49 protein-coding genes (1 of these 49 only partly in view) are annotated in these 52,565 nt (G+C 74.4%); 24 read left to right on the forward strand and 25 right to left on the reverse strand.

Annotated features, from left to right (window positions below):
- On the forward strand, positions 1-1,924 hold the 3' portion of the coding sequence (locus tag ABTZ17_RS03025; protein ID WP_352193718.1) for a glycosyltransferase. Its footprint begins 137 nt before the window's first position; only the last 1,924 of its 2,061 coding nucleotides appear in the window; its start codon lies beyond the left edge, outside the window; its stop codon occupies positions 1,922-1,924.
- Between the two features lie 57 nt (positions 1,925-1,981).
- On the opposite strand, the gene ABTZ17_RS03030 is transcribed toward ABTZ17_RS03025, so the two are convergent.
- Complete coding sequence (locus tag ABTZ17_RS03030; protein WP_352193719.1) at positions 1,982-2,440, reverse strand: TIGR03618 family F420-dependent PPOX class oxidoreductase; 459 nt, start codon at positions 2,438-2,440, stop codon at positions 1,982-1,984.
- A 148-nt stretch (positions 2,441-2,588) separates the two neighbouring features.
- Here ABTZ17_RS03030 and ABTZ17_RS03035 point away from each other — a divergent pair, with 148 nt between their 5' ends.
- Positions 2,589-3,002: a hypothetical protein gene (locus tag ABTZ17_RS03035; protein ID WP_352193720.1), complete on the forward strand. Its 414-nt coding sequence runs from the start codon at positions 2,589-2,591 to the stop codon at positions 3,000-3,002.
- Positions 3,003-3,280: 278 nt separating this feature from the next.
- Complete coding sequence (locus ABTZ17_RS03040; protein ID WP_352193770.1) at positions 3,281-3,943, forward strand: alpha/beta fold hydrolase; 663 nt, start codon at positions 3,281-3,283, stop codon at positions 3,941-3,943.
- Positions 3,944-4,044: 101 nt separating this feature from the next.
- On the opposite strand, the gene ABTZ17_RS03045 is transcribed toward ABTZ17_RS03040, so the two are convergent.
- The 3 genes from ABTZ17_RS03045 to ABTZ17_RS03055 all read right to left on the reverse strand — a co-directional run bounded on the left by ABTZ17_RS03045 (position 4,045) and on the right by ABTZ17_RS03055 (position 6,291).
- Entirely contained in the window at positions 4,045-4,476 is a 432-nt protein-coding gene (locus ABTZ17_RS03045; RefSeq protein ID WP_352193721.1) for a hypothetical protein, read from the reverse strand.
- 235 nt (positions 4,477-4,711) lie between these two features.
- On the reverse strand, positions 4,712-5,326 hold the full coding sequence (locus tag ABTZ17_RS03050) for a dihydrofolate reductase family protein (RefSeq protein ID WP_352193722.1): 615 nt from the start codon (positions 5,324-5,326) through the stop codon (positions 4,712-4,714).
- A gap of 251 nt (positions 5,327-5,577) precedes the next feature.
- Entirely contained in the window at positions 5,578-6,291 is a 714-nt protein-coding gene (locus ABTZ17_RS03055) for a DNA alkylation repair protein (RefSeq protein WP_352193723.1), read from the reverse strand.
- Between the two features lie 578 nt (positions 6,292-6,869).
- On the opposite strand from ABTZ17_RS03055, the gene ABTZ17_RS03060 reads away from it, so the two are divergent.
- Both ABTZ17_RS03060 and ABTZ17_RS03065 read left to right on the forward strand, forming a co-directional pair.
- Positions 6,870-8,336: an SH3 domain-containing protein gene (locus tag ABTZ17_RS03060; RefSeq protein WP_352193724.1), complete on the forward strand. Its 1,467-nt coding sequence runs from the start codon at positions 6,870-6,872 to the stop codon at positions 8,334-8,336.
- Positions 8,337-8,555: 219 nt separating this feature from the next.
- Positions 8,556-9,299 carry a 2OG-Fe(II) oxygenase gene (locus ABTZ17_RS03065; protein ID WP_352193725.1) on the forward strand — a complete coding sequence of 248 codons (744 nt, stop codon included), beginning with the start codon at positions 8,556-8,558 and terminating at the stop codon, positions 9,297-9,299.
- Between the two features lie 14 nt (positions 9,300-9,313).
- On the opposite strand, the gene ABTZ17_RS03070 is transcribed toward ABTZ17_RS03065, so the two are convergent.
- The 4 genes from ABTZ17_RS03070 to ABTZ17_RS03085 all read right to left on the reverse strand — a co-directional run bounded on the left by ABTZ17_RS03070 (position 9,314) and on the right by ABTZ17_RS03085 (position 13,425).
- On the reverse strand, positions 9,314-9,670 hold the full coding sequence (locus ABTZ17_RS03070) for an iron chaperone (protein WP_352193726.1): 357 nt from the start codon (positions 9,668-9,670) through the stop codon (positions 9,314-9,316).
- A gap of 4 nt (positions 9,671-9,674) precedes the next feature.
- Positions 9,675-10,418 carry an ABC transporter ATP-binding protein gene (locus tag ABTZ17_RS03075; protein WP_352193727.1) on the reverse strand — a complete coding sequence of 248 codons (744 nt, stop codon included), beginning with the start codon at positions 10,416-10,418 and terminating at the stop codon, positions 9,675-9,677.
- Between the two features lie 6 nt (positions 10,419-10,424).
- Positions 10,425-11,804 (reverse strand): ABC transporter permease, encoded by a 1,380-nt coding sequence (locus ABTZ17_RS03080; RefSeq protein WP_352193728.1) that lies wholly within the window; start codon positions 11,802-11,804, stop codon positions 10,425-10,427.
- Between the two features lie 139 nt (positions 11,805-11,943).
- A complete protein-coding gene (locus tag ABTZ17_RS03085) occupies positions 11,944-13,425 on the reverse strand; it encodes an ABC transporter permease (protein ID WP_352193729.1) in 1,482 nt (493 codons plus the stop codon).
- Positions 13,426-13,598: 173 nt separating this feature from the next.
- On the opposite strand from ABTZ17_RS03085, the gene ABTZ17_RS03090 reads away from it, so the two are divergent.
- On the forward strand, positions 13,599-14,261 hold the full coding sequence (locus tag ABTZ17_RS03090; RefSeq protein WP_352193730.1) for a response regulator transcription factor: 663 nt from the start codon (positions 13,599-13,601) through the stop codon (positions 14,259-14,261).
- On the forward strand, positions 14,252-15,664 hold the full coding sequence (locus ABTZ17_RS03095; RefSeq protein WP_352193731.1) for a sensor histidine kinase: 1,413 nt from the start codon (positions 14,252-14,254) through the stop codon (positions 15,662-15,664). Before ABTZ17_RS03090 ends, ABTZ17_RS03095 begins: the two co-directional genes overlap by 10 nt.
- 109 nt (positions 15,665-15,773) lie before the next feature.
- Here ABTZ17_RS03095 and ABTZ17_RS03100 read toward each other — a convergent pair whose 3' ends face one another.
- A complete protein-coding gene (locus tag ABTZ17_RS03100) occupies positions 15,774-16,721 on the reverse strand; it encodes an NmrA/HSCARG family protein (RefSeq protein ID WP_352193732.1) in 948 nt (315 codons plus the stop codon).
- A gap of 231 nt (positions 16,722-16,952) precedes the next feature.
- Between ABTZ17_RS03100 and ABTZ17_RS03105 the strand changes: the two genes are divergently transcribed.
- Together ABTZ17_RS03105 and ABTZ17_RS03110 are read left to right on the forward strand one after the other, a co-directional pair.
- Positions 16,953-17,591: a hypothetical protein gene (locus ABTZ17_RS03105; protein WP_352193733.1), complete on the forward strand. Its 639-nt coding sequence runs from the start codon at positions 16,953-16,955 to the stop codon at positions 17,589-17,591.
- Positions 17,592-17,746: 155 nt separating this feature from the next.
- Positions 17,747-18,184, forward strand: coding sequence for a hypothetical protein (locus ABTZ17_RS03110; protein ID WP_352193734.1), 438 nt, complete (start codon positions 17,747-17,749; stop codon positions 18,182-18,184).
- 63 nt (positions 18,185-18,247) lie between these two features.
- On the opposite strand, the gene ABTZ17_RS03115 is transcribed toward ABTZ17_RS03110, so the two are convergent.
- The 5 genes from ABTZ17_RS03115 to ABTZ17_RS03135 form a co-directional block, all read right to left on the reverse strand.
- Positions 18,248-18,751, reverse strand: a complete 504-nt coding sequence (locus ABTZ17_RS03115) for a DUF427 domain-containing protein (RefSeq protein WP_352193735.1) — start codon at positions 18,749-18,751, stop codon at positions 18,248-18,250.
- 102 nt (positions 18,752-18,853) lie between these two features.
- Complete coding sequence (locus ABTZ17_RS03120) at positions 18,854-19,180, reverse strand: YkvA family protein (RefSeq protein ID WP_352193736.1); 327 nt, start codon at positions 19,178-19,180, stop codon at positions 18,854-18,856.
- A 92-nt stretch (positions 19,181-19,272) separates the two neighbouring features.
- On the reverse strand, positions 19,273-19,713 hold the full coding sequence (locus tag ABTZ17_RS03125; RefSeq protein ID WP_352193737.1) for a VOC family protein: 441 nt from the start codon (positions 19,711-19,713) through the stop codon (positions 19,273-19,275).
- Between the two features lie 255 nt (positions 19,714-19,968).
- The gene (locus tag ABTZ17_RS03130; RefSeq protein WP_352193738.1) at positions 19,969-21,618 is read right to left on the reverse strand and encodes an AMP-binding protein; all 1,650 of its coding nucleotides are present in this window, start codon (positions 21,616-21,618) and stop codon (positions 19,969-19,971) included.
- A 226-nt stretch (positions 21,619-21,844) separates the two neighbouring features.
- Positions 21,845-22,579, reverse strand: coding sequence for a hypothetical protein (locus ABTZ17_RS03135; RefSeq protein WP_352193739.1), 735 nt, complete (start codon positions 22,577-22,579; stop codon positions 21,845-21,847).
- A gap of 563 nt (positions 22,580-23,142) precedes the next feature.
- On the opposite strand from ABTZ17_RS03135, the gene ABTZ17_RS03140 reads away from it, so the two are divergent.
- Positions 23,143-23,700 (forward strand): CAP domain-containing protein, encoded by a 558-nt coding sequence (locus tag ABTZ17_RS03140; RefSeq protein ID WP_502994581.1) that lies wholly within the window; start codon positions 23,143-23,145, stop codon positions 23,698-23,700.
- A 164-nt stretch (positions 23,701-23,864) separates the two neighbouring features.
- On the opposite strand, the gene ABTZ17_RS03145 is transcribed toward ABTZ17_RS03140, so the two are convergent.
- Entirely contained in the window at positions 23,865-24,536 is a 672-nt protein-coding gene (locus ABTZ17_RS03145; RefSeq protein WP_352193741.1) for a TetR/AcrR family transcriptional regulator, read from the reverse strand.
- Positions 24,537-24,747: 211 nt separating this feature from the next.
- On the opposite strand from ABTZ17_RS03145, the gene ABTZ17_RS03150 reads away from it, so the two are divergent.
- Positions 24,748-26,277 (forward strand): amidase, encoded by a 1,530-nt coding sequence (locus tag ABTZ17_RS03150; protein ID WP_352193742.1) that lies wholly within the window; start codon positions 24,748-24,750, stop codon positions 26,275-26,277.
- Here the strand turns inward: ABTZ17_RS03150 and ABTZ17_RS03155 are convergent.
- The 7 genes from ABTZ17_RS03155 to ABTZ17_RS03185 all read right to left on the reverse strand — a co-directional run bounded on the left by ABTZ17_RS03155 (position 26,210) and on the right by ABTZ17_RS03185 (position 36,162).
- Positions 26,210-27,484 (reverse strand): hypothetical protein, encoded by a 1,275-nt coding sequence (locus ABTZ17_RS03155; RefSeq protein WP_352193743.1) that lies wholly within the window; start codon positions 27,482-27,484, stop codon positions 26,210-26,212. The two genes, ABTZ17_RS03150 and ABTZ17_RS03155, sit on opposite strands and share 68 nt — an antisense overlap.
- A 186-nt stretch (positions 27,485-27,670) precedes the next feature.
- Complete coding sequence (locus tag ABTZ17_RS03160; RefSeq protein ID WP_352193744.1) at positions 27,671-28,654, reverse strand: ABC transporter substrate-binding protein; 984 nt, start codon at positions 28,652-28,654, stop codon at positions 27,671-27,673.
- 1 nt (position 28,655) lies between these two features.
- Positions 28,656-30,746 (reverse strand): ABC transporter permease subunit, encoded by a 2,091-nt coding sequence (locus ABTZ17_RS03165; RefSeq protein WP_352193745.1) that lies wholly within the window; start codon positions 30,744-30,746, stop codon positions 28,656-28,658.
- An 88-nt stretch (positions 30,747-30,834) separates the two neighbouring features.
- Complete coding sequence (locus ABTZ17_RS03170; protein WP_352193746.1) at positions 30,835-32,025, reverse strand: quaternary amine ABC transporter ATP-binding protein; 1,191 nt, start codon at positions 32,023-32,025, stop codon at positions 30,835-30,837.
- A complete protein-coding gene (locus ABTZ17_RS03175; RefSeq protein WP_352193747.1) occupies positions 32,022-33,584 on the reverse strand; it encodes a GMC family oxidoreductase in 1,563 nt (520 codons plus the stop codon). Before ABTZ17_RS03175 ends, ABTZ17_RS03170 begins: the two co-directional genes overlap by 4 nt.
- A complete protein-coding gene (locus ABTZ17_RS03180; RefSeq protein ID WP_352193748.1) occupies positions 33,581-35,113 on the reverse strand; it encodes an aldehyde dehydrogenase family protein in 1,533 nt (510 codons plus the stop codon). The genes ABTZ17_RS03175 and ABTZ17_RS03180 overlap by 4 nt, the downstream gene beginning before the upstream one ends.
- A gap of 470 nt (positions 35,114-35,583) precedes the next feature.
- On the reverse strand, positions 35,584-36,162 hold the full coding sequence (locus ABTZ17_RS03185) for a snapalysin family zinc-dependent metalloprotease (RefSeq protein ID WP_352193749.1): 579 nt from the start codon (positions 36,160-36,162) through the stop codon (positions 35,584-35,586).
- 320 nt (positions 36,163-36,482) lie between these two features.
- Between ABTZ17_RS03185 and ABTZ17_RS03190 the strand changes: the two genes are divergently transcribed.
- Positions 36,483-37,109, forward strand: a complete 627-nt coding sequence (locus ABTZ17_RS03190; protein ID WP_352193750.1) for a hypothetical protein — start codon at positions 36,483-36,485, stop codon at positions 37,107-37,109.
- 246 nt (positions 37,110-37,355) lie between these two features.
- On the opposite strand, the gene ABTZ17_RS03195 is transcribed toward ABTZ17_RS03190, so the two are convergent.
- Entirely contained in the window at positions 37,356-38,156 is an 801-nt protein-coding gene (locus ABTZ17_RS03195; RefSeq protein WP_352193751.1) for a dienelactone hydrolase family protein, read from the reverse strand.
- 316 nt (positions 38,157-38,472) lie between these two features.
- Between ABTZ17_RS03195 and ABTZ17_RS03200 the strand changes: the two genes are divergently transcribed.
- The 7 genes from ABTZ17_RS03200 (at position 38,473) to ABTZ17_RS03230 (ending at position 44,622) form a co-directional block, all read left to right on the forward strand.
- Positions 38,473-39,465 carry a DUF1996 domain-containing protein gene (locus ABTZ17_RS03200; protein WP_352193752.1) on the forward strand — a complete coding sequence of 331 codons (993 nt, stop codon included), beginning with the start codon at positions 38,473-38,475 and terminating at the stop codon, positions 39,463-39,465.
- A gap of 87 nt (positions 39,466-39,552) precedes the next feature.
- Complete coding sequence (locus ABTZ17_RS03205) at positions 39,553-40,176, forward strand: sigma-70 family RNA polymerase sigma factor (protein ID WP_352193753.1); 624 nt, start codon at positions 39,553-39,555, stop codon at positions 40,174-40,176.
- On the forward strand, positions 40,173-40,892 hold the full coding sequence (locus tag ABTZ17_RS03210; protein WP_352193754.1) for a zf-HC2 domain-containing protein: 720 nt from the start codon (positions 40,173-40,175) through the stop codon (positions 40,890-40,892). Before ABTZ17_RS03205 ends, ABTZ17_RS03210 begins: the two co-directional genes overlap by 4 nt.
- Before the next feature lie 399 nt (positions 40,893-41,291).
- Entirely contained in the window at positions 41,292-42,212 is a 921-nt protein-coding gene (locus ABTZ17_RS03215; RefSeq protein ID WP_352193755.1) for an SCO0930 family lipoprotein, read from the forward strand.
- A 188-nt stretch (positions 42,213-42,400) separates the two neighbouring features.
- Positions 42,401-42,928, forward strand: coding sequence for a hypothetical protein (locus tag ABTZ17_RS03220; protein ID WP_352193756.1), 528 nt, complete (start codon positions 42,401-42,403; stop codon positions 42,926-42,928).
- 81 nt (positions 42,929-43,009) lie between these two features.
- Positions 43,010-43,669 carry an MSMEG_1061 family FMN-dependent PPOX-type flavoprotein gene (locus ABTZ17_RS03225; protein ID WP_352193757.1) on the forward strand — a complete coding sequence of 220 codons (660 nt, stop codon included), beginning with the start codon at positions 43,010-43,012 and terminating at the stop codon, positions 43,667-43,669.
- Between the two features lie 140 nt (positions 43,670-43,809).
- Positions 43,810-44,622 carry a DUF8817 family protein gene (locus tag ABTZ17_RS03230; protein ID WP_352193758.1) on the forward strand — a complete coding sequence of 271 codons (813 nt, stop codon included), beginning with the start codon at positions 43,810-43,812 and terminating at the stop codon, positions 44,620-44,622.
- A gap of 10 nt (positions 44,623-44,632) precedes the next feature.
- Here the strand turns inward: ABTZ17_RS03230 and ABTZ17_RS03235 are convergent, their stop codons facing one another.
- The gene (locus ABTZ17_RS03235; protein WP_352193759.1) at positions 44,633-45,724 is read right to left on the reverse strand and encodes a saccharopine dehydrogenase family protein; all 1,092 of its coding nucleotides are present in this window, start codon (positions 45,722-45,724) and stop codon (positions 44,633-44,635) included.
- Positions 45,725-45,853: 129 nt separating this feature from the next.
- On the opposite strand from ABTZ17_RS03235, the gene ABTZ17_RS03240 reads away from it, so the two are divergent.
- The 5 genes from ABTZ17_RS03240 to ABTZ17_RS03260 all read left to right on the forward strand — a co-directional run bounded on the left by ABTZ17_RS03240 (position 45,854) and on the right by ABTZ17_RS03260 (position 51,500).
- Complete coding sequence (locus ABTZ17_RS03240; RefSeq protein ID WP_352193760.1) at positions 45,854-46,789, forward strand: helix-turn-helix domain-containing protein; 936 nt, start codon at positions 45,854-45,856, stop codon at positions 46,787-46,789.
- Between the two features lie 149 nt (positions 46,790-46,938).
- Complete coding sequence (locus ABTZ17_RS03245; protein WP_352193761.1) at positions 46,939-48,327, forward strand: MFS transporter; 1,389 nt, start codon at positions 46,939-46,941, stop codon at positions 48,325-48,327.
- 249 nt (positions 48,328-48,576) lie between these two features.
- Positions 48,577-49,038: a DUF5990 family protein gene (locus ABTZ17_RS03250; protein WP_352193762.1), complete on the forward strand. Its 462-nt coding sequence runs from the start codon at positions 48,577-48,579 to the stop codon at positions 49,036-49,038.
- Positions 49,039-49,178: 140 nt separating this feature from the next.
- Complete coding sequence (locus tag ABTZ17_RS03255; protein WP_352193763.1) at positions 49,179-50,066, forward strand: hypothetical protein; 888 nt, start codon at positions 49,179-49,181, stop codon at positions 50,064-50,066.
- Between the two features lie 528 nt (positions 50,067-50,594).
- Positions 50,595-51,500 (forward strand): ion transporter, encoded by a 906-nt coding sequence (locus tag ABTZ17_RS03260; RefSeq protein WP_352193764.1) that lies wholly within the window; start codon positions 50,595-50,597, stop codon positions 51,498-51,500.
- Positions 51,501-51,587: 87 nt separating this feature from the next.
- On the opposite strand, the gene ABTZ17_RS03265 is transcribed toward ABTZ17_RS03260, so the two are convergent.
- Complete coding sequence (locus tag ABTZ17_RS03265) at positions 51,588-52,226, reverse strand: hypothetical protein (protein WP_352193765.1); 639 nt, start codon at positions 52,224-52,226, stop codon at positions 51,588-51,590.
- Positions 52,227-52,565: the final 339 nt, after the last annotated feature.

The raw sequence follows: 52,565 nt of genomic DNA on the forward strand, positions 1-52,565 counted from the left end.
CCCCGGCGACGACGGCTCGTGGGTGCTCCTGGACGCGGAGTACGGGCCTCGCCCCCTTCGCCTGGCGGCCCACGGTGCGGCGCCCCGCCCGAGCCGGGAGGACGCCGTCGTCGCCTCGCTGCGCCGGGCCTGCCGCCTCGATGTCACCCTCACCCCCGAAGCGCTCCTGGCCCACGCCCACCGTCATCCGATGTTGGCTTCGGTCCTGCGGGAGATGTGGCCCGACACGGTCCGCCGCCACGGGACCGCCGACGCCGAGGAGGTCCTGCGCCACCTGTTGTACGCCGCGCCCGACGCCTCCCGCACCGCGTTCTTGCTGGACTGCGCCGCGTCGACGGGCTTGCGTCCGCTCCCGGCGGCGGAAGCGGCGCGGCGAGTGGCGAGCCCGGACCGGCGAGTGCGTCACGCGGTGTGGCGCTACCTGCACCTCCTGCCCGACGGCGCGTCCCACCTGCCGGCTCCGGACGCCGCCGAGGACCCCTACGAGAGGCTCCTTCTCGCCCCGCCCGTCCCCGATCCGCAGGACGTCCGCGCCGGACCCGGCGTCACCGTCGCGCAGACCATGCTGCAAGGCGACCTCGACACCCCGGGCCAGGGCGCGAGCGGAGGCATGGCCGTCCTGCTCGGTGCCCTCGGGGACGAGCTGGCCGCACGCGACGGCATCGGTCGCGTGCTCACCGTGGTGACCGCCGGCCGCGACTCCCTCGCCCGGGACGCCCGCCTCCTGCGGCGGCGCGGTCCGGGCCACTGGGTGTTGCGACTGCCCCTCGACGCCCCCACGGCTCCCCGCCCGGACGAGTGGCCGGACCACCGGCCCGCACTCGCCTGGTGGGCCGAACGCCTTTTCGCCTCACCGTTCCGGCCGGATATCGTCCACGTGCGGTACGCGGACGACGCCGCCCTGGCCCTCGCCCACGCGGCGAGCCGGGTCCGGGCCCGTCTCCTCTTCACCGCCACCCCCGATCCGCACCGCACCCTCGTCCGCAAGTACGCCGAGGCGGCGGCCGGCGACGCGCACGCGGAGAACGCCCTCCGTGACGACCTCCACCGGGTCTTCTGCGCCGACCGCCTGGTGGCCCGTGCCGACACCGTCGTGGCCATACCGGGACGTACGGGTACCCGCGATCTGCTCCGCTACTTCCCGGTCCTGCGCACCCGGTACGGCGTGGAGGGCCCACCCGCCCCTCCGGAAGGCATCGCCCCCTATGCGCCGGTCCGGCAGGAGGAAGACCTGCGGCGCCGCCTGCTCGGCGGACTCTTCGCGGACGGCAGCCGTGTGGACGCGCTGTGCCCCGAAGACCGTTCCCTTCCCCTGCTCCTGTGCGTGGGCCGGCTGCACCCCGTCAAACAGCAGGACCTCCTGGTGCGCACGTGGCTGACCGCCGAACTGTGGCGCACCACGACCCTCGTCGTGATCGGGGGGACCCCCGGCGACTCCGCGGCTCCCCACGAGCGGCAGATGCGTGCCGCCATCGACCGCGTGCTCCGCGACCGCGACTCCGTCGCGGCACGCCGTCTGGCGCTGGTGCCCGCCATGCCCAACAGCACCGTCCGGCGGCTGGAGCACGCCCTGGCCGATCCGGTGGCGGGCGCACCTGCCTGGTACGTCTGCCCCAGCGCCAAGGAGGAGTTCGGGATCGCCGTCCTGGAGGCGATGGAGGCGGGTCTGCCCGCCGCGGGACCCCGCCGCGGGGGAGTGCCGCACTACCTCCGCGACGGAGTCAACGGGATCCTGCTGGACACCTCCACTGCGGCCGGTCTCGCGGCCGGTCTCCACAGGATCGCCGCCTTCCCAGAGGAGCGACGTCGCTTCCTGGGAACGGCCGCCCGGGAAACGGTGGCGAGCCGCTACGCGATCACGGACATGGCGCGGGCCCTCGCCGACACCTACCTGGCCACCGACCCCTCCCCCGCACGGCAGTGAGACGCCGCGGCGGGCGGTTCGCACCCGTGCCACCCGTCGACGCCGCAGGCGCGGCGCTCAGCCTTCGATGTCGAGCGCCGTTCCGTAGAGGCGGGAGACCTTCAGCCTGATGACCAGCCGGCGTTCGGCCACCTGATCGGCGAGGAAGGCGTCCGTGTCCTCGGGCCGCGCCGCGTCGGGGATCATCGCGAGGAGTTCCCGCCCGGTCGCGTCGCCGGGCTCGGTGCTGACGGCGGAGAGCTCGGCCTCCCCCTCGGCCACGGCGAAGGACCACACGTCACCACCCGGCACATGGACGGCGGCACGCGGATCCCGCCCGAGGTGGCCGACCTTCACCCGGTCGGCGGTGGTGGAGAAGCGGATCACTCGCTCCGCCGGGTCCCAGCTGTAGGCCATGGTGGTCAGGTGCGGATGGCCGCTCCGCTTGTTCGTGGCCAGAGTGCCGAAGCGCTGCGTCTCCAGCAAGGTCGAGAGGGCTTCGTCGGACAGGATGCGCGGTGCGGGACCTTGAGTCATGTCACCCCCAACTCCCGTACGGCGCAGCGCATTCCTGCCGTCGTGGAATCCCGTCCGGGGCCCCGCCGGGGGTTCGGCGTGTGGGCCGGCCGATTCCGGGCACCCGCACGGTATGAGCCATGACAGGACCCAGGACAGGACCCATGCCATGACCCGTGACACGAACCCGGACGGTGGCCGGCTCCGCGACGGCGTGCCGCGGCCCGAATCCGCACCCACCCTCCGGCTGACCCTTCCCGACCTCCTGCCCTTCCCCGCCCCCGCCACCTCCGCGGTCCGCGGGCCGGCCCGGCAGGGCGTCCGGCTCGTCGGCTTCGTCACGGCCGGGCCCGGCGGGGTGATGACCGACGAGGTCGGCGCGATCACCGGTGAACTGGCCCTGGCCACGGAGCGGCTCGGCGACGGCACGGCGGCCGTCTCCGTGCAGTACGCGGGAGCCTGGGAGTGGTACACGCTCACCGGTAGCCCCGTACCGGTCCCCGAGGCGGGTCTGGCCCGGCTGCACGAGGAACTGCTCGACGCCGTCGCCGAAGGTGACGCCACAGTGCCCCTGCGGCACTGACGGCGCCCCCGACCCATCCGGCCCGCTCCCCGCTCCGAACCCGTTGCGTAGGCTGGGAGGGCCGGACGCGCACGGTGCTCCGGCGGCAGGGAGGGCCGGCAGTGGGGCAGGGGCATGGGCAGGGGCACGAGGTGACAGCGGACGCGCGGACGGCTCCGGATCCGGCCAAGGGTACGGGCACGGGCAGTGAAACCGGTATCGATTCCGGCACCGGTACGGGCACCGGTGCCGGGACGCCCGAGGTCGCGGGCACGGGAGCGCCCGCGGGACCGAGTCCCCTGGTGCTCCTCACCGGCCCGCGCGCCCCGCGGACACCGGCCGCGGCGGTCCTGCTGCTCCACGGGGGCCGCGAGCACGGAGTCGAGCCGCCGCCGTCCGTCCTGAACCTCCCCGGCCTGCGCATGCGGCCCTTCGAACGCGCCGTCCGACGGGCCACGGCGGGCCGGGACGTGCTCCTCGCACGGGTCCGCTACCGGCACCGGGGCTGGAACGGCCGTCGGGCGGACGCGGCCGAAGACGCCCTCCGGGCACTGGAGGAACTCCGGGATTCCCTCGGACCGGTGCCCGTGGTCCTGGTCGGGCACTCGATGGGGGGCCGGGCGGCGCTGCGCGCGGCCGGCGCGCCCGGGGTCCGCGGGGTCGTGGCCCTCGCTCCCTGGTGCCCGCCCGAAGAACCCGTCGAGCACCTCCGGGGCCGCCGGATCATCGCCCTCCACGATCCGGTCGACCGGGTCACCCACGCCACGGACACCTGGGCCTTCCTGGACCGGGCCCGTGCCGTCGGCGCCGAGACCACGGCCTTGCGCATGGACCGTGGCGGCCACGCCATGCTCCGGGGCGCCGGCGACTGGCACCGCCTCGCGGCCGGGGCCGTCACCGAGCTGCTGGCCCTCCCCTCACCGGCCGACACGACAGCGGCCCCGGCGCCGGGAGGCCCCTGACCGGACACGGCCCCGGTCCCACCCCGGCGGCGGAGCCGGTCCACGTCGTCACCCCCGTGCCGGCGCCCGTGCCGACGCGCGGCACAGCGTCCGGGACAGGGTCAGTGCACGAAGGTGTAGCTGCGCCACGGGCCCGCGCCCGGCGCGATCTGGTCCTGCAGCGTCGTGGCCAGGTACGTGAAGGGGCCCTTGCACGCCTTGTCCGGGTACAGGCGCATGTCGATCAGCGTCCCGTTCTGCACCACCTTCGCGCCCTCCACGAGCTTGTGACAGCCCTTCACGGAGGGGCTGGTGTCGTCGATGACCAGGTGACCCGCGCCCTCCTCGACCGCGACGGACTGCTCGCCCTCCTCGACGTGCACGTCGGCCGTGGCGTGTTCGGAGGTCTTGGCCGCCGACTCGTACATCACGGGCCCGACCGCCGTCCGGCCCAAGGAGGAGCAGGCCGTCGTGGACAGGGCCAGGGCCAGTACGGCCGCGGCGGCGGCGCTCAGGCGGCGCCGCCGGGCACCGGAACGGGTTGCTGCGGTCATGGTGGTCCTCCGGAAGGGGGGTGAGGTTCAGGCGGACGGGTGGTTTCCCGGGCGCGTCGCGCGCCATCGGGGTGAACTCCCCGGAGCCGGACCGGCGCCTCCCGCGGGGCGCCCGGGCCGTGGCCGCGCGCCGATTCTGGCAGACCGGGCCGGTGATCCTGCGGCAATCCGCCCCGCGCCCCACGTGGCGCGCCGAAAGCCGTCCCCCACCCGCGCCCCCTGCCCCCCGAACGGCCTACCGCCCGTCTGCGGCGCGCACCGCACCCCCTCCCGATGGCCCTTCCCGCTCCTCCTCGCCGGCGGGCACGCGTGGTGCGGGTTCGTACCTCAGCACCACCACGCCCTTGTCCGTGACCGTGGTCCCCGTGTGCCGCAGCCGCTGCCGGAAGCCGTCCGAGCCCAGGGTGCCGCCGCCGGCGAACACGGGGTGCACCCAGAAGTGCAGCTCGTCGAGGAGGCCGTGGTCCAGCAGGGTCTCGCTGACGGGACCGAAGCCGTACTGGAGGAGGTCCCCGCCCGTCCCCTCCTTGAGGCGGGCGAGCTCCCGCACGGCCCGGTCCCGGGGGATGACGGTGGTGTCGCCCCAACCGGTCTCCTCCAGGGTGTCCGAGACCACGTACTTGGGGATCGAGTTCATCCGGTCCGCGAACGCGTCCGCCCCGGCCCGCGCGGACCAGGCCGCCGCGAACGCCACGTACGTCTCACGCCCCATCAGCAACGCGTCCGCTCGGGACGACAACCGCTCCGCGTACTGCTCCGAGTCCTCGCTCCAGTAGTCGAAGGACCACTGGTCGGCCCGCTCGATGTCCCCGTCCAGGGAGAGGTAGGTGGAATTGACGATCCTGCGCATCCGTACGGCTCCTCACCGGCGGGCGCGCGGGCCGGTGGACCGGACCCGGGCCCCGCCACCCGTTGCTGTCTGAGAGACGCTACGTGCCGTCTCGCTACGGCGGCAACGCGTCCGACGCCACGTACGGTCCCCTCCGCAGCTCAGGGCCTTGAGATCGGCGCAATGACCCTGCCCTCGAACGCAATGCCCTCGAACGCGATGCTCGTGAACGCGGTGTTCTCGAACGCAGGGTCCCGGAGCGTGCGGCTGGCCTACCGCTCGCCGTTGTCCATCCGGCGGGTGGCCTCGCGGCGGGTGAGGGGGGCGACGGCGGCGCCGTGGCGGTCCAGCCAGTCCCTGACGAACCGCGGGTCCCGTACGGACAGTTCGCGCAGCACCCATCCGAGCGCCTTGCGCAGGAAGAACTCCCGCTCGCCCACCAGCGCGTCCGCGTACCGGGTGAGCCGCACGGTATCGGGGCGCCCGGCCCGGATCCCGGGCAGCAGGGCCAGCACCGCCGACCGCCGCAGCCAGAAGTCCCCGTCCCCGACCCACCGGTCCAGCACGGTCCCCGCCGCCGGATCCCGCAGCGCGACCGCACCCGCGCAGTGCACCGCGAGGGGGTCCACCAGGGCCCAGGTCCCGCATTCCCGCAGCAACTCCTCCACCTCGGCGAGGTCCCCGGCGTCCAGCGCCTTCGCGTACTGCACCAGCAGTTCCACCGCCGCCCACCGGAACTCGTACACCGGCTCGGAGGCCCCCTCCGGAACGGTCCACAACTCCCGCGCCAGCGCCCGCACCTCCTCGGCGGGCAGCGGCCCGAGTCCCCGCCGGACCTCGACCACGCACCGCCGCATGTCCGGGACCCGTGCGCCCAGGTGTCCGATCCCGCTCTTCAGGTAGGCCCGCTGCTGCTCGGCCCGCTCCGGGTCCCCCAGCCCCCGCAGCGCGTCACGCAGCCCCTCGACCAGTCCACCCGACTCCATCGACCCTCCCGTCCACCCACACCCGCACGCTCCCGGCCCGAGGATGCCAGGAAGCGGCCGCGCGAACCGGTTTCCGGTCGTCCTGCCGGGCGCCGATGCGGGAACGAGGTGGACCCGCGGGGGTCGGGTGCGGTCCCCGGCTCCCCGCCGCTGGTCGGGTCGGTCGGGCGAGGTGGGGGAAGGTGGTGTCCTCGTCCCGCCCCCGACCCACCACCCCCGACGGAATTTCGTCGGGCTGCCGTCTCCGCGAATTCGCTTTCTTTTTCCGGATAGCCGTCTTCGCTTTCTGTTCCATTCGGTGGGGTGGCGCGCTCCGGGCATTCGGAATTCGTCCTGAATTCCGTGGATGCCTTGCCCTGACCGGGAACCGAAGGGGTGCCAGCCGGTTTGGGAGGCTTTTGTCGGAATTCGTGAGCGTGTTGGCGGATGCCCCGCCCGGCTTTCTGTATAGATCTTTCTGGCCTGCTCGACATCGCTTCGGCGAGCAGGTCCGGCAGACGGAAACGGGCGGCGGGCGCCGGCGACGCGCACGACCCCGGGACCGGCCGGACACGGCAGTCCGCACGAGAAGAGGAGCCATGCCCCGAAGGCAGATGTACGCGGTGATGGTGGTCGCGCTCGTCACCGGATCGATGGCCGCCCCGATCGCCCCGGCGTTCGCGGACGCCGCGACCATGCGGTTCGACCAGCCCTACGTTCCGTTGATCCAGCCTGGCCAGTCCGGTCAGACCCTCATCATCGGCACGAACGGCGTCGGCGACGCCCCCGTCTCGGCGTTCCGCGTCACGGCGCCCGATCAGACGACGTTCACCGAGAGCCAGTACTACGTCAACGGGGTGGCCGGCCCGATGCCGTGCGCCCTCTCGAACGCCGATCGGCTGTTGACGTGTACCGCCCCCGTCGGCGCCGAACCGGTCTTCCCGGCGAACACGCGCACCAAGCTCTCGGTGAAGGTGACGGTCGACGCCGCCGCACCGAACGGCGTGACGCTGGAGAACGGCGAATGGGCCATCGACTCCGGCTATCCGGACACCCCCGTGTCCTTCGCCGTGGCGACCCCGGTGCCCGGCCCGCCGGGGCCGGACGGACAGCCGGGCGTCAACGGCTCGGACGGAACGCCCGGCGCGCCCGGTGTGCCCGGTTCGAAGGGTGACGACGGCGTGCCCGGCGAGAAGGGCGACGCCGGCGCACCCGGCCCCGAGGGCCCGCCCGGCACCCCCGGCAAGGACGGCCTGCCCGGCGCGACGGGTCAGCCCGGTCCGCCCGGACCGGTCGGCCCGACGGGGGCCGACGGCCCTCCGGGCCCCACCGGAGTGAAGGGCGACGACGGCGCACCCGGCGTCCCCGGCTCGGACGGAACGCCCGGAACCAACGGCGTACCCGGACAGGACGGAGCCCCCGGCCCGCAGGGCCCCATCGGTGTGACCGGCGCACCCGGATCCACCGGAGCCGACGGCGCTCCCGGCCCGAAGGGCGACCCCGGAGAGCCGGGCCTCCCGGGAACGGACGGAGCCCCCGGCCCGCAGGGTCCTGCCGGACAGGACGGCCAGCCCGGCGTCACCGGAGCCACCGGGCCCACGGGTCCCACCGGTCCGGTCGGCCCGGCGGGTCAGGACGGCGCGCCCGGCCCCGCGGGCACCGACGGACAGCCCGGCGAGCCCGGCAAGGACGGACTGCCCGGACAGCCGGGACTCCCCGGCCCCTCGGGTACACCCGGCGCCACCGGGGCCCCCGGCCCGACGGGCCCCACCGGACCGGCGGGACCGAAGGGAGACCCGGGCACCTGCAACTGCTCGAAGGACCACGACAAGGAGAAGGGCAAGGGGAAGGTCGTCTCGAAGGGGCCCCTGACCGTCCGCTCCGGACCGAGGAGCTCGCACAAGGCCCTCGGCACGCTCCAGCCGGGCACCGTACTGGCCCTCCAGTGCAAGGTCCACGGCGAGAAGGTCGGCGACAACTCCCTCTGGTACCGACTGCCCGAGGACCGCGGTTGGGTCCCGGCCCGCTACGTCATGGACAAGTCACCGATCCCGTTCTGCAAGTGACCTGAACCTGACCTGACCCGACCCGATGTGGCCGGGCCCTGAGCGGCCCGGCCACGCCCGACCTGGTCCCGTCCGTGCCTGGCCCGGGCCCGGACGGGACCGGCCGTCGGGTGGCGGGACGTCCCCCGTGCTCCGGGACGTCCCGCCACCCCCGCGGCCCCTCCCGCCCCCTTCACCACCACACCGGCCCGCCACCGCCCCCACCCGAGGCGGGACCCCATGACCACGCAGACGCAGACGCAGACGCAGACGGAGATCGAGACCGAGACCGAGCCGGAGCGCGAGGCGCCGTCGGCGGTCGTGGCCGAGCCCCGCCGGGGCTCCGCGGTGCACCGGGACGCCGTCTGGCGGCTGCCGACCACGGTCTGCCGCATCACGGACCTCCTCGGACCGGAGGTCTCCGGACGCATCCTGGAACGGGCCATGGACACGGCCTCCGGTGCCATGAACGCGTCCACGATCCGCGACGGCGACGTGGTCCCCACCTTCCGCCGCTCCCGCTCCGACGGCACCTTCACGGCCCCCGAACTCCTCATCGCCATCCACGAGGTGCTGCCCTCCGTGGAACAGGCCCTCGGTGTCTCCTGCCCCGACAGCGAGATCGCGTACGGGCTGAACGTGCACAACGACGGAGACTTCTACCGCACCCACCAGGACGTCGGCTCCTACGACTTCGCGTCCCGCCGCCGCCTCACCTTCGTGTACTACCTGCACCGCACTCCGCGCCCCTTCGAGGGCGGGGAGCTGCGGATCTACGACGGGGCCACCGCCGTGCGGCCCGGGGGCCGGCCGCTGACCTGGGAGGACCGGACGTGGGCGGACCACCGGCCCGACCACGACAGCATCCTCTTCTTCCGGCCCACCACCTGGCACGAGGCCCGCGCCGTCCGGTGCCCGGGAGGGCGCCCCGAGGACGGCCGTTTCGCCGTGAACGGCTGGCTGACCCGCCGCCCGCCTCGCTGACGGTGCCGGAGCGGTCAGCCCGCCGCGGCGCGCCGAGCGGTGATCGCCTCGGCGATCCGGGTGACGAGCGGGTACGGGACTCCCGGGCGGTACGGGAGGCGGACCCCGTCCTTGCCGGAACGGTAGGGGCCCACCTCCTCCTCCAGCGGGCCGTCGAACACCGGGACCGGATACAGCCCGACGTGCTGCTTCCACCCCGCGAAGTGCAGCCCGTAGCGGCCGTCCAGCATCACGGCGGGCATCCCGTACCGCACCGCCTCCGTTCCGCCGGGCATCCCCGCGCGCACGGCCCGGCGCACCCGCTCCAGTACCTCCCGCACCGGGGGCTCGAACCCGGCCAGGTACGCGTCCACCTCGGGGGAATCGTCCATTCCCTCACGGTAGCCGGGCCGGCCCGGCGCCGCCCGGCTGCTCGGTGAGCCGGCCCTTGCGGAGGTGCAGGATCCGGTCGGAGCGGGCGGCCAGCTGCTGGGAGTGGGTGACGACGACCACGCAGGTGCCCCGGTCGTGGGCGAGGCTGCGGAAGGTCTCGATGATGTCCGCGGCGGTGTCCTCGTCGAGGTTGCCGGTGGGTTCGTCGGCGAAGAGGAGTTCCACGTCGCAGGCGAGGGCGCGGGCGATGGCCACCCGCTGTTGCTGGCCGCCGGAGAGGCGGAGCACGTTCCGGCGGGCCGTGGCCGCGTCCACGCCCAGCTCGGCCAACAGGCGCAGGGCGTGTTCCTTCCGCGTCCCGGTCGCGGGCCGCGCGCCGGTGATCTCCATGGCCGTGGTGACGTTCCGGAGGGCCGTCATGTAGGTGAGGAGGTTGTACTGCTGGAAGACGGTGGCCGCGTGCCGGTTGCGGTACCGGCCGAGGCCCAGCCGGGTGAGGTCCCGGCCGAGGAAGCGGACGGTGCCCTGGGTGGGCGTGTCCAGGCCGCCCGCCAGGGCGAGCAGGGTGGTCTTGCCGCTGCCGGAGGGCCCCAGGACGGAGTAGAAGGTGCCCCGTTCGAAGGTGTAGTCGATGTTCCTGAGGACGGTGGTCCTGCGGCGCTGCCCGGTATAGGTGTGGCCGACCCCGGCGAGTTCCAGCAGGGGTGCGGTGGGGTGGGCCGAGCGGTCGGCGGAGGTGCCGGTCATGAGGGGTCACTTGCCTTTCGTGAGGAGGGCGCGGGGGTTGAGGCGCAGCACGGACGCGGCCGGGAGGGCGGTGGCCAGGAGGCCGGTACCGAGTCCGATGCCGGTGACCGCCGCCAGGTCGGCCGGGTCCAGGGCGACCGTCATCGTGCCGATGGGGTCGGCGTTCTCCACCGGCCGGTCCGCAGGGTCGACGCCCTGGTCGATGCCGGTGCTGCCGGGAGCCGGCGGTTGCCAGGAGTCGAGCTCGCGCTCGGCCGCGGCGGCCTCCCGGCCCAGCAGCGCCTGGCCCACGGTCTGCGTCAGCCGCGGTGCGAAGAGGGCGCTCAACCCGACGGCGAGTGCGGCCACCACCAGGGTCTCCAGGGCCTGCTGCGCGATGAGCCGCCCCTTCTTCTCGCCCATGGCCAGCAGGACCCCGTACTCGCCGCGCCGCTGCTTGACCGCGAGGTTCACCAGCAGGGCCAGGACGGCGGCCCCGGCCAGGCACAACGCCCACATGGCCGCCGTGGCCGTGCCCCGGATGCTCGTGAGCGGGCCCGTCATCTGCCGCAACGCCTTGTCGTTGGCGTCCAGGACGAAGCCGTCGAGGGCGGGCCCGGCGATCTCTTCGGCTCTGTCCTTGAACGGGGCCTGGGCCTCGGCGTCCCGGAGGAGGAAGGTCGCCTTCCCCACCTGCAAGGGGCCGCCGCCGGCGGAGGAGAGCGCGGACAGGCCGCCGACGGTCCCGTACAGCAGGTTCGCCGGGCTGACCCCGTACTCGGGGTCGGCCTCCGCCGTGGGCCGGGGGTCGCGGAAGACGCCCGCCACGGTGAACTCCGCCGTCGTCTTCTCGTCGTTGCCGGTGAGAGTGATCCGGTCGCCGGTCTTGAGGCCGTTCCGGGCGGCGAGCCGCTCCTCGACGAGGAGCAGGCGCCGGTCCTTGTCGGCGGCCGTGAGGTGCCTCCCGGACAGCAGGGTGAACCTGCCGCTCCGGAAGTCCGGGAGGAGGGAGGAGTCGAGTACGCCCGTCCCGGCGGTGCCGCCCGGCCCCATCGGGTCCTTCGGACCGCCCCCGACCAGCCCGTACCGCCCCTTGAGGAGGACGCGGTCCCACATCGAGTAGGTGTACTTCCGGACCTCGGGCAGGGCGCCGATCCGGTCCACGGTCGCGGCGTCGATCCGAGGGGCCTGGAGCTGCCCCGAGGCGCCCAGTCCGCTCAGGTCCACGTCGAGGTCGATCTCGGCGCCCACGGAGCGTTCGGCGCGCCGTTCGGCGTCGGCGGTCGCGTCCCGGATGAGGATCCCGGCCAGCACCATCGCGGAGATGACGAGGAAGAGGGCGAGGGTCAGCACCGTGCGGACCTTGCGGGACCACAGGCTCAGGCCCGCGCGGTTGACGAAGTTCATGCGGATCGGCTCTCTCGGTGGAGGGGGTGGATCGGTCGGGTGGTGTGGTCGGGTGGGGTGCACAGGTGGGGTGCACGGGTCAGCGCGATCCGGCCGGCGCGTCGGGCCGCTGCGGTCGGGCCGGTTCAGTCGGGCCGGTTCAGTCGGTGTCGGTGAGGAGGGAGCGCGGGTGCAGGCGGAGGATCCCGATGCCCGGGACGACCGTCGACACGAGGGCGATGCCGAGGGCGAGTAGGGCGACCTCGCCCACGGCGGCGGCGTCCACGCGCACGGCGGGCGGCTCCTGAGCCGGATCCGCATCCGGATTCAGCTCAGGCTTCGGGTGCGGCGCGGTCCCGGAGCCGCCGGCCCGCCCCGGCCCGGGCTCCGGCGGGCCGCCGTCGCGGTTCGCCCCCGCCCCCGCCTCCGAGCCGGACTCCGGGCCGGACTCCGGGCCGTCGAGGAGGGCTCGCCCGGCGTACGGCCCGGCGAGTGAGGCGGCCACGGCGGCGAGCAGGACGGCCGGTACGGCCACCGCCGCGACCTCCACCACGTGCTGCCCGAGGAGCCGCCACTTCCGCTCGCCGAGCGCGAGCAGCACCCCCAGTTCGGCGCGCCGCTCGCGGATCCGGAGGGTCACCACGAGCCCGAGGATCAGGGCCCCGGCCACGGAGATCACCCGGACCAGCAGGCCCGCGAAGCCGCCGACCCGTTCCACCGGCCGGACCCGGTCCCGGTAGGCCCGGTCGTTGACGCGGAACTCGAAGTCGCCGCCCAGGATCCGACCGACCTCCGCGTGCAGCCGCTTCGCTCGGTCCGGTGAGCCGATCCGGAAGACCGCCTCGGAGACCGTCCCGTCGCCTGCCTCACCGATCGCCCCCTTGCCGTTTGCGTCGCCCTTCCCGTCGCTCCGTCCGTCGCCCTTCTCGTCGGTGGTCGAGGCGCCGCCGCTCAAGTGCTCGGCGGTGCCCACGGGCACGTACAGGGTGTTGCCGGGGAGCTCGTGCGACGGCCTGGGGCCCGTCGGATCCCGGGTCGGGTCCCGGAAGACGCCGATGACCGTCAGCACATGGGTCCGCCGGCCGTCCGCCGACCGCACCCGCAGGGTGTCGCCTGGTGCCAGGCCGTTCCTTGCGGCGAGTCGCCGCTCGACCAGCACCACGCCGCGCCCGGCGTCCCGGGGCTCGATCCCGCGGCCCGCCGTGATCCTCGTCGAGCCGTACGAGAAGGGCAGCAGCATCTCGGAGTCGCGTACGCCCCGGACGTTCAGCGCGCCCGCCGGCCCTGCCTCCGGCCCTGGAGCCGAGGGTGAAGCGGGCGCGAGGGGGGTGAAGCCGAGGGCCGAGCCGCGGACCGGCACCTCCGCGTTGTAGCGGTGCACCGGGTCCGAGGCGCCGATGCGATCGGCGAGGGCCGGCGTGAGGCGGCCCTTCTGCCTGACTGTCACGTCGACGCCCACGGTCCGCTGCGCCTGCGCCACGTGACGGGCGGCGGCGTCCCGGAGCAGCACACCACCCAGCAGCAGCGCGCAGATCACGGTGAAGACCGCCAGCAGGCCGGCCGTCCGGGACCTGCCGGCGAGGAGGCTCGAACCGGCCCGCTTGACGAAGTTCATGCCGTTGCCGGCGTTGGTCGCTTTCACGCCGAGGAGAGAACCAGTCCACCGTTTGCAGGGGGATAAGGGCGTGACGACGGCATAAGGAGGAGCCCGCGCGCACAGCCCGTTCCCAGGCTGCTCACAGCTCCGCACGGCTCGCCGTCCGCGCCCCGGGAAGTCTTATCCGACCGCAATCGCGATCTTGGTTTCATGGGGGCATGAGAGTCCTGGTAGCAGAGGACCACCGCGTCCTCGCCCGCACCATCGCCACCGGCCTGCGTCGCCAGGCCATGGCCGTCGACATCGCCGGCACCGGTGACGAGGCCGAGCGGATGTGCCTGCTCACGGCGTACGACGTCCTCGTCCTCGACCGCGACCTGCCGGTCATGAGCGGGGACGAGGTCTGCCGGCGGCTCCGCGAACTGACCGACCCGCCCAGGATCCTCATGCTGACCGCGGCCGCCGGACTCGACGACAAGATCCACGGGCTCACCGCGCTCGGCGCCGACGACTACCTCACCAAGCCCTTCGAGTTCCCCGAACTCGTCGCCCGCGTCCGGGCCTTGAGCCGTCGTGCCCCCAAACCGCCGCCCTCCGTGCTCCGCTTCGGCGACATCACCCTGGACGAGTCCCGCCACGAGGTGCTCCTCGCCGGGCGGCCCCTCGCACTCTCCCCGAAGGAGACGGCCGTCCTGCGGATCCTCCTCCTGGCCGGTGGGGCCCCGGTCACCCACGACGAGCTGGTCCGCACCGTCTGGGACGCGCACCTCGACCCCCGCACCAGCGCCGTGCGCACCACCATCAGCCGGCTCCGCGGCAAACTCGGCGACGCCTGCCCGATCCTCGCCGACACGGGGGAGGGATACCGGCTGTGCCACTGAACCGCCGGGCCGACCACGGCCCCGGGGTACGGATCGGCCTCCGGGCCCGACTCGACCGACTGCCCTTCCGCACCCGTCTCGCCGTGGCCTTCGCCGGGCTCTTCCTGCTCTCCGGGACCGCCCTGCTCACCTTCGTGGTGGTCCTCGCCCGCTACGGCACCGCGCAGCAGGTCCAGGGCATGTCGATCACGTACGGGGATCTCCCGGACGGATCACCGGCACCGACCGAACCCCCGGCCCCCACCGAACCCTCGACCCCCACCGAACCCTCGACCCCCATCGACCCCGGCAACCCCACCGGTGTCACCCCCACCTTCGGGCCGGTGAGCCCCGCGAGCCCGGTGAGCCCCGCGTTCCCTGACCCCGGTCGCACGCCCCCGGGCGACTTCGCCATGATCGAGAAGATCGACCGGACCGTCCGGGCCGTCCAGGACACCGCCCTCTACCAGATGGTCCTCTGGTCCGCCGTCGGACTCCTCGTGACGACCCTGCTCGCCGGGCTCCTCGGCCGCCGGCTGGCCGGACGGGCCCTGCGCCCGGTGGCCTCCATGACCGAGGCGGCCCGCCGCATCAGCGAAGAGAGCCTCCACCAGCGCCTCGCCCTCACCGGCCCCGACGACGAACTCCACCGCCTCGCCGACACCTTCGACACGATGCTCGACCGTCTGGAGCGGGCCTTCGAGAGCCAACGCCGCTTCGTCGCCAACGCCTCCCACGAGCTCAGGACCCCCCTGGCCGTCCAACGCACCAGCCTCCAGGTCGGCCTCGCCGACCCCCTCCCCGAGGGTCTGGCCGAGGTCCGGGAGGACCTGCTCACCGCCAACCGCGAGGCCGAACGGCTCATCGACGCCCTGCTCCTGCTCGCCCGCGGCGACCGCGGCCCGGAGACCATCGAACCCGTGGACCTCGCGGCCACCGCCCGACTCGCGGCCTCCGACCTCGCTCCGCTCGCCGCCGACCACGGGGTCCGCATCGACCTCGACATCGCACCCGACACCGCACCCGACACGGAGGGGAGCGGCGGCGCGGGCCCGTCCGTCGCCGAGGGCGCCGGGCGCCCGCCCACCCTCCCCGGCGATCCGATCCTTCTGCGCCACCTGCTCACGAACCTGATCCGCAACGGCGTCCAGTACAACCATCCCGGCGGTCACGTCCGCGTACGGGTGGGCCCCTCCAGCGTCACCGTGGCCAACACCGGCCCGGTGGTCCCCGCCGACCGTGTGCCCGAACTCTTCGAGCCGTTCCGCCGGCTCTCCGGCGACCGCACCACCGGCACGGGCGCCGCGACCGGCCACGGGCTGGGGCTCTCCATCGCCGCCTCGATCGCCCGCGCCCACCACGCCGCCCTCACGGCCGAGGCCGCTCCCACGGGCGGCCTGGTCCTCACCCTCCGCTACCCCTGACCGCCGGCACGCGGGCGCACGGCACACGAGCACCGCCGACGACGCCCAGGGGAGAGGAGAGAGGAGAGAGGGGAGCGGGGAGAGGGGAGAGGGGAGCGGGGGCAGGAGATCAGCTCGCCGCGAAGCGCTCGCGGTGGCCCGCCAGCCAGGTGGCGAAGTCCTGGAGCTCCGGGTTGATCCCGCGCACCGCCTCCAGGTCCCGGGCACTGGTGAACGCGGCCTCGCAGTCCGCGTAGTACTGGAACATGTTCCCCGCCTCGTCGGCCCCCGGGAAGCCGAGACCGCGGAAGGCGTCCGGGGTCAGCGGCCGGTACCGCACCGGGCGACCCAACGCCTCCGTCATGGCCTCGGCCATGTCGGCGAGCCGCAGGTGTTCCCCGGCGATGCTGATCGTGGACGCCACGTAGTCCGCGCCCGTCCGGAAGATCGCGTACGCGGTCTTGCCGATGTCCTCCACCGAGATCCCGGCCAGCCGCTTCTCACCCATGGGGAAAGACAGCTCCAGCGCCCCGTCCTCCGCCTGGTGCGGGGCGAAGGCACCGTAGAGGTTCTCCCAGTAGAACGTCGTCCGCAGGAAGGTCACCGGCACGCCGGCGTCGAGGAAGTACTGGTCGGCCTCCGCCTTCGCGTCGAAGTGCGGCACCTTGAAGCGGTCCTGGAGGGTCGGCATCCGCCCGTCCTCCAGCGGGATGCAGGCCCGGGTGTCCTCCAGAGTGGACCAGATCGCGTGCTGCACCCCGGCGTGCCCGGTCGCCCGCGCGAGCGCGGCGGCCTGCCGCTGCTCGTGCCCGGCGTCCATGTCCGCCCAGAAGTCGGTGACCAGGTACGCCCCGTGCGCTCCTTCCAGTACGGGACCCAGGCTCGCCTCGTCGTCCAGGTCGGCCCGCACCACCTCGGCCCCCAGCCGCGCCAGCTCCCGCGCCCGTTCCGAGCCGGGATCGCGCGTCACGGCCCGCACGGTGAACTCCCCGTCCCGGTCCTCGAGTACCGCCCGGGCCAGGGCCCCGCCCTGCTGTCCGGTCGCCCCGAACACCGTGATCGTCCGCTTCCCGGTCATCCCCGGTCACCCTCTCCCGCCATCTCCCGCGCCCCGCAGGGCGATTCCGCTGCCGAACCTACGGTCGGCGCGTCGTGCGCCCGCCCCGCCACACGCCGGCCCCGCCCGAATGGCCCTACGCGTGAACGGGACCGGGCCGGGCCGCCCCGGCAGGGGTGAGCGCCAGGCCCCCCGGTACTGTCCCGGTGTTCGAACGATCCCGGCCAGGAGGGCCGGACAGGGGAGGGCCCAGTGAACGGCACGGGAAACAGCGGGAACAGCGGGAGCAACGGGGACGGCAGGAACGGTGGGAACGCGGGTGCCGCCGGGGGGACGGGCGGTGCGAACGGCACGGGTGGCACGGGCGGCGGTGTCGGCAGCGTCTGGGAGCCGACCGACGCGGAGGGCGCGGCGCTCTCGCAGCGGTGGTGGCGCTGGGCCGACTCCGCTCCGGAGGACCGCAGCCCCGTCCGGGACCGGACCGGCGAGCACGCGGGCTGGAACCAGCCCGGGGACGTCTGGTTCCTCGCGGGCACGTACGGGGGCCGGGTCGTGCGGCGCTGCGCGGTGCCGGCGGGACGGCGCCTCTTCTTCCCCGTCCTCAACATGCAGCACGACACCAAGTACGCGAAGACCCCGCAGCGGTTGGGCGTGGCCGAGGCCGTCGCCGCCGTCAACGGAGTCCCGCTGCCCCTGCGGGAGTTCACCGCGCAGTACCGGGGTCCCTGGTTCACGCGCCGGTTCAGCTGGGGGCTCTGGGCGGGTCTCGCGCCGCTCACCCCCGGGCAGTACGTCCTGGAGATCAAGGCGACCGCCACCAACGGCTTCCACGTGGACACCACCTACCACCTGGAGGTCACCGCGGCCCCCACCTTCGCCGGCCGGTCCTGACACGCGGTGCCGCAGGCCGGGGCCGACGCCCGGTCCTGACGCCCGGCGTCGGCGCCCGGTGCTGCCCCACGGTCGAAAACCGTGATCGTTCCGGTGGCCCGGTGGGATACGGTGCCCACCGGTACCTCCCAAGACCGTTCGTAGAAGGGCAACTTGTGAGCACGTCCTTCATGAACGCCGATTCCTCGATCGTCGTCGACGAGGGCGTCTCCGAGCGGATACCGGGCGCGGCCGAGCGCTGGATGGCCGACATGCGCCGGGTGTACGCCGAGTGCGCCGACTGGACCATGGACCTCGGGGGCGAGCAGTTCACCGTCCGGGTGCTGGACCCGGCCGACGACCCCGCCGAGCCGCTCAAGGTCGAGGAGCGCTTCGGCGACGGGGCGTTGATGCGCACCATGCTCGCCGGAGCGGCCGGGCAGCAGGCCCGGATCACCACCCTGCTGCTGCGCGACGGCGACCGCGCCCTGGAGCTGACCTTCCGCAGCCTGGCGGGCGAACCGGGTGAGCCCGAGGCCGCCGGTCTGGCCGCCGCACGGGCCGCGTTCCTCGACCTGGCCCCGGCCCGGTTCCTGGGCCGTACCGCCCGCTGACACCACCGGAGCGCCCTCCGGCCGGCCTCCGCTCCGAACGTCACGTTCGGGGCGGCGCCGGTGTCACCAGCCCGTCGTGTCCGGTCCGCCCTTGAAGGGGCCGGTGATCTCGTGGGTGATCCAGCCCCCGTAGAAGTCCCCGGGCTGCGGGGTGACCCGCTCGCCCGCCACCTCGCAGGCGCGGCCCTCGACGGCGTAGAAGGCGAAGTGCCCGGCCAACGCTGCGTACCCGGGGGAGGGGGACTCGTAGCTCCAGATGGAGCCCGTCCCCGAGCGTCGCCCCGACCCGGCGCGGAGGTCCCAGTAGGTCGCCGTGCCCTTCCACTCGCACCAGGAGGTCCGGCCGGAGCGGAGCAGCAGATCGGTGCGGACGTCCTCGGGCGGCACGTAGAACACGGGTGGATGGCTGGTCTCCAGGATCCGCAGACACCGGGTGGAGTCGGCGAGGAGCAAGCCGCCCTCCCGCACGGTGACCCGCCGGTCGTCCGGCTCCAGCCGTGGTGGTCGGGGGTAGTCCCACACCGATTCGGCCCGCCGCGGCGGGCCCCCGTCCTCAGTGCCGGCCACGGCCCACCTCCATCCCGCGCCGGGTCCGCCCCACGGCGCCGTGCCGCACCCTCACTCCCCCTTCCCCCGGGGCTCCCGTCCCGGATGCGCCGCCCCCACGGTCTACGCCGGGTCGACCTTCTTGGGCGCGTCGCGGGTCGGGGGGTCCAGCGGGTCGGGGCGGCGGGTGGTCGCGGCGGCCGCGTGCAGGGACCGCAGGGCGAGGAGCAGCACGCCGATGTCGTCGAGGTAGACCGGGTCGGGGATCAGGTCCACCGGGGACACGGTGTAGATCACCGCCACCCAGAACAGCGCCTTGTCGCGCAGCGGGATCCCGGCGTCGAGCAGGAGGCGCCGTGCGGCGAAGACCCGTACGAGGAGCACGCCGGCCGCGATCGCCAGCCCGAGGGCGACGACCGCGGCGATCGTCAGCCAGACCGTGGTGTCCATGCCACCCCTTGTACCCCGCCGGGCCGCACCGAACGCGGTCGGATCCCGCGGGCCCGCACGGGCGGGGGCATCGCGGCTGCCGAGGGGACCGGTCAGCCCAGTTCCTGGGCCAGGCCGACGATGATGCCGTCGGGGCCCCGGAGGTAGCAGAGGAGGTAGGCGTCCTCGTAGCGGGCGATGCCGCCGAGGAGGGTGCCGCCGTGGGGGCGCAGGCGGGCCACGGTGTCCTCGATGTCGTCCACGGCGAACATCACGCGGTGGGTGCCGAGGATGTTGTGGGGTCGGTCGTGCGGGCCCCCGTCGCGGGCCTCGGGGTGGCGGTACTGGGCCAGTTCGAGGCGGCTGTGTCCGTCCGGGGTGCGGAGCATCGCGATGCGACAGCGGACCCCGTCCAGGCCGGTGCAGGTGTCGGCGAACCCGCCCTCGACCTCCCCACCGCCCTCGTTCTCCATGCCGAGTTCCACGAAGAACGCGACGGCGGCGTCGAGGTCCCCGACGACGATGCCCACGTTGTCCATCCGCTGGATCGCCACGCTCACCGCTCCCTGCTCCGGGCGCCGCCCGAGATGTGTTCCGGCCCGGCCACCGGCCGTCAGCCGTCGGCTGTCCTCTGTCGGCCGCCGCCGTGGGCGGCCGGATCCATCTTCCTCACCGGGGCGCGGGTTCGAGGAGCGACGTGCCCGTTCCTCGTGCGTTCGTTCCTCGTGCGTCCGTGCGTCCGTGCGTCCGTGCGTCCGTGCGTCCGTGCGTCCGTTCGTCGGCGCGCCCGTGCGCGCGGCGGGGTGGTGTCAGGCCCGGTCGACGGGCTCCGTCGCCCGCAGGCGCAGGAGCTTCTTGTCCGGCTTTCCGGCGTCCGTCAGCGGCAGCGCGTCCGTGAGGCGCACCTGCTCCGGTACGTACATGGCGCCCCGGCCTTCCCGGACCCACCGGCGGATCCCGTCCGCGTCGATCGGCCGCCCCGGGGCCGTCACCACGTCGGCGTGGACGCGTTCGTGGCCGCCGTCGACCCGGACCCCGTAGACGGCGCTCTGGAGCACGGCGGGGTGGGTGTTGAGGAAGTCCTCCAGCTCGGTGGTGTACACGTGCCCGCCGACCACCGCGATCATGTCCTTGATGCGGTCGACGACCGTCAGGTAGCCCCGCTCGTCCAGGGTGCCGAGGTCCCCGGTGTGCACCCAGCCGTCCCGCAGGACCTTGGCGGTCAGCTCCGGGTTCTTCCAGTACCCCTTCATCACCTGCTCGGAGCGCACGCAGATCTCCCCGACCCCGCCCGCCGGGAGCACCCGGCCGTCGGGGTCGCGGATCTCGACCTCGACCCTCGGCACCGGGCGGCCGGCGGTGCGCAGCAGCTCCGGCCGGTCCGGGTCGTGCTCGGACGCGGGCAGCACGCTGATGGCCCCCGCCTCGAACTGCCCGTACCCCTGCTGGAGCACCGGGCCGAAGCGGCGCACGGCCTCGGCGATCCGGGCGGGGGAGGAGGGGGTCCCGCCGTAGGTGATGCCCCGGAGGCTGGAGGTGTCGGTGCGGGCGGCGTCGGGGTGGTCCAGCACCTGGTAGAGGAGGGGCGGGAGCAGCATCGTGTTCGTGATGCGTTCCCGGGCGATGGTGGCCAGGACCTCCGCCGGTTCGAAGGCGTAGTGCAGCACGACGGTGCCGCCCGCGGAGAGGGTGCCGTCCGCGATGAACCCGGCGGCGTGCGACAGCGGGGTGCAGACCAGGTCCCGCCGGCCGGTCCCGCTGAACAGCTCGCGCGTGGTGGCGATGCTGCCCTGCATCCGGCCGAAGGTGCTGCGGACCGCCTTGGGGTGCCCGGTCGTGCCGCCCGAGTGCCGGAGGAAGCACAGGTCGTCGGGCCGCGCGGCGCTCGCCAACGGTTCGTCGGACTGCTTCTCCGCCAGGGCGAGCAGGTCCTCCGCTCCCGGAACCGCCGCACCGGCGGTCTCCGCGACCGCCTCCCCGGGCAACGCCTCCTTCCCGGGCAACGGCTCCTCCCGGAGCAGTGGCTTCTCACCGGGTACGGGCCCCTCACCGAGCAGCAGGACGTGTCGGACCGGGGGCACGAGCCCGAGCAGCGCGCCGGCGCGCTCCGCCAACAGCGGGTCCACGATCAGGGCGTAGCTGTCGACGTCCGCCATCATCGCGGCCTGGACGTCCACCGAGAGGCGGTTGTACAGGTGGTTGAAGTGCGCGCCCAGCAGGTTCACCGCGTACCGCACCGCGATCGTCTCGGGCAGGTTCCCGCACAGCAGCGTCACCGTCCGCCCGGGGCCGACGCCCCGCTCCCGCAGGGCCCGGGCCAGCCGGTACACGGACGACCGGAACTCGGCGGCTCCGATTCGTCGTTCCCCGCTGACCAGGACCTCTCGGCCGGGCCCGTCGGCCAGTCCTTCGAGGACGATCTCCACGTAGTTCCGGAACTCCGGCCCGGTCGTCGACATGGCGCTCCCCACCCCTGTTCCCGCGTAGCACTGTCCGCCTGGTGCCCGCGCCGGTGATCAGCGACGCGTGATCCGCGACCCGTGATCAGCGATGCGTGATGCGCATCCGTGATCCGTGATCCGTGTGCGTGCCCCGGCGCCTTCGCCCGACCCTGGGTCGGGGCGGGCTCCGAGGCGCAACCCGTCCGCGTCCGTACGGCGCTTTCCGGCCGCGCCGGCGGGCCGCTCACGTACCGGGCTCGCCCGACCCGCCCGACCCGCCCGACCCGCCCGACCCGCCCGCGCCGTCGGTCCCGCCCGCGCGGTCGGTGCCGTCGGTGCCGGTGGAAGCGGCGTGGAGCTGGCAGAAGGGGCGCCGGCGCGGTGCCCGGTAGGCCCGTCGGTCCTGGAGGCGGCCCTGCCAGGGATCCCCGGGCGCGGCCCGGCGCAGGAGGACGTGCCTGCTGCGGCCCTGCCGCAGGTGGTCTCGGTACTCGGCGAGCAACTCGGCCGCTTGGGCGCCGAGCAGTCTGCGGGCCTGTTCCTCCACGAGGCAGAAGGGGCAGTACCCGGCGGGTTGTACGCGGTAGCGGCGGCCTTCCGGGAGGGCGTCGGAGCCGAAGGCCGTGATCATCAGCCCGCCCGTGACGGGCACCATCAGGCCGATGACCTGCGGCGGGGGAGCGGCCGCCACGATCCCGATCAGTCCGCGCAGCCCCATCACGTCCAGGACGGATACCTTCCGCGACTCGTCCCGGCCCGTGGCCACGAGCGCGTACACCGCGCCCACCGCCGAGACGCCCGCCACCACCCACACCGTCCACGCGGGCCGCGTCGTCGCCAGCGTGACGAGCACCGCCGCGTTCACCAGCAGGGTGCCCAGGACCGAGCCTCGGCTCGCCCCGGCCCGCCGCACGCCGTGGTGCGCCAGCAGCAGCGAGGCCGAAGCCAGGACCACCACTAATCCGTCCGAACCGTCCACGCGTCGTCCCCTTCCCCTGCTCCTCCCTCCGCGCGCCCGTGCGGCGCGGAGCCCCGCCCCAGCATCCCCCGCACCCGGTCCGGAGTCGACACCCCCTCCGCGTTCCGCTCCGACTCCCCGCGAGCGTCGCGCGGCGGGACGTGGACGGCGACCGTCGGACCCGCACGGGCATGCGGCAGGGCGAGCGAATCGTGACATGGATCACGTGCCGCGGGTGGGTCACGGAACCATTACGACCGCCGGAGCGATGCGGCTATGTCCCGACATCGGAAACGGAGGTGCATATTCCCGTCACCGGAGAAATGGCCGTCTCGCATGTCGGGACGGACGTGTCCGAATCCCTGACGGGGCCGGATTCTGATGGTTCGTCAGGTGTCTCATCGTTCGGCGCGGCGTGCGCCCCTGCATGTCGACGCGTTCATTTCAAGTCGGCCCCGGGCCCGTGGGCGGGTCGCAAGTGCCGGGACTTGTGCGCCCGTTGTGGGGCTCCCCAGAATGGCGGCCCCGTCGGGACGCCCACGCTCGGCGCACCGACGCTTCGCGAACACCGAACGAGGTCACGCATGCAGAAGCACCGCAAGAAGAGGCACTACAAGGCGATGGCGATCGGCGCCGTCACCCTCGGCGTCGTGGGCATACCCGTGGCCCTCGCGGGCCTGGGCACCGAAGAGGCCGGTGCCGCGCAGGCGGCTCCCGCGGCGGTCGCCCCGGCCGCCGCGGCGGACAAGGCCGCCGCGAAGAAGAAGACGGCGGCCGAGAACGTCGTGGCCCTCGTCAACAAGGAGCGGGCCAAGGTCGGCTGCCGCGCCGTCAAGATCAACAAGAAGCTCACCACGGCCGCCCTGAAGCACAGCAAGGACATGGCCGCCCACCGCAACATGTCCCACACCGGATCCGACGGGTCCAACCCCGGCCAGCGCATCACGCGCGCCGGCTACCAGTGGCGCACCTACGGCGAGAACGTCGCCTACGGCTACACCACCTCCACCAAGGTCATGAAGGGCTGGATGAACAGCCCCGGCCACAAGGCCAACATCCTGAACTGCTCCTTCAAGGAGATCGGCGTCGCCCGGGCTCAGCCGGGCAACTACTGGACCCAGGTCTTCGGCACCCGCCTCTGACCCACCCGGCTCCGGCGGTACGAGCACGCGCCCCGGCCGCCCCTTCGCGGCGGCCCGCCCCTCGTCGCCCCGCCGGACCCCCGCTCGTCCGGAGCCCCGTCCGGCACGCCCCGCGCGTGCCCGGCGGGGCTTCCGCGTGCGTCGGCGACGGCGACGGCGGGGGCTCAGGACCAGAGCCCGGCCAGGTGTCCGTGCAGGACCTCCTGGGCCTGCCGTGGTGTGAGGTGGCCGATGAGGACGTGCGCGGTGAGCCCGTCCGCGAGCGCCAGTACGGTCCTGGCCTCCCGCTCGGCATCGAAGGGCGTGGCACCTGCACCGGAAGTGGAGTCCGCGTCGGAACCGGAGCCGGAGCCGGAGCCGGAACCGGGGGCGCAACGGGAGCCGGAACCGGGGGCGGCGGCTCGGGCTTCGGCGATGAGGCCGGTGAACGCCTCCTGGAGCAGGGCGTAGTTCCGGCGCAGGGGCCCGGCGAGGGCCGGGCTGACGGCGGCCTGGGCCACGAAGGCCAGCCAGACCTTGGCCTCCGCGCGGTGCTCCTCCCCGAGCAGGGCGACCTCCGTGACCGCGTGCCCCAGTGCCGTGGCGGCCGACTGGGCCGGGCTCGCGATCAGGCGGGCCCGTACGCGTTCGCCGATCTCGTCCCCGATCGACCCCAGGGTGAAGACGAGCATCTCCTCCTTGGTGCGGAAGCACCGCTGCACGGCCCCCATCGACACCTGGGCGCGGGCCGCCACGTCGCGCAGGGTCACGCCCTCCAACCCGCTCTCGTCCGCGAGCCGACAGACGGCCTCGGCGATCTGCCGCCGCCGACCCTCGTGATCCACCTGCTTGGGCATGCCCCGTCGCCTCCCGCTCTTCGGCCCCGCGCCTCGTCCGGCGTGATTCCGTGTCGTCCGCCTGGTCCCGTCCCGTCCCGCGCCGTGGAGTCTATTCGATGCGGGCGCATCGGATCCTGGGCTACTGTTCCGATGCGAGCGCATCGAATCGCATGGCCTCGCCTCGCATGGCATCGGAATCGCGTCGGAATCAGGGACGGGAGCGCGGAACGTGGGACAGGAACAGTCGGAGCGGCAGGAACAGCCGGAGCGGCGAGAACGGCCGGACCGACGGGAACAGCGGGAGCACGACGAGCCGTGGCGGTGGGCGGCCGCCCGGCAGGCCGCGGCCGTTCGGGCGGGCGAGGTCACGGCCGTCGAGCTCGTCGACAGCCATCTGGACCGGATCGCCGCGGTGAATCCGCAGGTCAACGCCGTGAGCCAGCTCCTCGCGGACCGGGCCCGTCGGTCCGCGGCGGACACCGACCGCCGGCGCGCCGACGGGGAGGTACTGGGTCCGCTCGCAGGGGTGCCCTTCACGGTGAAGGAGACCACCGCCATCGAGGGCGTCCCCACCACCTACGGCGTCCCCCGGTTCCGCGACCTGGTCGCCCCCGCCGACGCGCCCCCGGTGGCCGCCCTGCGCGCCGCGGGAGCCGTACCCGTCGGGCACACCAACGTCCCCACCCTGATCCTGGCCGGCATGCACACCCGCAGCGAACTGTTCGGCGACACGGTCAACCCCTGGGACCCGGGGCGGACGCCCGGCGGCAGCAGCGGGGGCGACGCGGTGGCCGTGGCCACCGGCATGGCCGCGCTCGGCCTCGGCAACGACTCCGGCGGCTCGGTCCGCGTCCCCGCCCAGTTCTGCGGGGTGGCCGGACTGAAGCCGACGGCCGGGCGGTTCCCCGCCGACCACCGCTTCCTCGGCCCCGAGGACCCCGGCCCGGCCTCCCAGATGCTCGTCACCGACGGCCCGCTCGCCCGCCGCGTGGGCGACCTCCGCCTCGCCTTCGAGGTGCTGGCCCGGACCGACCCCCGCGACCCCCGGGCCGTACCGGTCCCCACCCACGGCGAACCACTCGGCGGGCCCATCCGGGTCGCCGTGGTCGCCGACCCCGGCGGGCACGGCGTCCACCCGGCGGTCCGCGAGGCCGTCCGCACCGCGGCCCGTGCCCTGGACGCGGCCGGATACGAGGTGCACGAGCAGGCCGACGTACCGTGCCTGGACGAGGCCCTGGACGCCTACGGCCGCATCACCATGACCGAGTTCGCCCCGGCCTGGCCCGCCGTGCGCACCCTGCTCGGCGACGGCGGGGACCGCTACATCGCCATGGCCATGGAACGCACCCCACCCGCGACCGCCGCCGAACTGGTCCGGCTGATGGGCACCTGGCTCACCATCCGGCGCTCCTGGGCCGAATTCCTCCACGCGTACCCGCTGGTGCTGGGCCCGTCCTTCACCGAACCCCCGGTCGAGCCCGGACTGGAATCCCGCGACCACGCGGGCCGGGACCGGGTCGCCACGGCCATGCGCCTGTGCACGGTCACCAGCTTCGTGGGCGTACCCGCCGTGGCGGTGCCCACCGGCACGGTCGACGGACTGCCCTGCGGCGTCCAGGTCATCGGACGCGCCTTCCGCGAGGACCTCTGCCTGGACGCGGCGCAGGCCATCGAGGACCGGCTCGGCGTCCTCACCCCCATCGACCCGCCCGCTCCCGCGCGGCCCGGATACGGGCCAGGTACGCGGCCCGCCAGATGACCAGACGGTCCCCGTGGAGCTCGACCAGGGCACGGATCTCCTCGCCCCGGGGCCCGGACAGGAGCTCCGGCCGGTACACGACCACCTGCGCCTGCTCCCGGGCCGCCGCCCGCACGCCCGGCTCGGGATCGTCCAGCAGACCCAGCGCGTTGACCAGGACCTCGGGTGCTTCGGCGCGACGCCCCAGCACCTCCATGGCGAGTGACCGCAGTTCCGGCGCCCCACCGGGCCCGGTGAGGGCGACGAGCCGGGCCGAGGAGAGTTCCCTACCGGCGTACGACAGGGCGCTGCGCGCGGTTCGTGACACCTCGGGGGCCGGATCGGACAGGAACGGCAGGGCCTCCTCCCATCCGACCCCGTGCCCGTGCTCCAGTCGGGTCAGGGCCCCGGCGCGGATCCGCGCGTGGTGGTGGCCGAGGAGAGAGCGCAGCGCTCCGCGGTCCTCCCGCAGGGCGCGCAGCACGACCGCGCCCACCCGCGGATCCGGGTCGTCCGCGTATCCCGGCAACTCACCGGTACCCAGGGCCCGGAGCGCGAGCAGTCCGTCGAGGGCCCGTGCCCGGACCGTGCCGTCGGCATGCTTCAGCAGACTCCGCAGGAGGGGCGCGTCCCCGGCCCCGCGCAGTTCCACGAGTCCGCTCACCGTCGCGGCCGTCACCCGCCCCGGGCGGGCGCACAGCGACCGGTACGCGGCGCCGGGATCCACGCCCACCGTCCGCAGCCCCGCGCGCGCCAGGCCGCGCACCCACGCGGAGGGGTCCGCGAGGAACGGCACGAGCTCCTCGGCCGACCCGAGCCGCCCGACGGCGGCGCCGCGTACCACGGCATCGGAGGCGGTGAGGAGACGGCCCCGGAGGGCGTCCCCGTCCGACCGGTCCATCAGGGTCCGCGCGGAGAGCCGTCGGATCCGCCGGTCACGGTGATCGAGCGCGAACCCGGCCAGGTCACCGGCGGTGGGCAGCCCCGCCGCGAGGGCGTCCCGCAGCACCACCAGCCGCACCTGGACGTCCCCGCACGCCTCCAGGAACCCGGCGAAGCGCTCCCGCGCCACCGCGTCCCGCCCCTGGGCGAGGGCCTCCCGGGCCGCCGTCAGGCGCTCCCCGATGTCGCGCTCGGACAAGGCGATCCCGTACAGGGCCACCGCGTCCAGCACCCCCGACCGAGCCCCGGCCCGTATCGCGTCCCGCTCGAATTCCTCCCTGCCCATACCGCCACCCTAACCACGCCCCCTGCCCCCACCTGCGCATTTTCCGCTCCTTTCCCACTCCGGCTCCGGGCCCCGGCGATCTGGCCGACACCGGGACGGGCGGACGGGACGGGCCCGCTCGGACGGCGGGGGCCGTCCGGGCGGGCCCGGGTGTGCGAAGGGACCGGTGGGTCAGTGGGCCACCGGTCAGCCGGTCGGCTGATCCTTCGGGAGCCAGGACTGCCAGGTGGCGCGGTTGTCCTTCACCCAGCGGGCCGCGGCCTCCTCCGGGGCCAGCTTCTCCTCCGCGATCATCAGGGAGACCTCGTTCTGCATCTCCTTCGTCCACCGGAACTTCTTCAGGAAGGCGGCCGCCTCCCCGCCGTCCTCGGCGAAGCGCGCGTTGAAGAACTTCTGCAGCGGGGTGTGCGGGTAGGCGCAGGCCACCTTCTCCGGATCCGCGTCGCAACCCTCCTTGTACGGGGGCAGCTTCACCTCCGTCATCGGCACCTTCTCGAACAGCCACTGCGGCTCGTACCAGTAGCTCAGGAAGGGCTTCTTCTCCTTCGCGAACTGCTTGATCTGCGTGATCTGCGCCGCCTCGGAGCCGGCGAAGACCACCTGGAAGTCCAGGTCCAGGTTCTTCACGAGCGCCTTGTCGTTCGTGACGTACGCGGGCGAGCCGTCCAGCAGTTGGCCCTTGCCGCCGCTCTCCGGAGTGGCGAACTCGTCGGCGTACTTGTCGAGGTTCTTCCAGTCGGTGACGTCGGGATGTTCCTTCGCGAAGTACGTGGGCACGAACCAGCCGATGTGCCCGGTCACCCCGAGGTCCCCGCCGCGGGCGATGGTGCCCTTGCCCTCGATGTACCGCTCCTCCTGCTCCGGGTGGCCCCAGTCCTCCAGGATGGCGTCCACCCGGCCCTGGCTGAGCGCGTCCCAGGCCGGTACCTCGTCGATCTGCACGGTGTCCACGCGGTAGCTCAACTCGTGCTCCAACAGGTACCGGGCCACGGCCACGTTGGCCTGCGCGCCCACCCAGGACTGCACGGACAGGGTGACCGTCCGCGAACCGGCGGCGTCCGCGTACGGAGAGGACTGCCGGGTCATGTCGGCGGCGCCGCAGCCGGTGAGCGCGGCCCCGGCCGTCAGCGCGGCGGCCGCCGCCAGCGCGACGATGCGGGTGCGAGCCATGTCAGGCCCCCTTTCCGAAGCGGGTACGGCGTTCCGTGGGCTGCGTGACCCGGTCCAGGACCAGACCCAGGCAGACGATCGCCGCGCCGGCGACCAGACCCGTGGCCAGATCGCCCTGGGCGAGACCGAACACCGCCTCGTAGCCGAGCGCCCCGCCGCCCACCAGGCCGCCGATGACGACCACGGCCAGCACCAGCACCACGCCCTGGTTCACGGCCAGCAGCAGGGCCCGGCGGGCCAGCGGCAGCCGGACCTGGAACAGCTGCTGCCGCGCGGTCGCGCCCAGCGACCGCGCGGACTCCAGCGCCCCCGGATCGACCTCGCGCAGACCCTGGGCGGTGATCCGCACCACCGCGGGCAGCGCGTACACCACCGCGGCGGCCACGGCGGGCGCCCGGCCCACCCCGAACAGCGCCACCACCGGGATCAGGTACACGAACTGCGGCATCGTCTGGAACACGTCGAGGACGGGCCGCAGCAGCCGGTCCACCCGGGCGCTGCGCGCGGCGGCCACCCCGAGGGCGAAGCCGAACAGCAGGGTCACCGACACCGCGGCCAGCACCTGGGACAGGGTGTCGAGGGCGGGCCCCCACACGCCGAGCACGCCGATCGCGGCCATCGCGAGGACCGCGGTGAGGGCGGTCCGCCAGGTGCCGATCAGCAGGGCGAGCACGCCCACCACCAGCAGCACCGACCACCACGGCAGCCACTGCAGGCCGGCGCGGAGCGGGTTGAGGACACCCGTCGTGAAGTGCGCCGCCCAGTCGGCGGTACCGCCGATGACGGGCACCCCGGAGTAGAGGTGCGCGGTCATCCAGTCCACGACCCGGTTCACCGGACCCGCGACGTCCACGGTCCAACCCCGCGGCCAGTCCAGCCGGTCCGCCAGGTGACCGACGGCCACGACCACGGCGAGCACCGCCACCGACACGGCGGCCGCGACCCGACCGGACCCGACCCCGCGGACCGGAGCGGCCCCGATCCGGGCGCCCGCGGCGGCCGTCACCCGGTCCAGCACCACGGCCAGCAGCACGATCGGCACGCCCGCGGCCAGCGCCGCGCCCACGTCCACCGAGGCCAGCGCCTGGTACACCCGGTCACCGAGACCACCGGCGCCGATCACCGACGCGATCACGGCCATGCCCAGCGCCATCATGATCGACTGGTTGACGCCGAGCAGCAGCTCCTTGCGGGCCAGGGGCAGCCGGGCCGTCAGCAGCCGCTGCCGCCCCGTCGCGCCCAGGGAGGCCGCGCCCTCCATCACCCCGGCGTCCGCACCGCGCAGCCCGAGCGCCGTCAGCCGCGCCATCGGCGGAGCCGCGTACACCACGGTCGCCAGCACGGCCGCCGGCACCCCGATGCCGAAGACCAGCACCACCGGCAGCAGATAGGCGAACGCGGGCAGCACCTGCATGGTGTCCAGGACCGGACGCAGCGCCCGGTCCATCCGGTCGGACAGCCCGGCGGCCAGTCCGAGGAGCGCGCCCAGCAGCACCGAAGCGAGGACCGCCACCACCATCAGGGCGAGGGTCTGGAGGGTGGGCACCCACATGCCGAGCAGCCCGCACACGCCGAAGGCGGCCACGGACAGCACCGCGAGGTGCGGCCCCGCCAGGCGCCAGGCCACCAACCCGGCCGCCGCCGTCACCCCGGCCCAGCCGAGCGCGAGCAGCAGCAGGTACACGGCCCGGACGGACACGACCACGGCATTGCTGACGTGTCCGAGGAAGTAGAGGAAGAGCGGGTGGCCGTCCCGGTTGTCGATGATCCAGTCGCTGGCACGGTCCAGCGGCCCCGACACGTCCACGGCCAGCCCGGCGGGCCAGCCACCGCCGCCCAGCAGGACGACGCCCAGGACGAGCAGCAGCACGGCGCCGGCCCCGATCAGACCGCCGCGCCCGAAGAGAGCGGCCCTGGTGGAACCGGTGCCCGGACCCGAGGGCGCGCCCCCGGACCCGCCGGGAGCCTCCGGCGGCGCGGTCCGACCCGCGGCGGAGGACGAACCGGCCGGGGAACCAGCGGCCGAAGCAGACGAAGAAGAGGAAGAAGAGGGGGAGGAAGAAGAGGAAGGGGAGGTGGCGGTGGTGCTCATCGGATCCACCGCCCCGCGCCGGACGTCCCGGGAACCCGGTGGACCCGCGGGCCGCCGCACGGCGGCGGCCAGGTGGTATGCGGATACATCAGGCCACCGCCTTCCCGGTCGCGGCCGGTACCCCGGCGACCACGCCCAGCAGCACCGACTGGTCGACCACCCCCAGGCACCGGCCGCCCTCGACGACCCGGGCGTTCTCCCCGGTCCGGGCGACGGCCTCGATGGCCTCGTGGACGGTGGCGGTCGGCGCCAGCGCCGGACCGCTGCCGGCCTCACCGGAGCGGGCGGGTCGCATCGCCGAGCGGACGGTCAGCACCTGCTCGCGCGGCACGTCGCGGACGAAGTCCCGCACGTAGTCGTCGGCGGGGGAGCCCACGATCTCCTCGGGGGTGCCCAGCTGCACGATCCGGCCGTCCCGCATCAGCGCGATCCGGTCGCCGAGCCGCAGCGCCTCGCTGAGGTCGTGGGTGATGAAGACCATGGTGCGGCCCTCCTCGCGGTGCAGTCGGACCACCTCCTCCTGCATGTCCCGCCGGATCAGCGGGTCGAGCGCGCTGAACGGCTCGTCGAACAGCAGCACTTCGGGGTCGACCGCGAGGGCGCGGGCGAGCCCCACCCGCTGCTGCTGGCCGCCGGACAGCTGACCGGGTCGGCGCCCCTCCATGCCGTCCAGACCGACCTTCGTCACGAACTCGGCGGCGCGCTCGCGGCGTTCGCCACGCCCCACGCCCTGGATCTCCAGCCCGTAGGCCACGTTGTCGAGGACGGTGCGGTGCGGCAGCAGACCGAAGTGCTGGAAGACCATGGCGGCCCGGTGCCGCCGCAGCTCGCGCAGCCGGGACGGGTCCATCGCGAGGACGTCCTCGCCGTCGATGGAGAGGGTGCCCGAGGTCGGCTCGATGAGCCGGGTCAGGCAGCGCACCAGCGTGGACTTGCCGGAACCCGACAGGCCCATCACGACGAACACCTCGCCCTTGCGGACGTCGAAGGAGACGTCGCGGACGGCGGCCGTGCAGCCGGTCCGCTCGCGCAGCTCGGCGGCGTCCAGGGCGGCCAGCTCGGGGTCGGCGGGCACCCGCTCGGGCTTCGGCCCGAAGACCTTCCACAGGTTCCGGACGGAGAAGACGGAGCCCTCGGCGGAGCCGCCACCGGAGCCGGAGCCGGAGCCGGAAACGGAGCCCGGAGCGCGGGCGGATCCGGAGGCCGAGCCGGAAGCGGTCCCGGGCTCGGGAGCGGGCTCCGGGACGGCGGTGGAACGGTCACTCGTGGTCGGGCTCATCGGCTGGTACCTCCCAGCAGTTCGGCGCACTTCTCCCCGACCATCAGCACCCCGATCATCGGGTTGACGGCGGTCATGGTCGGGAAGACCGACGCGTCGGCGATCCGGATGCCGGACAGGCCCCGGACCTTCAGCTCGGGCGTGACGACGGCGAGCGCGTCGTCCTCGGCCCCCATCCGGCAGGTCCCGGCCGGGTGGTAGACGGTGTGGGCGACCTGCCGCGCGTACGCGCTGAGCGCCTCGTCGGAGGTGATCTCCGGGCCCGGGCAGACCTCCCGCTTCAGCCAGCCCGCCAGCGGTTCGGCGGCCGCGATGCGGCGGGCGATCCGGATCCCGTCGACGAGTGTCCGGGCGTCGTAGTCCTCCTCGTCGGTGAAGTACCGGAAGTCCAGGGCGGGCTTCACCGAGGGGTCGGCGCTCGTCAGGTAGAGCCGGCCGCGGCTGCGCGGCTTGGGGATGTTCGGGGTCATGGACACCCCGTGGGCAGGGCGTTCGTAGCCCAGCCGCTCCGGGTTGTCGGTGAACGGCACCTGGTAGAAGTGGAACATCAGGTCCGGACCCTGGGCCGTCGGGTCCCGGCGGACGAACAGCCCGGCGTCGGAGTCCATGGCCGAGTTCTCCGGTATCGGCCCGTCGGTCTCCCAGACGATGACGGACTCGGGGTGGTCGAGGAGGTTCTCGCCGACCCCCGGCAGGTCGTGCACGACGGGGATGCCGAGGGCCTCCAGGTCAGCGCGCGGCCCGATGCCCGAGTGCAGGAGCAGCCGCGGCGAGTCCACGGCGCCCGCGCAGACCAGCACCTCGTGGCGGGCCCGCACCAGGTGTTCCCGGCCGTCCGCGGTGCGCACGTGCACGCCGGTGGCCCGGGTGCCCGCGAGCTCCAGGCGGAAGGCCCAGGTCTCCAGCGCGATGTGCAGGTTCGGCCGGTCCAGGAAGGGGTGCAGGTACGCGACCGAGGCCGAGGACCGCTTGTTGTCCTCGGGGTGGTAGGCCAGGTCGAAGAAGCCGACGCCCTCGTGGAAGGCGTCCCTGTTGAACCCCTCGACCCGGGGCACGCCGAGGGCCTCCTGGGCCGATTGGACGAAGTCGCGGGCGATGGCGTTCCGGTCGTCCTCGTGGACGGGGACGATGTTGTTGCGGAGCCGGTCGAAGTACGGGTCCATGGCTGCCGCGTCCCAGCCCTCGGCCCCGGCCTCGGCCCACTCGTCCCAGTCGGAGGGCAGCGGCTTGAAGGAGATCAGGGTGTTGTGGGAGGAGCAGCCGCCCAGTACGCGGGCCCGGCTGTGCCGGATGTGCGAGTTGCCGCGGGGCTGCTCGGTGGTGGGGTAGTCGTAGTCCAGCTCGCCGCCGAGCAGCCCCATCCAGCGGCGCAGGGTGAGGACGTCGTCGCGGCCGACGTCGCTGGGACCGCCCTCGATGACGGCCACGGTGACCGAGGGGTCCTCCGTCAGCCGGGAGGCGATCACGGATCCGGCGGTGCCGCCGCCGACGACCACGTAGTCGTACTCCCGCACGGCCTGCGTGTCGTGCTCGTCGTGCTCGTCGTGCGTGGGGTTCATGCCCGGTCCTCCTGGTTCCCGTTCCGTGTGCCGTCCTGCTGTTCGCCGGCGAACCAGCGGACGGGGCGCGGGGCGAGGTTCCGGTAGACGTGCTTGGCCTCGCGGTACTCGGCGAGTCCGGCGGGGCCCAGTTCGCGGCCGATGCCGGACTTGCCGAAGCCGCCCCATTCGGCCTGCGGCAGGTAGGGGTGGAAGTCGTTGATCCAGACGGTGCCGTGGCGGAGCAGTCCCGCCATCCGGCGGGCCCGGTCCTCGTCGGTGGTCCACACCGCGCCGGCGAGGCCGAACTCGGTGTCGTTGCCGAGGGCGAGGGCCTCCTCCTCGGTGCGGAAGGTCTCCACGGTGAGGACCGGGCCGAAGACCTCCTCGCGCACCACGCGCATGCCGCGGTGGCAGCGGTCGAGGACGGTGGGGCGGTAGAAGTAGCCGGGGCCGTCCGGTCGGGTGCCGCCGGCGCGGAGCACCGCGCCCTCGGCGAGGGCGGAGGCCACGTACTCCTCGGTGCGGACCCGCTGGGCGGCGGAGACCAGCGGACCGCATTCCACACCGGGTTCGGTGCCGCGGCCCAGCCGGATCAGCTCGGCCCGTCGGGCGAGTTCGGTGACGAACCGGTCGCGCAGCGGCTCCTCGACGATGAGGCGGGAGCCGGCCGAGCAGACCTGCCCGCTGTGCATGAACGCGGCGTTGAGGGCCTGGTCCACGGCGGTGTCGAAGCCCTCGGGGGTGGCGCAGGCGTCCGCGAAGACGATGTTGGGGTTCTTGCCGCCCAGTTCGAGCGCGACCTTCTTGACGTTGTCCGCGGCGGCCCGCGCCACCGCGGTGCCACTGGCGAGGCCGCCGGTGAAGGAGACCAGGTCCACGTCGGGGTGGTCGGCCAGGCGGGCGCCCACGGTGGGCCCGGGGCCGGTGACGAGGTTCGCGGCGCCGAGCGGCAGCCCGGCCTCCAGCAGCAGCTCCACCAGGGCGACCGTGGTCAGCGGGGTGAGCTCACTGGGCTTGATGACGAAGGTGTTCCCCGCGGCGAGGGCCGGGGCGATCTTCCAGCTGGCCTGGAGGAGCGGGTAGTTCCACGGGGTGATCAGGGCGCAGACGCCCACCGGCTCGTGGACGACCACGCTGTGCACCTCGGTGGAGCCGGCGTCGACGACGCGTTCGCCGCTCTCCTTCTCCACGAGGTCCGCGAAGTAGCGGAAGGCGTCGCCGACGCAGTCCACGTCGACGCGGCCCTCCTCCAGGGTCTTGCCGGTGTCCCGGCTCTCCAGGGCGCCGATCCGCTCCCGGTCCCGTTCCAGCAGGTCGGCGACCCGGCGCAGCAGGGCGGCGCGCTCGGCGACGGGTGTGCGGGGCCAGGCGCCCGCGTCGAAGGCGGCCCGGGCGGCGGCCACCGCGTCGTCGGTGTCCCGGACGCCGCCTTCCGCGACGACCGCGAAGGCGGTGCCGTCGGCGGGGTCGATGATCGGGCGCGTGTCGCCGGAGAGTGATGCTCGCCACTCGCCGCCCACGTGGATGGTCTGTTGTGCTGCGGTCACTTCGGGTACTGCCTTTCGTTCCTTCGGATCCCCCGGCCACGCGGCGGAGGTGACCCTCCTGCCGGTCGCCCGGAGACCCGGCCCGTGCCCGGGGTTCCGGGAACCATGTGACGGACGGGGTGGAAAGTGACCCGCTTCACGGGGTGTATCTCATATATCGGGCAATTTCGGGCACGAAGAAGCCCCGGTGCGGGAACCACGACGTGCCGTGGTTCCCACCCGGGGCCCGGGTGCTGCCTGCGAAAACAGTGCAAAAGGGTAGTGAAGGTGCGAATGGGATCCGTGTGATCGGTGCGGGGGAGACCCCGGCCGGGGTGTCGGCAGGACCGCCGTGGGGGCACGCTCCTCCGGCGCGCCCCGGCCGGGGCGCCTGTGTGGCGGGCCCGCTCCGCGCCCGCGCGGTGGGGGTGGGAGCGGGTCCCGCAGGGGCCGGGGGGTGCCCTGTGGGGGCGCCGTACCCGGCCCGGCCGTCAGGGAGCGTCGACCAGGACCCGACCGTCGGTCCGTACGGCCCCGGCGAGCCCGTTCGCGTACGCGGACTGCACGCGGGCCCGCTCCGTCGCGTTCGGCACGGCGTTGGTGCAGGCGGTGCCCGCGCTGGAGCCGGACATCAGCTGGCTGCACGGGCCGGGCTTGGTGTCCGGGAGGCCCAGGCTGTGGCCCAGCTCGTGGGCGGTGATCCGGGTCTTGTCGTACCCGTCGGTCACGGCCTGGGCGCCCAGCTCGACCCGCACCTGCCGTCCGGGGCGGACCGGTCCGAGGGTGGCCTGCGGCCAGCCGGTGGTGGCGACGATGACGATCTCGGCCCGCACCCCGGGGGTGGCCGCGACCAGGCGCACGTTGCTGACGTTCGCGTTCCAGGTGGCGACCCCGGCGGCGACGGCCGACTCCCAGCCGACGGCCCGACTCGCGTCGTAACGGAGCGTCACGACGGCCGCGGCGGCGTCCGGTGCGGCCGTGGGTGCGGGGGCCGCGCCCGCGGCGGTGGCGGCGGCGAGGACGAGGGCGGCGGCGGAGGTGCCGGCTTTGAGCCAGGTGCGGAGGGACATGCGCGTGCTCCTTCACAGGTGGGGGACCCGGCTCGTGGGGGGAGCCGGGGCGCGGAGGCACTGCCACCGCCCGCCGGTGGCCCGGGCGTTCGGACGGCGGCCCCTCCGGAGCCCTAAGAAGGTAGCCCCGCGCGCCAGTTGCTCATCATGCACCTGTCAGCCATTTCCGGAGGGGCCGCTCCGGCCGCCGCCCGGTGAGCGGGCGCCCGTGTCCGCAGAGCGGTACGCACCCTGAGGTCGCTGCCGCCCGAGTCGCCCTGAGCCCACCACCCGTGACGCTCCGTCCGCCCCGGGCCATCGCCTGCGGGTAGCCTCGCGCCATGAGTGACGGTGAGGACGCGGCCACGGCGGTCGACGAGGGCGCCATGGTCGCGGAGGCGAGGGCGTCACTCGCCGCCGGGCGGAACGGCGAGCAGGCCTTCGCCGCGTTGGCCGCGCGGACCGGTCGGTGGGGCGTCTCCCTGTTGGCCGTGTGCGAGGCCCTGGGCGTGCCCCGACCCGATGCCGAGGCCCGCCTCCGCGAGCTGGAGGGATTCTTCTCCGAGTTCGCGGTGGGTGAGGAGGAGGACCTCGCCTTCACGCTCGCGTTCGGGCACGCCTTCCTCGTGGACCGCGTACCGGAACCCCACGATGTGCCCCTCCGCGACCTCCTGGCCACCGCCGCCGGCGCCCGAGGCGGCTTCCCCGCCGGTCTGCTCGGCTGGTTTCGTACCGGGGAACTCACGAAGATCTTCCTCTACTTCGCCAAAACCCGGTTCTGGAACGAGCGCGGATCACCGCCGGACTTCTGGGCGGCGATGATCGCCGCCGGCGAACTCCTGGCCGCCCGGGACGGAGCGGACCACGGCGACGTGACGGCGGGGCTGGAACGATGCCGCGCACAGGCCGCCGCCCTCGACGCCCGGGGGCGGCCCGGCGGACACGTCACGCGGAAGCCAGGGGAGTAGGCGCCTCCGCCGCTGCCCCGCCCGCGCCGGCGCCGAACCGGCCCGCTGGGTAAGGGCCTTCGGCCAGCCCTCGTCGCGGCCCGCCCCTGGCCGGGCGTCACCGCCCGCGCCGACGCCGCCCTCCGGGCACTCTGACGGCACGCCCGAGCAGGGGTCACCGGGGGGCCGCCGCTCCACACGGCGGCGCGGCGGCACCCCGGTGAGCCGTCGGGGGCCGGCCGGTCACGGCCGCCCCCCGGGCCGACCTCAGGCGAGGTGGCGCACGAAGAACCGCTGAGCGGCGTCACCGGCATGGGCGGGCACACCCGTGTGCCCGCCCGTGTTGGCGTGGAGGGTCTTATCCGCCGAGCCGAAGGCGTCGAACAGGTCCAGTGCGGCCTGCCGGTCGTTCCCCTCGTCGTCCCACTGGAGCAGGACGTGCACCGGGACGGTCACCCGCCGGGCCTCCTCGAAGCTGACGCGGGGCACGAAACTGCCGGCGAACAGCACGGCGGCCGACACCCGCGGTTCGACCGCGGCGAGCCGCGTCCCGACGGAGATCAGGCCCCCCGAGTATCCGACGGGCCCGCCGAGTCCGGGCAGGAGGACCAGGGAATCCAGGGCCGTCCGCCATTCCGGGACCGCCCGCTCGACGAGCGGCAGGACGAGCTCGTCGACGAGCCGGTCCCCGACCGGTTCGCCGTCCCGGAGCCGCCGGCGCAACTCCGCCCGGGCCCGGTCCACCCCGGGCAGCCGGGGCCGCTCCCCACTGCCGGGGAGTTCGAGGGTGGCCGAGGCGAAACCGTCCGCGGCGGCCTGCCGGGCCCGGGCGACCAGCCGCGGGTACATGGCGTCGAGACCGAGCGGCGGATGCCCCAACAGGACCAGGGGCGCCGCGGCGGACGCTCCGGACGAGGGAGCCGCGGAAGCGGAGAGGGACGGGGAGGAGGAGGGAGCCGCCGGGTCGGGCGCGCTCGCGGGCGTCCAGAGGATCCCGGGGACCCCGTCGAGGGTGAAGCGGCGCTCGCGGACGCCGTCGTCGAGGAGCTGTTCGGAGAGGAAACGCATGGTCGTGCCTTTCGGGAGTGCTGAGGAAACGGCGCTCCCGGACGACCTGTCTACCGTCCGACCGTGACCCCGCAGAGGAGCACCCACGTCTGTACAACGTCCACGGGTACCACCTCCTGCTCTCCGACACGGTCGACCGGAACCTAGCAGGCCGCCACCGCGCCACGCCATCGGGTTTCCGCGCCCGCCGGCGCACCGCCGGCCCCACCCCGCGCCCGCCGTCCGCCGCCGCCCGCACACGCCGGCGCCCCGCCCGCCCCCGCGCCCGGCCGGCCCCGGTTGACGCGGGCGGGCCGGGGGAGCGACCGTGACCGGCATGGGGAGACGAAACCGGCTGTTCGCACTGCTCTGCTGCCTGCTCCTGGGCGGCGGACTGCTCGTGGCCTTCAGCACCGGAGGGGAGGACGGGCACCCGCACGGGGCGGGCTCCGCGGCCGGGCCCGCGCCCGAGGACTTCACCGACATCCGCCTCGTCCCCGCCGACGCCCCGGCCCCACGGCCCGGACCCGACGCCTCCACCGGATCCGTCCGCGTGGACTGCGGCCGCACCGAGGACGGCCACTACAACCAGGACAACCTCGTCGTGTCCCCCGGACTCCGCGGCGGGGCCCACCACACCCACGCCTACGTGGGCAACACCTCCACCGACGCCCTCTCCACCGACCGCAGCCTCGCCGCCGCCCCCACCACCTGCCGCAACGGCGACCGCTCCGCCTACTACTGGCCCGTCCTGCGCCGCACCGACCGACCGGCCCGCCTCCCGTACGAGAAGGCCGCGGGCCACGGGAACGCGGGCGGCGTCCTGGTGCCGGCCGATGTCCGCGTCGAGTTCCGCGGCAACCCGGTGGCCAAGGTCGTGCCGATGCCCCGCTTCCTGCGCGCCCTGACCGGGGACGCCGTCGCGTACACCGAGGGCGACACCGGCAAGGTCCGGGCCCGCTGGGGCTGCGCGAGCCTGCCCGACCGCGCCACCACCCGCTACCCCCGCTGCCCCACCGACGGGGACCGCCTCACCCGCACCCTGGTCTTCCCCAGCTGCTGGAACGGCCTCGACACCGACCGCCCCGACCGCACCCACCTCACCTTCCCCGCCCCCAACGGGGTCTGCCCGCCCGACCGCTTCGCCATACCCGAACTCCGCCTCACCCTCGCCTACGCCCTGCCCGCCGCCGACACCCCGATCGCCCTGGACTCCTTCCCCGAGCAACGCCACAGCCCCCTCACCGACCACGCCATGTTCGTCAACGTCATGACGGATCATCAGATGGAGGGTGTCGTTCACTGCCTGAATTCCGGCCGCCGCTGTTGAACCGGGCGACCCGTCCGTGTGTGTTGAGCACGAGTACGGGAACGAGGTCGTGCGCGCGCACGACGCCCGAGGGACGGAGCTGATGAGATGGCCGGACGACCATGGCCCCGCAACAGGCGGGGCTCCACCGACGAGGCGCTGATCAGGACGGTGTACGAAGAGCACGGCGGGGCCCTACTGGCCTACGCGACCAGGCTGACCGGTGACCGCGCCGCCGCCGAGGACGTCGTCCAGGAGACCCTGATACGGGCCTGGCGGCACTCGGACGCCCTTGCCAACGGCAAGGGGTCGGTGCGCGGCTGGCTGCTCACCGTGGCCCGGAACATCATCACCGACCGGTACCGGGCGAAGGCCGCCCGGCCCGCCGAGGTCGCAGGATCCCCGGCCACCCCGCCCACGGAGGAGGACCACGCGGACTCGGTCGTGGACACCATGACCGTGCTCGGCGCCCTCGACCGGCTCTCGCCGGAACACCGCGACGTGCTCACGGAGCTGTACTACCGCGAGCGCAGCGTCGCGGAGGCGGCCCGGAACCTCGGCATCCCCGAGGGCACCGTGAAGTCCCGCTCGTACTACGCCCTCAGGGCCCTCCGCGCGGGAGTCGCGGAGGACCCGGACGGTGCCGCGGCCGCGACCGCGGCCCGTGCCGCAGGAAACGACCGGTCGGGCGGGCCGCGCCCGCCCGCCGGATTCAAGGAGGTGGTCGCGTGAACCGGCAGCAGCACGAAGAGGAGGTCCTGACCGGCCCGTACGTGCTCGGGGTCCTCGACGAGACGGAGACCCGGCAGGTGGAGCGGCACCTGGACGGCTGCGAAGGCTGCCGCCAGGAGGTCGCCGCCCTGCGGGAGATGGAGGCGGCGCTCGGCGAGGTCCCGCCCGAGGCGTTCCTGGACAGCCCGCCCGAGGGCGGAGACCTGCTGCTCCAGCGGACCCTGCGCCAGGTACGCGGCGAACGCGCCGGCGCCGAACGCCGGCACCGGGCCCTCCTGGGCCTGGCCGCGGCCGCCGCCCTCGCCGCCGTCTTCTGGGCCGGCACCGCGGTCCCGGACGACGCCCCGCCGACGGCCCTGCCCGCCCCGCCCACCGCCACGGCCACCCCCGCCCCGCCGGTCCCCGGCACCCGGGTCGCCTCGGCCACCGACCCCGGCAGCGGGGCCCGGATGACGGTACGGGTCACCCCGGCGGCCCGATGGGTCCGCGTGCACGCGGCGGTCACGGGCCTGCCCGCGGGCGAGAAGTGCCGACTGGTCGTGGTCGGCCGCGACGGCAGCCGCAGCACGGCGGGCAGTTGGGTCGTGGGCGGCGAGGGCAAGGGCGCCTCGCTGGACGGCTCGGCGGCCGTGGACCCGGCGGTCGTCGGCGCGGTCGTGGTCGAGAACGAGGCGGGCAGGGAGTTCGTGACGGTGCCCCTGCCCACCGCGGTGTAGCCGCGGCGCGGAGCCCGGCCGTGCCCTCGCCGGGCGGCCCGTGGCCGTCCGCCGCACGGCATCGTCCGTCACCCGCCCCGCACGCGGCCGTACCCCCTCCTCGCCGCACGCGGCCTCCCGAGCGCCGACCGGGCCCCGACCCGGTCGGCGCTCACGCGTTCCCGCGCGCGCCCGCCGCCTCGGGCTGCCACCCCTCGCCAGCGGACTGCGAACTGCCAACTGCCCTTCACTGCTTGGCACCTGATGCCTGGAGCCTGAGCGCGCTCGTCCTGCCCTCCTCGCCCGGCCCCGCCCGAAGCCCCCGGAAGAAATTTCCGGATCCCGTTGAACCCGCCCCAGGCGGGCCGCGTGTTTCCCGTGCCGACAGAAAACGCGAACGATCCGATCACGGGAGAAACCATGAGGAACCTGAGCAAATACGGTGTCATCGCGGTGGCCGGTACGGCCCTGGTCCTGGGCGCCACCGCCTGCGGCCCGCAGGAGAACCAGGCCGGCTCCGTGGCCCAGGCGCCCGCCGGTGCCGCCGCGGCCACCGGCTCCGGCTCCGCATCGGGCTCGGGCTCCGGCTACGGCGACGAGGAGGCGGCGCCGGCGGGCGGCGCCACCGCCTCCGGGCCGCTCGCCGTCCGTCAGGACGCCCGGCTCGGCCCCGTGGTCACCGACGCGGAGGGCTTCACCCTCTACCGCTTCGACAAGGACACCGCGAAGCCCTCCTCCTCGGCCTGTGCCGGGGACTGCGCCAAGACCTGGCCGCCGGTCCCGGCCGGGAGTACGCAGCCAGGGGCCGTGGACGAGGCCCGCACCGGTTCCGTCCAGCGCGCCGACGGCACGAAGCAACTCACCCTCGGCGGTTGGCCGGTCTACCGCTTCGCCAAGGACACCGCCCCCGGCCAGACCAACGGGCAGGGCGTCGGCGGCACCTGGTTCGCCCTGACCCCCGAGGGCGGCAAGGCCGGAGCGAAGAAGCTCCCGGCGCTCTCCCTGGCCGAGGACCCCGCCCTCGGCAGGATCATCCGCGATGGGCAGGGTCGTACCCTCTACCGGTTCACCAAGGACACCGCCTGGCCCATGAAGTCGAACTGCACGGGCGCCTGCCTGGAGAAGTGGCGCCCCGCCAAACCCGTGGACGTGAACCGGGTCGAGGGCATCGACCCCGAGAAGCTGATCACCTACACCCGGCCCGACGGCACGAAGCAGCTGACGGTGGACTGCTGGCCGCTGTACTGGTTCACCGGGGACAAGACCCCCGGGGACACGAACGGGCAGGGCGTGGGCGGCACCTGGTTTGCCGTCACGGCCCAGGGCAAGCTCGCCAAGTAGCCGCCGTTCCGGTGGCCCGTCGGTCGAACGGCGGGCGGTGCCCGGCGGGTACGGGGGATAATGCTGCGGTCACAGCACGTCAGGGCACGGGGGGCACCACGATGGGGGCGGCAGAGGACACGGACCCGGGGACGGAGGCGGGGACGGAGGCGACGCCGGGACCGGGTTCGGGTTCCGAGACCCGGTCGGTGGCGGTCCCGGTACCGGCCCCGGTCCCCGCGGAGCAGGTGGCCACGGCGTCGCGGGTGACGGTGGCGGTCCCGGGTCTGGTCGCCGGGGCCCGCCCCGAGGACTCCGGGGCCCTGTGGCGGCTGCGGAGCGGCGGCCGTCAGCTGGACGCGAACCTCGTCCGCCACCTCCCCGGCACCGGCGGCACCCCGTCCACCGAGACGGACGTGGACGTGGTGCTGCTGGCCGTCTCCGGCAGCGGCACCCTCACCCTCGACGGCACCGACACCCCGCTCCGGCCGGGCCTGCTCGCCTTCCTGCCCCGTGGCGCCACGCGGGCCGTGTCGGCCGGTGCGGACGGCCTGGTCGTACTGACCGTGCACGGCCGGCGCCGGGGCATGAGCATCGCGCCCGCCCGCCCCGGCACGCCCCCGCCGCCCTGTGCGGTCCACCTGGTGTGCGTCCGCTGCCACCGGCACGCGATAGAGGCGGACGCCCGCTACTGCACCGGCTGCGGCACCCCGCTCCCGGCCCGCTCGGGATCCTGACCACCGCCCGTCCGCACCGCCCCGCGACCGTGCGGGTACGGGCCCCGAGCAGCGGGGGAGCGGCCGCATAAGGTCGGGGGCATGACCTCATCACCCACCGGCAGCGCCTTCGACGCGCTGCGCTCCGACGCGCTGACCGACCCGGAGGAGCTGCGCCGGACCTACGACCTGCCCGGGGAAGCGGCCCTGCGCAAGCAGATGGACGAACTGACCGACGAGACACGCCGGTTGATCGGTTGCTCCGGACTGGTGATGATCGCCAGCACGGACGCCGAGGGCCACTGCGACGTGTCCCCCCGGGGCGGACCCGCCGGCTTCGTCGCCGTCCTGGACTCGCGGACCCTCGCCATACCGGACGCCACGGGCAACAAGCGACTGGACACCCTCCGGAACGTCATCGCCACCGGGCGGCTCGGACTGCTCTTCCTCATCCCGGGGCGCGCCACCACCCTCCGGGTCAACGGCCGTGCCTGCGTCTCCACCCGGCCCGAGCTCCTCTCGCAGCTCACAGCCGTGGGCAAGCCCCCGGCCAGCGCCCTCGTCGTGGGCATCGAGGAGGTGTACCCGCACTGCCCCAAGTCGCTGCTGCGCGGCGGGGCCTGGAAGCCGGAGCAGTGGCTCCCCGCCGACGCCCAGCCCTCCTCGGCCCAGGTCACCCTCGCCCAACTCCGCATGCCGAGCCTGACCCTGGCGGACATCGAGCGCGCGGAGGAGGAGTCCCTGAAGTACCGCTACGAGTGACCGGGGCCGCCGCCGGCGCCGCCCTCGGCGAGTTGGGCGCCGTCGAAAACTCCGTAGGCGGCGGCGGGCGTTCTGCGGCAGGCTCGGAGGGCCCCGGGGCGGGGCCGGAGCGAAGGGCGGACGCGATGGCGGAGGGTGCGATGGACGGTAGGACCGACCGGGCGAGGGACGGCGCGGCGGACCGGGCCGCGGGAGGTGCGGTGCGGGCGAACGAGACGACGGTGCCGGTGCTGCCCTGCGTCTCGGCCACGGAGACCCTGGAGTTCTACCGGGCCCTGGGCTTCCGGGTGACGTACGAGCAGACCCGGCCCTACCTCTACCTCGCCGTGGAGTGGTCCGGATTCTCCCTGCACTTCGGGGCGCCACCGCAGGGCTTCGACCCGGCGCGGGAGGACGGGGCCGCCTGCCTGGTCCTGGTCGACGAAGTCGCCTCGTACCACGCGGAGTTCACCCGGGCCCTGCGCGCCGCCTACGGGAGGGTGCCCTCGAAGGGACGGCCGCGGATCACCCGCTACCGGCCCGGGGCCAGCCGGTTCACCCTGGTGGACCCCTCCGGGAACTCCCTGATCTTCATCCGCCGAGACGAGCCCGCGGAGCTGGAGTACGGCGGTTCCCAGGAGCTGACGGGTCTGGCCAAGGCCCTCGACAACGCCCGCGTCTTCAGCGAGTTCAAGCACGAGGACCGGACCGCGCTGAAGATCCTCACCACGGCCCTGCGCCGGCACGAGGACACCGCCCCGCGCGCCGACGTGGCCCGCACCCTGGCCACCCTGGTCGAACTGGCCACCGCGCTGGAGGACCCGACCGCCGCCGAGACCTGGCGGGCGCGCCTGGCGGCCCTGGACCTCACGGACGCCACGGAACCGCGACCGGGCCCGGAGGCGCCATCGGAAGCGGGATCCGCAACGCGACCTGACGCGGGACCTGAAGCGGGCCCGCCCTCCGGTCCCTGATCCGGCGGGATCAGGCGGCCCGAGGGCCGCGCTCCGACGGCCGCTCCGCGTGCGCGTCCACGGTGACGTGCGGGGCGAGGGCCCGCAGGAAGTCGGGGGCGTCGAAGAGCTCGCCCGCGGTGACCGCGCCGACGACGCCGGCCCGGGTCCGCCCGGAGAGGACCCGTTCCACGGCCTCCACGACCAGCGGCGCGGTCACCGCGTAGATGTCGCGGCCGGTCGCCGTGATCCGGCGCTCGGTGCCGTCGCGGCGGACGAGCACGTCGACCGTGAAGGTCTGCCCGGAGCGGCCGCTCGTGTCCACCGCCGCCGGCGCCGGGGAGTCCGGCGCCACCACCTCCCGCGCCGCCTCCGTGTTCATGTAGGTGGTCACGTCGGGGATCGCCAGGTGCCGGGGGACCGTCACCACATCGGCCATGGTGAACTCCCCGACCACCGGCCGGGGGCCGAGCGGGGCCGGGAACTCCCAGTCCAGGACCGGGGCGGCGTCGGTCCGGCGCTCCCACCGGCCGCCGCGGTAGCGCAGCCGGGCGCCACCGCGCCGCTCCCGGGAGACGGCGCCGGACAGCCGGGTGCCGGCCGTGGGGTGCCAGTCGCTGAGCGCGTAGGCGATGTGGGCCTCGTCCGCGCCCGTCCGACCGCCGAGTGCGGCGGTCACCAGCAGGTCCCCCAGCCCGCCGAAGAAGGCCATGGCCGGCACGACCAGCGCCCCGGCGGACGACGCCCGCTCGCCGTAGTGGGCGAAGGTGTCCATGTTCGCTTCGAGTTCGGCCGCCACGTCCAGGTACGGGACACCGACGCGCAGCGCCGCCTCGATCACGGGGCCGGCCGTCGAGGCGAAGGGACCGGCGCAGTTGACCACGGCCACCGTGCCGGCGAGGGCCCGGTCCAGGGAGTCCGGGTCCGCCGCCGAGGCCGCCACCGCCCGCAGCCCGAGCCCGGCCGCGAACTGCTCCAGGACCCGCGGATCGCGGCCCGAGGGCACGGGCACGAACCCCCTTGCGACCAGCTCCGCGACCACGAACCGCCCCGTGTGTCCGTACGCCCCGAACACCGCCACCCGCCGACCCGCACCGGCCCCGCGCTCCGCTCCCGACCCCATGACACCCTCCCGCGCACTTCCGCCCTCCCGCGCCGGTTCCGGCCCGCCGCGGCTTCGTGACCTCATCCTGTCCCGCGCCACCGACCCCGCACGAGTGTCGGAAACGACGTAGCCCGTACACTTTCGGACATGCCCCGCGTCGCCCTCGCCGTCACCGACGGCATGCTCCACTACGAGCTGTCCGTGGCCCTGGAGATCTTCGGATCCGACCTGAGCCACGTGGTCGACCCCTGGTACTCCTTCGCCCTGTGCGGGCCCGGCCCCGTCCGCGTGGACCGCTTCCTCCTGGAGCCCGAACACGGCCTGGACCGCCTCGCCGAAGCCGACACCGTCATCGTCCCCGGCTGGGCCGACACCGACCGCGAGCCGTCCCCCGAGCTGGTGGCCGCCGTGCGCGCCGCCCACCGGGCCGGCGCCCGCGTGGCCTCCCTGTGCACCGGAGCCTTCGTCCTCGGCGCCGCCGGACTCCTCGACGGCCGCCGCTCCACCACCCACTGGGCCCACACCCGGGAACTGGCCCGCCGCCACCCCGCCACCACCGTCGACCCGGACGTCCTCTACGTGGACAACGGCGACGTCCTCACCTCCGCCGGCAAGGCCGCCGCCATGGACCTCTGCCTCCACCTGGTCCGCCTCGACCACGGCTCGGCCGCCGCCAACCGGATCGCCCGCCGCCTCGTCATCCCCCCGCACCGCGACGGCGGCCAGGCCCAGTTCATCGCCACCCCGCTGCCCGCCCCCGGCCACCACCCCCTCGCCGCGCTCCTGCCCTGGGCGCTCGCCCGACTGGACCGGCCGCTGACCGTGGAGGACCTGGCCCGCCGGGCCGGCCTCAGCTCCCGCCACCTGGCCCGGCACTTCAAGCACATCACCGGCACCACGCCCCTCAACTGGCTGCACACCCAGCGCATCCGCCGCGCCCAGGAGCTGCTGGAGACCACCGACGCCACCGTGGACAGCATCGCCGAGACCACCGGCATGGGCACCGCCACCACCCTGCGCCGCCACTTCCACCGCACCGTCGGCGTCCCACCCGACGCCTACCGCCGTACCTTCCGGCCCTGAGGGAGGACACCGGCTGCCCGCGTTCGCGTTCGCGGTCGGCGTGACGATTCCGCGCAACGGTGAAGATCGTCCAGCGGGCCGTTTCGCCGGGCAGGGTCGAGGGGCCGACCCTCCGAGGGGTCGGTACCACGGACCTGCGGAGGTGGCTCATGCCCCGGAACCCGAGGGCGGCGTGGCGTTCCTCGCCGTACCGCCCGGTGCTCGACAACGCGGTGCTGCGCCGGGTCCTCCCGGGGTTCGCCTTCTCCTCGCTGGGCGACGGCATGGCCGTGGTGGCGGTGGGCTGGCTGGCGATCGAGCTGGCGCCGCCGGCCGACCGCGGGCTCTGGGTGGCGCTGGCGGCGGCCGCTTACACCGTGTCCGGCGCGGTGGGCGGGTTCCTGCTCGGGCGCTTCCTCCGACACGTCCCGCCCGCCCGGCTGGTGGCCTGGGACGCGCTGCTGAGGGCGACGGCGCTCGGCACGATCCCGGTGTTGCACGCGACCGGGCTGCTCGGCGTCGAGGGGTACGTGGCACTGCTGGCGGTCTCGTCCCTGCTGCACTCCTGGGGTCAGGCGGGGATCCAGACCCTGATCGCGCGGGTGTTGCCGCGGCGTGACCACCTGGCGGGGAACGCCGTCCTGGCGGCGGCGGGCTCGCCGGCCACCGTGCTGGGGCCGGCCCTGGCCACGCTCCTGATCGCCTTCGGCGGCCCGGCGACGGTCCTGGCCGTGGACGCGGCCACCTTCCTCGTCCTCGCGGCGACCTTCCTGACCGCCGTACCCGCGGGCACCGCCACCCCGGGCGAGGCTCGCGGGGCCCCCGGCGCGGAGCAGGCGGGGGACCGTCCGGCAGGGTGCTCCGGCGGGCGGTCCACCGGGCTCGCTGTGATCCGGAGCACCCCGGCGCTCTCGGGACTGCTCCTGCTGAGCTCGGCCTTCTTCCTCCTCTTCGGCCCGGTGTACGTCGCGCTGCCCGTGCAGGCCGCGCAGGGCCCGGGGGTGGGGCTCCTGGCGGCGTACTACACTGCCTTCGGAATCGGCGCCGTACTCGGCTCGGTGCTCACGGGGCTGCTCCGCCGGCTGTCGCCGTGGCCCGTGACGATCGGGCTCGTCATCGGGTTCGGCCTGCTGATGCTGCCGGTGGGTCTGGGTACCCCGGCGGCCGTGTCGGTGCTGTGCTTCGGGGCGGCGGGGCTGCTCTGGCCCCCGTACTCCGCCCTGTCGACCACCCTCTTCCAACGCTCGGCGCCCGACGCGCAGTTGCCTCAGGTACTCGCGGCGGCCTCGGCGGTCCGGGTGCTGACGGTGCCCCTGGGGACCACGCTCGGTGGCCCGCTGGTGGCCGGCGTGGGCGCGACAGGTGCGCTGCTGCTGTCCGCGGCCGGGATCGTCGGGGTGGGGCTGGTAGTGGCATTTGTAAAGGCGCTGGGTGCCGCGCGGGCCCGGGCACCGGAGGGCCACGGCGGGGAAGGCGGCGGGGCACGGAGGCCCGTGCGGCGGGGGCCGGTCCGCGGGTCAACACGTGTGGAGTCTGCGTTCCGGTCGGAGGACGGGTGAGCTACCGGTCACGCAGCGGGTCCCCGGCCCCTGGCGGCTCCGGCTCCTCGGCCGCCCCGACTCGCGCCGACCCGGCCACGGTCTCCCCACGGGGCGCCGGGAGAAGCACCATTCCGACGGCCTCCGGACTCCGGGCCGGACACGGCCCCAGCCCGACCCGTCGACCGCCCGCCGCCCGCCGCCCGCTGTCCGCCCGTCGTCCGGTGTCCGCAGGGCCGTTGTCGGTGCCGGATGGCAGGGTGGGGGACCGTGAGGATCCGCATCGAAGGTTTCGATCTGCCGGGCCGTACCTGCCCGGAGAGCCGTGGGTTCCCGGGGTTCCGCGAGGTGCACGTCGCCGTGCAGCCCCGCGCCCGCGACGGGGAACTCCTGGCGCCCCAGCGGGCGGACGCCGACTCGGTGTCCTGGGAGTTGGAGAGCGGGACGCGCCTCGGAGATGCGGGCATCGACTGGACGGGCGCGTGGATCCTGGGCCGCCCCGGGGCCCGCTTCCTCTACCTGTCGTGGACCGGCATCGGCGCGGACGGCTTCCCCACGCGCTTCCGCCGCGCGAAGCTGATGCTGGACGCGGTGGATCCTGCGGTGGCCGAAGCGGCGCTGGAACGGGGCCTGTTGGTGGCTCGTCTCCGTCTTACGGATGCCCAGGGCGCACCGCTGTGCGCCGCCGTCCGTCCGCCCGCGGTGGAATGGGCCTGCGGCCCCGCCTTCTGAGGTCACGCCACGACGGGCTGCGGGGGAGAGCTCTCCGGCCGCCCGTGAGCCACGGAATGTCCGGGATCCCCCTTTTGGTGGGCGGGGGCGGTCGGTTGACTCGGGCATCTGATGACATGTCTTCGACAGACGGGAACCGCATGTTCAGGCGCCTGACCACCCTCGGTACGGCCATGGCAGCCGTGCTCGCCCTCGCCGCAGGCCCCGCCCACGCCGCCGCGACCACCGGTTCGTCGGGCACGGTCGACGGGGATCCGCGCCCAGCCAAGCGCGTCCACAACTCCCTCCAGATCGCCTTCGATCCCACCAGGCCGGACAGCTTCTGCACCATCGGGGCCGTCGGCGCCGACGACTACGGCCGCAAGATCGCGATTTCCGCCGGTCACTGCGTGAGCGGAGCGGCCTACGCCGACCGCGAGTTGACCGAGAACGTGATTCCCGTCTACCACCGTCAGGACATCGGGTACGGCCCCATCGGCTGGGTCCGGTACTTCAAGGACCCCGAAGGCTCCATGACCGGCCACGCCACCAAGGACTACATGGTGATCGAGCTGGTACCGGAGGTCACCCTCTCCTCCCAGGGCCCGTACCTGAAGCAGACCGGGATCCTGGAAGTGCCGGGCGGCACGCCCAGCCCCAACGCGCTCAACCCGGCCCCGGACAGCGAGCGGCTGCTCGGCGCCGCCTGGTTCAACAACAACGAGCTCGTCGTGTCCGGCCAGCTCGGCGTCTGGTACGGCCGGATCACCAACAACTCCCAGGGCATCTACCAGGCCCACCCCCAGCACAAGGCGGGGGACTCCGGCGGCCCCACCATCTGGCACGTGCCGGGGACGCCCTACCCCTCCCAGGCCAACGGCGGTCAGGCGGCGGGCCCCTGGGCCGGCATCACCAAGGCCGTGATCCTCTCCTACCCCTGGTACGCCTACACCAGCTCCGCGAACATCCTGGCCGACCTGCGGGCCCGGGACGCCGCCGACCCCGCCGATGTCTTCGGCGCCGGCTTCGAGGTGACCACCAACCCGTGACCGTCACCCCGTGACCGCCCATCCGTGACCACCGGGGTCACGGCGACTTCCGGGGCCCCAGCGACCACCGCGGTCGCCGGGGCCCCGGTGTGTCCGCGTTCGGCCGCGGCCCGGGAGCACCCGCGGACCGCCGCGGTCCCCGGGGTGGGTGCGGCCCGCACCGGCCGACGCGGTCCGGCTCCGCGGGCACCGGTACGGCATGGGTCCCGCGGTGACCGCGGCGTCGGAGGGGACCCGGGACCGGGCGCGGTCTGACATCTGTGCGAGGTGGGGCCGGACGGGATCCCCCGATGGGATGGCGGTACGGGGCCGGTGTCCCTCGGGTGGGTGAGGACGGGACGGTACCGCCCCGCCGTCCTGTCATGATCGCCCAGACCGGCACCCCGGCCTTCCCGGCCCCGCCACCCGGCCCGCCCGCCGGCACGGCGCGCGGCCGGCACGGACGGCGGACCGCCCACCGGCCCGCCGGGATCCGGCCGGCCCACCGGGTCCCGTCGCGCCGACGCCACGTACCGAGGAGCTTCCACCATGGATCCCACCACGCCCCGCCGGGCCCGTCGGCACTTGGCGGTCCGCTGCCGGGCCGTCACCGAGGATCCCGCCTTCGCGGCCCTCGTCTTCGGGCTGATCCTCTTCAACGCCGCACTCCAGGGCGTGGAGACCTACCGCGGACTGTCCGCGGAGTACCGGCAGGTGCTGGACTTCGCGGAGACCTGCTGCCTGCTGCTCTTCACTGCCGAGATGGCTCTGCGCCTGGGCGCGCACGCCGACCGGCCGAAAGCTTTCTTCCGCGACCCGTGGAACCTGTTCGACCTCGCCGTCGTCACCGCCGCCTACGTCCCCCTGGTCAGGGAGAACACGACCGTGCTGCGGCTCCTGCGACTGGCCCGGGTGCTCCGGACCGCCCGCTTCCTGCCGCAGCTCAGGGTCCTGCTGCTCGCCGTGGGCCGCAGCCTCCCCGGCACGTTCAGCTTCCTGTTCGTGGGCGCCCTGGTCGTCTACGTGTACGCGATGATCGGCTGGCTCTGCTTCTCCGACACCGACCCGCAGCACTACGGGTCGGTGGGTCGCGCCGTCCTCACCCTGCTCCTGCTGACCACGCTCGACGGCTTCGGGGACGCCGTCCACGCCGGCCTGCAGGTCTCCCGCCTCACGCTCCTCTACTACGCCTCGTACGTCCTGTTGGCCTCCTTCGTCCTGGTCAACGTCCTCATCGGCGTGGTCCTCACCTCGCTCGACGAGGCCCGCGAGGCCGAGAAGGAGACCGAGGCGCAGCGCCGCCTGGAGGAGGGCGGCGACCCGGGCCTGGAGGTCCGCCGCCGCATCGCCGCGGCCCGTGAGGCCCTGGACGAAGTCGAAGCCGGTCTCCGCGGCATGGACCGCATGGCGGACGCCACGATCGGCCGCCCGCTCGAAACGACCCGAACCCCCTGAACCCGCTTCCTCTCGGCGGACGCTGATCCGGCGCGGCGGGTGCTCCGCGGACCGCCGACCGCCGACCGCCGACCGCACGGGCACCGGTCAGATCCGGCGCGCCGCCGGGTCGAAGGGTCCCTCGGCGGGGGCCACGCAGCCCTCGGACGCGGAGTCGGGGCCGGCCGCGGAACCTTCGAGGCAGAGCCGTCCACCGTCGAGGCGCAGGTCCAGGACGAAGCGGGTCCCGATGCCGGACCGCTCCAGGGCGTGGATGCGGCTGTCGGGGTAGCCGAGCCCGTTGAGGGCCTTGCGGACCGCTGCCGGGGCGGGGTCCTCGATCTTCAACAGGGCCTGGGTCACCCGCTCCTCGTGCCGGGCCATCGCGCACCAGTCGGTGCGGTCCAGCTCGCGCTCCGTGGCCCGCTGCGGCGCGTCCGGCGCCGCGGTGTCCGCTCTTTCGGGCATGGGGTCGGAGGCCAGGGCGGGGGCGGTGCTCCCGGGGGCGGGCGCCGGGGTCGGCGGGCCCTGGTGCGGGCCCCGGGGGCAGGTCCGGGCCAGATCGCGGAGGACCTGCGCGTCCGCCGTCCGCGCCGGGCCGGCGCTGCCCGCTCCGACCACGGCTGTGGCCCCGGACCGCTCGGTACCGCAGGCGGTCAGGGTCAGGACCGCGAGAGCGCCCGCCGCGAGGGCCAGGCGGGGGAGGCGGGTGCGGCGGGCGGTGGCGGGGACGGCGATGTGTGTCATGTCCATAGCTTCGGTCCGGGCGGAGTCGTGGGCATGAGTAGGTGTACTCATTCAAGATCGGTACGGGGCCGCGTCCCCGTACTCGGGTCCGCCCCCGCCCCGCCCCCGTCCACGTGCCCGCGGCCGGCTCCGGCGGCTCGGTCTGCACCGCGATGGTCCGGGCGGGGACCGGCGGTACGGGTCCGACGGTCCGGGCCGGCACCGCGCTCAGGGCCGGGCGTCGAGGTTTGTTCCGAGCCGGCGTCGAGCTGTCGGCGGCGGCGGGATCCCGCCACTCGGTCTCCGTCCGCACCACCCCTCGTCCGGTGCCGTGACCGGTGACCCGCTCCCGAGCGGGTC

It is taken from the genome of Streptomyces sp. NPDC097619, assembly GCF_040302735.1.
In the GTDB taxonomy this organism is placed as follows: domain Bacteria; phylum Actinomycetota; class Actinomycetes; order Streptomycetales; family Streptomycetaceae; genus Streptomyces.

Excerpts from the sequence above, each read along its gene's own strand:
- ABTZ17_RS03185 (WP_352193749.1), bottom strand. The coding sequence starts at position 36,162 with ATGTCCCTCCGCACCTGGCTCAAAGCCGGCACCTCCGCCGCCGCCCTC.
- ABTZ17_RS03045 (WP_352193721.1), bottom strand. The coding sequence starts at position 4,476 with ATGACCGCAGCAACCCGTTCCGGTGCCCGGCGGCGCCGCCTGAGCGCC.
- ABTZ17_RS03130 (WP_352193738.1), bottom strand. The coding sequence starts at position 21,618 with ATGTCGACGACCGGGCCGGAGTTCCGGAACTACGTGGAGATCGTCCTC.
- ABTZ17_RS03145 (WP_352193741.1), bottom strand. The coding sequence starts at position 24,536 with ATGCCCAAGCAGGTGGATCACGAGGGTCGGCGGCGGCAGATCGCCGAG.
- ABTZ17_RS03240 (WP_352193760.1), top strand. The coding sequence starts at position 45,854 with ATGCCCCGCGTCGCCCTCGCCGTCACCGACGGCATGCTCCACTACGAG.
- ABTZ17_RS03055 (WP_352193723.1), bottom strand. The coding sequence starts at position 6,291 with ATGGAGTCGGGTGGACTGGTCGAGGGGCTGCGTGACGCGCTGCGGGGG.
- ABTZ17_RS03225 (WP_352193757.1), top strand. The coding sequence starts at position 43,010 with ATGACCTCATCACCCACCGGCAGCGCCTTCGACGCGCTGCGCTCCGAC.
- ABTZ17_RS03205 (WP_352193753.1), top strand. The coding sequence starts at position 39,553 with ATGGCCGGACGACCATGGCCCCGCAACAGGCGGGGCTCCACCGACGAG.
- ABTZ17_RS03070 (WP_352193726.1), bottom strand. The coding sequence starts at position 9,670 with ATGGACGATTCCCCCGAGGTGGACGCGTACCTGGCCGGGTTCGAGCCC.
- ABTZ17_RS03170 (WP_352193746.1), bottom strand. The coding sequence starts at position 32,025 with ATGAGCCCGACCACGAGTGACCGTTCCACCGCCGTCCCGGAGCCCGCT.
- ABTZ17_RS03165 (WP_352193745.1), bottom strand. The coding sequence starts at position 30,746 with ATGAGCACCACCGCCACCTCCCCTTCCTCTTCTTCCTCCCCCTCTTCT.
- ABTZ17_RS03155 (WP_352193743.1), bottom strand. The coding sequence starts at position 27,484 with ATGGGCAGGGAGGAATTCGAGCGGGACGCGATACGGGCCGGGGCTCGG.
- ABTZ17_RS03035 (WP_352193720.1), top strand. The coding sequence starts at position 2,589 with ATGACCCGTGACACGAACCCGGACGGTGGCCGGCTCCGCGACGGCGTG.
- ABTZ17_RS03235 (WP_352193759.1), bottom strand. The coding sequence starts at position 45,724 with ATGGGGTCGGGAGCGGAGCGCGGGGCCGGTGCGGGTCGGCGGGTGGCG.
- ABTZ17_RS03050 (WP_352193722.1), bottom strand. The coding sequence starts at position 5,326 with ATGCGCAGGATCGTCAATTCCACCTACCTCTCCCTGGACGGGGACATC.
- ABTZ17_RS03140 (WP_502994581.1), top strand. The coding sequence starts at position 23,143 with ATGCAGAAGCACCGCAAGAAGAGGCACTACAAGGCGATGGCGATCGGC.
- ABTZ17_RS03265 (WP_352193765.1), bottom strand. The coding sequence starts at position 52,226 with ATGACACACATCGCCGTCCCCGCCACCGCCCGCCGCACCCGCCTCCCC.
- ABTZ17_RS03100 (WP_352193732.1), bottom strand. The coding sequence starts at position 16,721 with ATGACCGGGAAGCGGACGATCACGGTGTTCGGGGCGACCGGACAGCAG.
- ABTZ17_RS03075 (WP_352193727.1), bottom strand. The coding sequence starts at position 10,418 with ATGACCGGCACCTCCGCCGACCGCTCGGCCCACCCCACCGCACCCCTG.
- ABTZ17_RS03030 (WP_352193719.1), bottom strand. The coding sequence starts at position 2,440 with ATGACTCAAGGTCCCGCACCGCGCATCCTGTCCGACGAAGCCCTCTCG.
- ABTZ17_RS03255 (WP_352193763.1), top strand. The coding sequence starts at position 49,179 with ATGTTCAGGCGCCTGACCACCCTCGGTACGGCCATGGCAGCCGTGCTC.
- ABTZ17_RS03065 (WP_352193725.1), top strand. The coding sequence starts at position 8,556 with ATGACCACGCAGACGCAGACGCAGACGCAGACGGAGATCGAGACCGAG.
- ABTZ17_RS03245 (WP_352193761.1), top strand. The coding sequence starts at position 46,939 with ATGCCCCGGAACCCGAGGGCGGCGTGGCGTTCCTCGCCGTACCGCCCG.
- ABTZ17_RS03195 (WP_352193751.1), bottom strand. The coding sequence starts at position 38,156 with ATGCGTTTCCTCTCCGAACAGCTCCTCGACGACGGCGTCCGCGAGCGC.
- ABTZ17_RS03190 (WP_352193750.1), top strand. The coding sequence starts at position 36,483 with ATGAGTGACGGTGAGGACGCGGCCACGGCGGTCGACGAGGGCGCCATG.
- ABTZ17_RS03120 (WP_352193736.1), bottom strand. The coding sequence starts at position 19,180 with ATGGACACCACGGTCTGGCTGACGATCGCCGCGGTCGTCGCCCTCGGG.
- ABTZ17_RS03060 (WP_352193724.1), top strand. The coding sequence starts at position 6,870 with ATGCCCCGAAGGCAGATGTACGCGGTGATGGTGGTCGCGCTCGTCACC.
- ABTZ17_RS03230 (WP_352193758.1), top strand. The coding sequence starts at position 43,810 with ATGGACGGTAGGACCGACCGGGCGAGGGACGGCGCGGCGGACCGGGCC.
- ABTZ17_RS03160 (WP_352193744.1), bottom strand. The coding sequence starts at position 28,654 with ATGGCTCGCACCCGCATCGTCGCGCTGGCGGCGGCCGCCGCGCTGACG.
- ABTZ17_RS03260 (WP_352193764.1), top strand. The coding sequence starts at position 50,595 with ATGGATCCCACCACGCCCCGCCGGGCCCGTCGGCACTTGGCGGTCCGC.
- ABTZ17_RS03200 (WP_352193752.1), top strand. The coding sequence starts at position 38,473 with ATGGGGAGACGAAACCGGCTGTTCGCACTGCTCTGCTGCCTGCTCCTG.
- ABTZ17_RS03080 (WP_352193728.1), bottom strand. The coding sequence starts at position 11,804 with ATGAACTTCGTCAACCGCGCGGGCCTGAGCCTGTGGTCCCGCAAGGTC.
- ABTZ17_RS03090 (WP_352193730.1), top strand. The coding sequence starts at position 13,599 with ATGAGAGTCCTGGTAGCAGAGGACCACCGCGTCCTCGCCCGCACCATC.
- ABTZ17_RS03175 (WP_352193747.1), bottom strand. The coding sequence starts at position 33,584 with ATGAACCCCACGCACGACGAGCACGACGAGCACGACACGCAGGCCGTG.
- ABTZ17_RS03215 (WP_352193755.1), top strand. The coding sequence starts at position 41,292 with ATGAGGAACCTGAGCAAATACGGTGTCATCGCGGTGGCCGGTACGGCC.